The sequence below is a fragment of the Pseudomonas agarici genome, assembly GCF_001543125.1.
In the GTDB taxonomy this organism is placed as follows: domain Bacteria; phylum Pseudomonadota; class Gammaproteobacteria; order Pseudomonadales; family Pseudomonadaceae; genus Aquipseudomonas; species Aquipseudomonas agarici.
Genome location: NZ_CP014135.1, coordinates 595,790 through 653,460, shown reverse-complemented (window position 1 = coordinate 653,460; position 57,671 = coordinate 595,790). Strand labels below are relative to the sequence as shown.

Annotated in this window: 46 protein-coding genes and 2 tRNA genes; 27 read left to right on the top strand and 21 right to left on the bottom strand. The window is 60.2% G+C overall.

The window, feature by feature from the left end; genetic code table 11:
• Window positions 1-120: 120 nt before the first annotated feature.
• Window positions 121-4,977, bottom strand: a complete 4,857-nt coding sequence (locus tag AWM79_RS03000; protein ID WP_060782122.1) for a hypothetical protein — start codon at window positions 4,975-4,977, stop codon at window positions 121-123.
• Between the two features lie 122 nt (window positions 4,978-5,099).
• On the opposite strand from AWM79_RS03000, the gene AWM79_RS02995 reads away from it, so the two are divergent.
• Both AWM79_RS02995 and AWM79_RS02990 read left to right on the top strand, forming a co-directional pair.
• Entirely contained in the window at window positions 5,100-5,405 is a 306-nt protein-coding gene (locus tag AWM79_RS02995) for a YkgJ family cysteine cluster protein (RefSeq protein WP_017130630.1), read from the top strand.
• 147 nt (window positions 5,406-5,552) lie between these two features.
• Entirely contained in the window at window positions 5,553-12,077 is a 6,525-nt protein-coding gene (locus AWM79_RS02990; protein ID WP_060782121.1) for a TcdA/TcdB pore-forming domain-containing protein, read from the top strand.
• 21 nt (window positions 12,078-12,098) lie between these two features.
• On the opposite strand, the gene AWM79_RS02985 is transcribed toward AWM79_RS02990, so the two are convergent.
• The 6 genes from AWM79_RS02985 to hemA form a co-directional block, all read right to left on the bottom strand.
• Complete coding sequence (locus tag AWM79_RS02985; protein ID WP_017130629.1) at window positions 12,099-12,617, bottom strand: acyloxyacyl hydrolase; 519 nt, start codon at window positions 12,615-12,617, stop codon at window positions 12,099-12,101.
• Between the two features lie 65 nt (window positions 12,618-12,682).
• On the bottom strand, window positions 12,683-13,516 hold the full coding sequence (murI, locus tag AWM79_RS02980; protein WP_060782120.1) for a glutamate racemase: 834 nt from the start codon (window positions 13,514-13,516) through the stop codon (window positions 12,683-12,685).
• Window positions 13,509-14,264, bottom strand: a complete 756-nt coding sequence (locus tag AWM79_RS02975) for a molybdopterin-synthase adenylyltransferase MoeB (RefSeq protein WP_017130626.1) — start codon at window positions 14,262-14,264, stop codon at window positions 13,509-13,511. The genes murI and AWM79_RS02975 overlap by 8 nt, the downstream gene beginning before the upstream one ends.
• Complete coding sequence (gene prmC, locus AWM79_RS02970; protein WP_017130625.1) at window positions 14,258-15,088, bottom strand: peptide chain release factor N(5)-glutamine methyltransferase; 831 nt, start codon at window positions 15,086-15,088, stop codon at window positions 14,258-14,260. Before prmC ends, AWM79_RS02975 begins: the two co-directional genes overlap by 7 nt.
• Window positions 15,089-16,171, bottom strand: a complete 1,083-nt coding sequence (gene prfA / locus AWM79_RS02965) for a peptide chain release factor 1 (protein ID WP_017130624.1) — start codon at window positions 16,169-16,171, stop codon at window positions 15,089-15,091.
• Window positions 16,168-17,457, bottom strand: coding sequence for a glutamyl-tRNA reductase (gene hemA / locus AWM79_RS02960; protein ID WP_017130623.1), 1,290 nt, complete (start codon window positions 17,455-17,457; stop codon window positions 16,168-16,170). The genes prfA and hemA overlap by 4 nt, the downstream gene beginning before the upstream one ends.
• 185 nt (window positions 17,458-17,642) lie before the next feature.
• Here hemA and AWM79_RS02955 point away from each other — a divergent pair, with 185 nt between their 5' ends.
• The 12 genes from AWM79_RS02955 to AWM79_RS02900 all read left to right on the top strand — a co-directional run bounded on the left by AWM79_RS02955 (window position 17,643) and on the right by AWM79_RS02900 (window position 29,324).
• Window positions 17,643-19,367 (top strand): tetratricopeptide repeat protein, encoded by a 1,725-nt coding sequence (locus AWM79_RS02955; protein WP_060782119.1) that lies wholly within the window; start codon window positions 17,643-17,645, stop codon window positions 19,365-19,367.
• 4 nt (window positions 19,368-19,371) lie between these two features.
• Window positions 19,372-19,989, top strand: a complete 618-nt coding sequence (gene lolB, locus AWM79_RS02950; protein ID WP_060782118.1) for a lipoprotein insertase outer membrane protein LolB — start codon at window positions 19,372-19,374, stop codon at window positions 19,987-19,989.
• 1 nt (window position 19,990) lies between these two features.
• The gene (gene ispE / locus AWM79_RS02945; RefSeq protein WP_060782117.1) at window positions 19,991-20,842 is read left to right on the top strand and encodes a 4-(cytidine 5'-diphospho)-2-C-methyl-D-erythritol kinase; all 852 of its coding nucleotides are present in this window, start codon (window positions 19,991-19,993) and stop codon (window positions 20,840-20,842) included.
• 35 nt (window positions 20,843-20,877) lie between these two features.
• A tRNA-Gln gene (locus AWM79_RS02940) sits at window positions 20,878-20,952 on the top strand.
• A gap of 46 nt (window positions 20,953-20,998) precedes the next feature.
• On the top strand, window positions 20,999-21,940 hold the full coding sequence (locus AWM79_RS02935; protein WP_003171603.1) for a ribose-phosphate pyrophosphokinase: 942 nt from the start codon (window positions 20,999-21,001) through the stop codon (window positions 21,938-21,940).
• Between the two features lie 211 nt (window positions 21,941-22,151).
• A complete protein-coding gene (locus tag AWM79_RS02930) occupies window positions 22,152-22,748 on the top strand; it encodes a 50S ribosomal protein L25/general stress protein Ctc (RefSeq protein WP_017130619.1) in 597 nt (198 codons plus the stop codon).
• 170 nt (window positions 22,749-22,918) lie between these two features.
• Window positions 22,919-23,503 carry an aminoacyl-tRNA hydrolase gene (gene pth / locus AWM79_RS02925; protein ID WP_017130618.1) on the top strand — a complete coding sequence of 195 codons (585 nt, stop codon included), beginning with the start codon at window positions 22,919-22,921 and terminating at the stop codon, window positions 23,501-23,503.
• A 22-nt stretch (window positions 23,504-23,525) separates the two neighbouring features.
• On the top strand, window positions 23,526-24,626 hold the full coding sequence (gene ychF, locus AWM79_RS02920) for a redox-regulated ATPase YchF (protein ID WP_017130617.1): 1,101 nt from the start codon (window positions 23,526-23,528) through the stop codon (window positions 24,624-24,626).
• A gap of 702 nt (window positions 24,627-25,328) precedes the next feature.
• Window positions 25,329-26,183, top strand: a complete 855-nt coding sequence (locus tag AWM79_RS02915) for an ABC transporter substrate-binding protein (protein WP_017130616.1) — start codon at window positions 25,329-25,331, stop codon at window positions 26,181-26,183.
• 83 nt (window positions 26,184-26,266) lie between these two features.
• Entirely contained in the window at window positions 26,267-27,775 is a 1,509-nt protein-coding gene (locus AWM79_RS25845) for an amino acid ABC transporter permease/ATP-binding protein (protein ID WP_017130615.1), read from the top strand.
• 17 nt (window positions 27,776-27,792) lie between these two features.
• Window positions 27,793-28,458 (top strand): GntR family transcriptional regulator, encoded by a 666-nt coding sequence (locus AWM79_RS02905; RefSeq protein WP_017130614.1) that lies wholly within the window; start codon window positions 27,793-27,795, stop codon window positions 28,456-28,458.
• A gap of 14 nt (window positions 28,459-28,472) precedes the next feature.
• The gene (locus AWM79_RS02900; protein ID WP_017130613.1) at window positions 28,473-29,324 is read left to right on the top strand and encodes an urea carboxylase-associated family protein; all 852 of its coding nucleotides are present in this window, start codon (window positions 28,473-28,475) and stop codon (window positions 29,322-29,324) included.
• 101 nt (window positions 29,325-29,425) lie between these two features.
• Here AWM79_RS02900 and AWM79_RS02895 read toward each other — a convergent pair whose 3' ends face one another.
• Entirely contained in the window at window positions 29,426-30,643 is a 1,218-nt protein-coding gene (locus AWM79_RS02895; RefSeq protein ID WP_060782116.1) for an MFS transporter, read from the bottom strand.
• A gap of 336 nt (window positions 30,644-30,979) precedes the next feature.
• Between AWM79_RS02895 and AWM79_RS02890 the strand changes: the two genes are divergently transcribed.
• The 4 genes from AWM79_RS02890 to AWM79_RS02875 all read left to right on the top strand — a co-directional run bounded on the left by AWM79_RS02890 (window position 30,980) and on the right by AWM79_RS02875 (window position 34,671).
• Entirely contained in the window at window positions 30,980-33,037 is a 2,058-nt protein-coding gene (locus AWM79_RS02890) for a methyl-accepting chemotaxis protein (RefSeq protein WP_060782115.1), read from the top strand.
• 114 nt (window positions 33,038-33,151) lie between these two features.
• Window positions 33,152-33,228 (top strand) — tRNA-Met (locus tag AWM79_RS02885).
• Window positions 33,229-33,679: 451 nt separating this feature from the next.
• Entirely contained in the window at window positions 33,680-34,267 is a 588-nt protein-coding gene (locus tag AWM79_RS02880; RefSeq protein ID WP_026013032.1) for a hypothetical protein, read from the top strand.
• Window positions 34,264-34,671, top strand: a complete 408-nt coding sequence (locus AWM79_RS02875) for a PIN-like domain-containing protein (RefSeq protein ID WP_017130609.1) — start codon at window positions 34,264-34,266, stop codon at window positions 34,669-34,671. The genes AWM79_RS02880 and AWM79_RS02875 overlap by 4 nt, the downstream gene beginning before the upstream one ends.
• 295 nt (window positions 34,672-34,966) lie before the next feature.
• On the opposite strand, the gene ddlA is transcribed toward AWM79_RS02875, so the two are convergent.
• Window positions 34,967-36,061 carry a D-alanine--D-alanine ligase gene (gene ddlA, locus AWM79_RS02870; protein WP_017130608.1) on the bottom strand — a complete coding sequence of 365 codons (1,095 nt, stop codon included), beginning with the start codon at window positions 36,059-36,061 and terminating at the stop codon, window positions 34,967-34,969.
• 143 nt (window positions 36,062-36,204) lie between these two features.
• Here ddlA and AWM79_RS02865 point away from each other — a divergent pair, with 143 nt between their 5' ends.
• The 3 genes from AWM79_RS02865 (at window position 36,205) to AWM79_RS02855 (ending at window position 37,832) form a co-directional block, all read left to right on the top strand.
• Complete coding sequence (locus AWM79_RS02865) at window positions 36,205-36,927, top strand: purine nucleoside phosphorylase YfiH/LACC1 family protein (protein WP_026013031.1); 723 nt, start codon at window positions 36,205-36,207, stop codon at window positions 36,925-36,927.
• A 64-nt stretch (window positions 36,928-36,991) separates the two neighbouring features.
• A complete protein-coding gene (locus AWM79_RS02860; protein ID WP_060782114.1) occupies window positions 36,992-37,474 on the top strand; it encodes a RidA family protein in 483 nt (160 codons plus the stop codon).
• Window positions 37,475-37,607: 133 nt separating this feature from the next.
• A complete protein-coding gene (locus AWM79_RS02855) occupies window positions 37,608-37,832 on the top strand; it encodes a DUF6555 family protein (RefSeq protein ID WP_017130605.1) in 225 nt (74 codons plus the stop codon).
• On the opposite strand, the gene AWM79_RS02850 is transcribed toward AWM79_RS02855, so the two are convergent.
• From AWM79_RS02850 to AWM79_RS02840, 4 genes are all read right to left on the bottom strand, one after another.
• Window positions 37,823-38,518, bottom strand: a complete 696-nt coding sequence (locus AWM79_RS02850; RefSeq protein ID WP_060782113.1) for a metallophosphoesterase — start codon at window positions 38,516-38,518, stop codon at window positions 37,823-37,825. The genes AWM79_RS02855 and AWM79_RS02850 overlap by 10 nt on opposite strands.
• A 52-nt stretch (window positions 38,519-38,570) precedes the next feature.
• The gene (locus AWM79_RS24090) at window positions 38,571-38,744 is read right to left on the bottom strand and encodes a metallothionein (protein WP_074861793.1); all 174 of its coding nucleotides are present in this window, start codon (window positions 38,742-38,744) and stop codon (window positions 38,571-38,573) included.
• A gap of 92 nt (window positions 38,745-38,836) precedes the next feature.
• The gene (locus AWM79_RS02845; RefSeq protein WP_060782112.1) at window positions 38,837-39,787 is read right to left on the bottom strand and encodes a hypothetical protein; all 951 of its coding nucleotides are present in this window, start codon (window positions 39,785-39,787) and stop codon (window positions 38,837-38,839) included.
• 138 nt (window positions 39,788-39,925) lie between these two features.
• A complete protein-coding gene (locus AWM79_RS02840) occupies window positions 39,926-41,239 on the bottom strand; it encodes an MFS transporter (protein WP_060782111.1) in 1,314 nt (437 codons plus the stop codon).
• Window positions 41,240-41,566: 327 nt separating this feature from the next.
• Here AWM79_RS02840 and AWM79_RS02835 point away from each other — a divergent pair, with 327 nt between their 5' ends.
• Complete coding sequence (locus AWM79_RS02835; protein ID WP_060782110.1) at window positions 41,567-42,985, top strand: short-chain fatty acid transporter; 1,419 nt, start codon at window positions 41,567-41,569, stop codon at window positions 42,983-42,985.
• 82 nt (window positions 42,986-43,067) lie between these two features.
• Here AWM79_RS02835 and AWM79_RS26170 read toward each other — a convergent pair whose 3' ends face one another.
• Entirely contained in the window at window positions 43,068-43,154 is an 87-nt protein-coding gene (locus tag AWM79_RS26170; RefSeq protein WP_244159642.1) for a HepT-like ribonuclease domain-containing protein, read from the bottom strand.
• Window positions 43,155-43,447: 293 nt separating this feature from the next.
• Here AWM79_RS26170 and AWM79_RS02825 point away from each other — a divergent pair, with 293 nt between their 5' ends.
• A complete protein-coding gene (locus AWM79_RS02825; RefSeq protein WP_017130600.1) occupies window positions 43,448-45,148 on the top strand; it encodes an acid phosphatase in 1,701 nt (566 codons plus the stop codon).
• Between the two features lie 281 nt (window positions 45,149-45,429).
• Here AWM79_RS02825 and AWM79_RS24820 read toward each other — a convergent pair whose 3' ends face one another.
• Window positions 45,430-45,630 (bottom strand): hypothetical protein, encoded by a 201-nt coding sequence (locus AWM79_RS24820; RefSeq protein WP_143063216.1) that lies wholly within the window; start codon window positions 45,628-45,630, stop codon window positions 45,430-45,432.
• Window positions 45,631-45,659: 29 nt separating this feature from the next.
• Between AWM79_RS24820 and AWM79_RS02820 the strand changes: the two genes are divergently transcribed.
• Window positions 45,660-46,835, top strand: a complete 1,176-nt coding sequence (locus tag AWM79_RS02820) for a hypothetical protein (protein WP_017130597.1) — start codon at window positions 45,660-45,662, stop codon at window positions 46,833-46,835.
• A gap of 52 nt (window positions 46,836-46,887) precedes the next feature.
• Here the strand turns inward: AWM79_RS02820 and can are convergent, their stop codons facing one another.
• From can to AWM79_RS02805, 3 genes are all read right to left on the bottom strand, one after another.
• On the bottom strand, window positions 46,888-47,532 hold the full coding sequence (gene can / locus AWM79_RS02815; RefSeq protein ID WP_017130596.1) for a carbonate dehydratase: 645 nt from the start codon (window positions 47,530-47,532) through the stop codon (window positions 46,888-46,890).
• 92 nt (window positions 47,533-47,624) lie between these two features.
• A complete protein-coding gene (gene rimI / locus AWM79_RS02810) occupies window positions 47,625-48,077 on the bottom strand; it encodes a ribosomal protein S18-alanine N-acetyltransferase (protein ID WP_017130595.1) in 453 nt (150 codons plus the stop codon).
• Window positions 48,070-48,849: a superantigen-like protein SSL4 gene (locus tag AWM79_RS02805; protein ID WP_026013030.1), complete on the bottom strand. Its 780-nt coding sequence runs from the start codon at window positions 48,847-48,849 to the stop codon at window positions 48,070-48,072. The genes rimI and AWM79_RS02805 overlap by 8 nt, the downstream gene beginning before the upstream one ends.
• 168 nt (window positions 48,850-49,017) lie before the next feature.
• Here AWM79_RS02805 and mksB point away from each other — a divergent pair, with 168 nt between their 5' ends.
• From mksB to mksF, 3 genes are read left to right on the top strand one after another with little or no spacing between them, the layout of a single operon-like run.
• A complete protein-coding gene (gene mksB / locus AWM79_RS02800) occupies window positions 49,018-50,298 on the top strand; it encodes an Mks condensin complex protein MksB (RefSeq protein WP_017130593.1) in 1,281 nt (426 codons plus the stop codon).
• A complete protein-coding gene (mksE, locus tag AWM79_RS02795; RefSeq protein WP_017130592.1) occupies window positions 50,288-51,001 on the top strand; it encodes an Mks condensin complex protein MksE in 714 nt (237 codons plus the stop codon). Before mksB ends, mksE begins: the two co-directional genes overlap by 11 nt.
• A complete protein-coding gene (gene mksF / locus AWM79_RS02790; RefSeq protein ID WP_017130591.1) occupies window positions 50,998-53,838 on the top strand; it encodes an Mks condensin complex protein MksF in 2,841 nt (946 codons plus the stop codon). Before mksE ends, mksF begins: the two co-directional genes overlap by 4 nt.
• A gap of 62 nt (window positions 53,839-53,900) precedes the next feature.
• On the opposite strand, the gene AWM79_RS02785 is transcribed toward mksF, so the two are convergent.
• From AWM79_RS02785 to AWM79_RS02775, 3 genes are read right to left on the bottom strand one after another with little or no spacing between them, the layout of a single operon-like run.
• On the bottom strand, window positions 53,901-56,204 hold the full coding sequence (locus AWM79_RS02785) for a PqiB family protein (RefSeq protein ID WP_017130590.1): 2,304 nt from the start codon (window positions 56,202-56,204) through the stop codon (window positions 53,901-53,903).
• Window positions 56,197-56,820 carry a paraquat-inducible protein A gene (locus AWM79_RS02780; protein ID WP_017130589.1) on the bottom strand — a complete coding sequence of 208 codons (624 nt, stop codon included), beginning with the start codon at window positions 56,818-56,820 and terminating at the stop codon, window positions 56,197-56,199. The genes AWM79_RS02785 and AWM79_RS02780 overlap by 8 nt, the downstream gene beginning before the upstream one ends.
• A complete protein-coding gene (locus AWM79_RS02775; RefSeq protein WP_017130588.1) occupies window positions 56,807-57,466 on the bottom strand; it encodes a paraquat-inducible protein A in 660 nt (219 codons plus the stop codon). Before AWM79_RS02775 ends, AWM79_RS02780 begins: the two co-directional genes overlap by 14 nt.
• Window positions 57,467-57,671: the final 205 nt, after the last annotated feature.

Sequence of the window (57,671 nt, the reverse complement as noted above, 5' to 3'; positions counted from 1 at the left end):
CAAACAGATCCGACGGGCCTGGGTTCAAACACCCTGCCCGGCACCGAACACTGGTACAGGGCCAGTAGACGCCTGACACGCCAAGCCCATGCGGTATTGGCTTAGCGGCCACTTCAGTCTTCACGATCGAATCCTCAGTTGCTCCACCAGTGCCGCCGCCGCTTCGGCGGCATCGAAGAAGAACTGGCGGGCCATAGGCAGCGTGATTGCACTGCGCCAGATATCCACAGCCGCCTGGGCGCGGCCCGGCTGGCCCCGGCGAATGCGCTCAAAACGCACGCCTTCGGCACGGGCCTGCGCCTTGGGGCCGAGAAAACGCTCTTCGCGGGTTTTCAGGTGGGCGGCCCCGGGGATGAAAAGATCATCGTTCGGCGCCAGGTCGCGGTAGTGAAAATGGGCAACCCAGAGCAATGCGCTCTTCTTGTCCGGGGCCGCCTTGTCGAGTATCAGGTACTCCTGCAGGTAGTCCTGGGACTTGAGCAGGCTGCGCGGTCCGTTTTTCCTGATTTCGATGGCACCCTGGCGATGCAGGAAGTCGACACGCGCCATGTCCGGCATGCTCGCTTTGGTTGCCTTGACCCTGATCAACAGCCCTTCATTGGTCAATTCGAGGGACAACGCGCGCAAGTTGGCCGATTGCGTCTGTGCGTTCACCCGCTCGGGTGACGCTTGCGCCGCCGCCAGGCTGCTGTCGAGCTGATCGGCGAGCCGGGCCAGTGCCCTCGCTTCACCCTCCAGCACATCCTGCAGATAAACCGGGTCCCGGACCGGTTGTTTCAGCCTGACGGCCCGGTCGAGCATCCTCGCCAGTTCCTGGCGGGCATTGAGCAACTCACTGCGGGCCTTCTGCACCTGCGTACCAGCCTCCTTGACCAGCCGCTTGAGCCCGACTTGTGGCCGCGCGACAGTAGACGCCGGGGCAGGTTCGGGAGCCTCGATCTCCTCCCAGTAACTACCGGTGTCGCTTTGCTGAAACACCCGGACTTCATCTTCGACGGCTATTTCGACGGTCTCCCTGGTCTGGCCGGCGGCCGGTGGCCTGACCTTGCCCAGATAGACACTGCCCCTGGACCCGCGGGTCTGAATGAGCCCTGGGACTTTCTCCAGTTCCTCTTGGGCGGCGACATCACTGGCCTGTTCGTCGAGCAACTCGCTCAATGACTCCAGCGCTTCGTCACGCAGTTGCCCGATCAGCTCAAGCAGACGTTCGGTATAGGGCAGCGCCGTGCCCTCCGGCTGCTGACGCCGCCAGAACTCGACGGTCTGCAGACCCGTTACATAGTTTTCGATGCAGGTATTGAGCACGCGCCGACGGCGTCTTGCCGGGATGTCCGGATCCTGCTCCAGATTGACCCGGGATCGACTCGCCAGGGCCATCTCCTGGGTCTTGTCCCTCAGCGAAGGATTGATCTGTTCGCCGCCCTCCAGCTCATGAAGGCTCAGCCAGCGCAAGGCATGGAGCTGCGACAATCGCGTCTCCAGCTCCAGCGGTGCCTCCTGGGTTTGGCTCAAAGCCTGGTCGCGGGTCTTGCGCCCCAGTCCCGCATAATTGTCCAACTGCTCGTTGACGCGCCGTTCCTTGCGATGCCAGTCGAACATGCGGTCATTGGCCTCAACCTTGCTTTTCTGGTAAGCCAGGATACTGTCATAGAGCCTGGAACCCGCGCCGGCATGGGTGGCTTGGGCCCGTTCGAATTCAGCAGGGGAGAGGCGCTGCTCCTCCCGGACCCTGCGTAGCACTTCCACCGCCTCACGACAGCCAACCAACTGGATACCGAGGAATGCGCACACGGCCTCCTTCCATTTGGGTACGTTGGCAACCCGCGATTGTTCTTCACGCAGGACGATGCTCTGCCCCATCAGTTCGAAAGCCTTTTCTGCTTCCTGGAGATAACGTTGCCGGGCCCTGCTGGTGGCCTCGGCGTTAGTCCCTTGCTCCTTGAGTTTCAAATCGGCCCGTGCGGCGGAGGCCGCCATTGCCGCGAGTTTACCGGGGACTTCCAGGTCCCGGTGTCGATCGGCCAACGCCTGGGCTGCGGCTTTTTTTTCATCCTGTATCTGCTTGATGGTCTTACGCCCGCCACGCCCCGAGCCGCCACGCAACCGCAACTTGACATCCAGGCGCCACTCGCCGGCCTCGGTGCTGCGCAGGTAGAAGCCTTCACGACTGCCGTCCGGCGTGATCATCCGCACGCCGCCCTCGGCCTCCTGGACCCGATATAGGCGCCCACCGATATAGGTGGCCAGATAGCCCGTGTCTTTCAAGCGGATCAACCCCTTGAACTCGCCCTCGGCGATCACCGTGCCGAGCGACTCGGCGCTCGGCCAGGGCTGCTCGTAGCGACGCAGCAAAAGATCGTCGATCCGGATGCGGCGCGGCCCGGAGGGCGCCAGGGCAGGCTCCTCCAGATGCATGGGCAAGGGCAGGTCCGCGCCTTGCGCGACATAAGGATCAGCCCCCGGACGGCTCACCTCGGCTGGCGGCGTGCTGAGTGGTATCCCCTCGCGAGCGGATGAAGTAGCCCTGGCCTCGACGAGACGATGACTGAGGATGAAGGAAAGATTGACCAACACATCGGCCCAGGCACTGGCCTGTCCCGTACCGTCCTTGGTTTGCAGTTGGCGGATGTCTCGATCGACGCTCGCCACTACCGCATAGATCCAACCCGCCACGGCCGCCGGGCCACGGATGAACGTCAGCAGCACATTGAACAACTGCCACGCCCCTTCCTTGAGCTGGGCCCAGCGTTGCTCGGCGTTGGACACCGATTGCCGGTCGGCCAGTTCAATCAATGTGCGCGCCGTCGAGGTGAACAGGTGGTGCAGATAATCGCCGTTAACCACGGCGTCACTCAGGCGGGCCGGGCCCGGGGTCAAGAAAGCGGTAAAGTCGTCTTCGAAGGATCGCGGCACGTGCGGCTCCTGGAAACCGCCATGGCCGTACAGCCGTCGGGCCTGGGGGCTCATCCAGGTCAGCACGCTATCCTGTAGCGCACCCTCCTGCCGGATAGCCTCGAACACGGCCTCGAAGGTCTCGTACTGATGCAAGGATTCGAGCGCCGGCGTGGGCCGAGCGTCGTTGTCGTGAGGACACAAGGCCCCCCCAGAGGTGGCCTGGAATCCCAGGAGCGTGGACTCATGGGCCGCAGTCTTGGCGAGCAACGGGCGATACAGCACGTGCGGCCCCTGACGGATGTCCTTCGGTCCGATGATAAACATCGAAGCCACTGCATCGACGGCGGCATCCGCTTCGGCACGAAAGCCCAGGGGCCTGAGCACAACTTTCTGGCCGTCGACCTGCCGCTGCGCGGGGGACGGTTTCACGATTGCCTCGATAAGCCGCCAGCCCGCTTCGCTGAAACCGGCCTGCGCCCTGATCTTGAGCTCCAGCGCCGCCATGGGCAATTGCACTCGCAGTTGTTCGGTGAAAAGTTTTTCCCGACGTCGAGCCTCGTCGGCGTCATCGATCAGCTTGGCACGCAGCTCATCCAGGTAGGTCTTGCCGATGTCCACGGCGCTGACCAGGTGTCTGATGTAATCCGGGGTTAGCCAGGCCGGTACGACAGCCTCGGCAGCACAGTGCCTGACCGATAGGCGCATCTTCGAATGGTGAAAACCGCCCAGGTTTTCGAGGGCGAACTCGGTCAGGGTCATCCTGACCTTTTCAATACTGCCCAAGGCACCGCCGCCGCCGCCGGCCGTCGACACCGCGATGACCTTGTCGAGCTCCAGGTGGATATCGTCGGGGTCGCTGATCCCCAAAGGTTCGAGATGTTCCTCATGGATTTTTTCCAGCAGAACCCGACGGGTGAAACTCATCAGGTCGCCGATGCCCTCGAGAAATGCCTGGCCACGCGAAGCGCGCTGCACACTCGCCAACTGGTCGAGCAGATCACGGTAGCGTTCAATGTCCCGTGGGTCGGCACCGAGCAACCAGTAAGGCATTTCATCGCGCAGCGCCGTCAGTTCCTCGGACAGCTCGCGAACGCCATGGGGCCGCGCCGGCACCGGCGTGAAAAACCAGTCATCGGGACGAGTGATGGCATCGAGCCGCTGCTGGTAATCCTCGACCGTCCATTCGAGATCACGGGCGATCAGCGCAATATCCTGGAGCTGGTTCTCCAATAAGGCCTGGCCAACGCAGGCAAAGGCCTGCTCAAGCGACTCGTCAGGGTCACCCTGCTGCCAGAGCCGGTGCTCGTGATACTCGATATCGCGCCCCTCGGCCCGGCGGCTCATGAACAACGGCACCAGATACCCCACTTGTGTGGTGTCGGCCCTGAACAGCCCATGGGCGAGACTGAGCAATAGCGGAGCCTGCTCGACCTCGTGCTCCCACCGACGGGCAACCAGCACCGGCAACGCTTCAGGGTAGCTGGCGCCCCATGAGTCCCTGCTCACGGCCTGCAGGCCATAGAGCGCCAGACGCTGCTCGGGTTTCTGCAAATCGATCGTCAGGAAGGCGCGATAGTGTTCACGGTCGCTGGCCAGCATCCGCACCAGCAGCGCACTGAAACGCTGAAGGCGACTGGCGCCTTGTACATCCTCCTCATTCCAGTAGTCGACCAGCGCCTGTTGATAGAGCTCCAGCAGAATGTTGCCCCATTGGCCAAGCGCCTCGGCGGCCGGCGGCGCCAGCAGATGGCGATCACCGGGCCGGTCAGCGAAGCGGACCTCCAGCACATAGCCTTCGCTAAAAACCGGTGCCACACCCTGGGTGAACTGCTTGAGCACAAGGTCGCTCAAAGCCGTGTATTGATATCCGCCAAAAACTCTTTTGCCCTCGATCTGTGACCATTGCGGTTCGCCGATATACAGATATGCGGCGTTGTACTGCGGATCCCAATGGGGAAAAAAATGCTCCTGGATGGCCGACAAGACCACGCCTGACAAAGTCGGCGGATGGGCGAAAAGCGCCTTGGCCGCAGCCATCTCGCATTGCAGCGACGGGCGGGGCGATGTGGTGTTATCCGTCATGTCTGACTCCCTTTAAATAGGCGAAGTAGACAAACAACAGAACCGCACGCGGCGGTATCCGGCTATCGCCGGCCGGTTTATTCAGGCATACGGGCCGGCGACACTGACATACACTGGCGCCCATGACCACGATTACCCTGACCGACCTCACTGCACCGGCCATCACTTGCTCCTCCTGCGCGGCCTGTTGCTGTCGACTGGAAGTCCTGTTGATCAGCGAGACCGGTGTGCCCGAACGCTTTATCGATATCGACGAGTGGGGTGGCGAGGTGATGCTGCGGCTGGACGACGGCTGGTGCGCGGCCCTGGATCGCGACAGCATGCGCTGCACGATCTACGAGAAGCGCCCATTGATCTGCCGCGAGTTCGAAACCGGCTCGGCGGACTGCCTGGAAGAGCGCCGTGGAATCAGCACAGTGTATCGATGATTTGAAGGAGCAGATCAGAGCGCTTTCATCCTCAAGTCAAAGACACTTCCCATATATCCAGTGCCCCCCTCGATCCACACTTGGAACCAACGCGTCACAAGTAGCGGGCAACTCGACAGTTGCCCCGGAACCTGAGATCACTGGCCCATGAAAACCCTCGAACCTCCCTGTATTTCGCTCCCCTGCGCAACCGATAACCTCCCGACTTCGACCGATCCCGCGCCAACCCAATCGCAGCAGTTGCTCTTACTCAACACGTCCAATGCACAAATCATCGCCCTGTTGGAAGGTCTCAAGCTGCCGACACTGCCCGAAGTGAGTCCGGGGACGGCCAAAAGTGAGCAGATACGTCAACTGCACCAGGGTTATCTGGCGCAACTGCAACAGTTTTGGACACAACCCAATGACGCCAGCGACGGCCTGCCCGCCGAGCAACGACTCGCACTGAGCCTGGAGACCCAACTGCGGGCCGAAGCACAGCTACGCAGCATCGATGGAACGCTGGAGGCCGACGATCGACAACTGATTGATCAAGTACTGCGCCTGCCCACAAGAGCGCAACGCGAAGAGGCACTGCCGGTAGCGCCCGCCTCCTATCGGCCTGCGGTGTACGGCATTACCCTCCTGGGAGAAAGTGCTGTCGATACGGCGCCATGGCCCGGCGCTTTCGTCATCACCAGCCGCGACGGTGCGGTTGTGCAGGGCAGCAATCCCGACCCGAAGCAATTCAAGGGTAAGAAAGCGGTCGAGATTCACAGCGATCTCGGACGGGTCGTGCTCTACACCCTGGAATATGGTCTCGAATCCTTTATCTCGCTCAAAGTCCTGCATACGAAGCTGCAAGTGCAAATCGGGCGAAAGATCGCAGACCGTTTCACCACCAGCGATGACAAGCACGAAAACCTTTTCACCGCGCAGGTCCAGTCACTGCGCAATGCCCAGCTAAGACGGGTGAACGATGTGTTTGCCGCGTCTCCCGCGGACACGTCGCCAGCCATGCTGGAACGCATTGCCGCTGCCGCGGACCTGCGTGGCGTCCTGGATATCGGCGGGCGAATGAATCAGCGCTTGCAAGCGTTGCAATACACAACCTGGCGGCAAGTTTTCCAGAAGGCCGACAGGCAAGCCTGGCAACGTTATAGGGAGGCCGCCAGACAGGTGCAGACTGGCCGACTCGCGCTGGCCCTGGCCTTGATCGATGTGGTGCCGTCGAGCCCGCCCGACGACCACTCCGGCACACCGATCATCCGCGACAAGGACGCACTGGAAGCCATTGTCCAGGCACTCAAAGAAAAACCTGCAAGCTCGACAACCCCAGGACGGGCACAGGCGATACGCGACGCCTGGCAATACGCCAATGCCGCCTGCCTGCAATTGGCGCTGCTCGATGCCACGCTCCAGGGACAAGTCGGCACACCCCAACGCCAGTGGATTCGACGGGTGCTCGACTACCCGGACCCGACCACCCGCCCGAAGTTCGGCACATACCCCCTTATCGCCAACGCAGTGGGCGTGTGGACGCATCCCGAGAATAAAAGTAGCCAGAGCACGCTTCAGGTCATTGGCGGCGGCGTACTCGCGATCACCAGCGCGGACCCGAACGCTCCGGCAGTGATGCTATATACCCCGGATTCACCCACTGACAATGACTTCAAGGTACTGAACCAAGCCGGTGACCTCGACTCGTATTTCCAGGATCCAGCATGGAAAAACTATCTAGCCGAGCGGCAGAGAAAATCGACTACGCCAATCCTACAGTCGCCGCCCTCCGGAAACGGCACTCGCGTGCAACTGATTCCGATGCGGGGCAACATGCAGCAGTGCCTCTATGATATCCAGCGTGATGCGCTGCTCGAACAGGCCAGCCACGGCGCCCCTGGCAACGCGGCAAGTGACTGGCAATCGCTGATCGATCAATGGGCGCTCGGCAATATGGCGGGCCAGAAGAACGCCGGTTTGATCAGCACCTTCCTGCCCGGAAAAAACTCTCTGGCTCGGATAAGGGCGACCGGGCAATCAGACATTGCGGCGCTGCCGGGCAGCCGCGCGACAGGTCTTCCAGACGCAGCCGGCCCCAAGCCGCCCGGCACGGCGCGCCTACGCCTGCTGGGCGGTGCACCGATGGACCCACCTGCCGGCGAACAAGCGCCACAGAACATACCACGGCGTCTTTCGGCAATGGCCGGTCTAATTCGCCTGGGCTCTTGGAGCCCACAGGTCATGGAGATCACGTTTCCCCTCATCACCAACCTGGCAGACTGGCCACGGGGCAGCAGCCTGGTAATTATCGACATCCACGATCCGGGATTTGGCTGGTCGGTACGCTACCGTGGCGGGTTGCGCGAGGACACCTATGGATACCGGGTGAACCCAAGTATCTTCAGTGCCCACCATGACGTGGTGCTGTACCGATCCGCGCCCAATCATTATCACGTTTGGCTCACCGGCAACGTGGAAGAGGTCCCCGCCGGTGAAGACAGCTTCTTTCATGCCGTGGCTCTGTCACTGAACCAGAGCCGGGCCGCCGACACGTTCACGGTCGAGAGACTGCGCAATGCCGTCGCCGACCATATCGAGCACAATCCGGATATCGTGCCCTTCGTGACCACCGATCATCTGCCTCTCTATGCCCAAGCACTTGAGCATTGCCTGGAGCTGAATATCTGGCTGGGCGATGACGCCTATCGAGAGTTGACCACCATCCTCAAAGGATTCCCCAATCCGTATGGTCTCTTTCAGCCGGCCATCCGTTACCTGGAAACGACCTTGCCGTCCCGTTCACCCAGGATCAGCGCCGCCGTCGATGATGCCTTCAACGCCGTCCATGAGCGCTATGGGCAGCCCTCGCTGCCCACGGAGATACGCTGGATCATCGACCATTATATCGACGCCCCCCCTCGCCCGACACTCTCCCTATTCCCCAACGAGCCGACGCTCAGGACACTGCTGGAAACGCTGTTCATCGGGACCTCGCAGGCGGCGGACATCGACTTCCTGGTACACCGCGCCTTCCTTTTTGATGAAAATATCCGCCATATTCTGCTGGAGTACGGTGCCACGGCCAACCAGTTGCACCAGTATGTGCTTCGCCACATGGACAACCCGATCAGCGCACGACGCGAGTTGCTCAGGGCCGTAACAGGACGCGCTCCAGCGCTGCTTGAGCGGCTCGATATCATTTTCAGCTCGCCGACCCTGACGCCCCCCATAGGCGAGGGACTCAACATCGCTCAGATCGCCCATCTGCTACGCGATCAGCAAATCTCGACGGACAGACTGAGGTTGATCACCCGCTGCGCGGATGCCGGCATCATCCATATAAACCTGCTCGACAACGCCGACGGAATCAGGTCGTGGAGTGACGAAGTGATATCCCGACTCCTCGACTTTCAACAGGAATTGCAGGCGCTGGCCAGGCAAATGGGGCTCCACGACATCGCCCCTCTACTTTTACCCTTCAAGGCAGCCCCTCGTTTATGGAGCCCTCATCAATTCCTCTCGCCCCCCCAAGCCAATACCAGGCTGCAGCTCCTGCTCGATACGCCTGGGCTGTTCACCTTGCTCAGACTACGACCGGGCCGCATCGCTGACAGGATGTGGACCCAACTAACCAGCGCCACCTATGACAATGCCAGGGTTCGCCAGGTGCTCGCCAATCCGCTCAAGACGCTGAGCAGCCTGACCCAACTGAACATCGCTCTGAACGCGGTGATTGCAAATACGCAAGAACCCGGCCTCTCGACACAATCGCAGCCAGCTTACCTGAGAGGGTATGAGGTGCGCGGCAGATCGACACTGGAACTGTTGGGGCCGGACGTGCGAGGCCTGTATCACGCGACGAACGGCAGGACGTACATCATCCACGAAGGCCGGCGCTATGAAGTCCGGACCTTCGGCAACCGAATCCGGATCATCCATTCCATTGAGGGTTTCAGGCGCTCGACCTATGAGGTGCAACGCCGTGGCGATGGTTCTTGGCAGTTCATGGATGCTCCCGGCCTGGGTGGCGATGTGCGCAGGCCCTATCCTTCCACTGCCGAACAATCCCAGACACAACGCGACGAGTTCGCCGCACTGGGCCAGGCCGCAGAACAGGAGTGGCAAAGGCTCGGCACCGACGCGCCAGTGTCCGGCCAGATCCCCGACCTGCGCACCCTTGAGTCCCGCGGCACCGGCTATACGATGGAGCTGACCGGGCCAGGCGGCGCGGCGCGCCAACCGCTGGCTCTGGAGAAAGCCAGCGCACTGGCCGCGCTAGCAACCCGCATCCGCAACACTGTGGACACCCTCCATCGGCACTTCGAATTCCAGGGCGGTCAGCTTCAGCCGCGACCGGGTGTCAGCCACCACGAGGTGATTCATGGGCTGGCGCAACTCGATGGCCTGAACAGCCTGAATACCGGCTTTGCGCTGTTGTTGCTCAACAGCGGCAAACGCTATGCCTTGTCGACGGAATTGGCCAATGCGGTCCAGGTGCAGTTCTACACGCAACTGGCCCAGGTGGTTATGGGCGTAGCCAACGATGGAAAAATACTCGCCCAGGCGATTTATATTGGTCTGAAGGATGCCGGGCACCTGAGCGCGGATAGCTTCAGCCTACTGGACCGGAGCGGTCTAGCGATCAGCCTGGGCGGCAAGACACTCACCCTCGGCGCACTGTTGGCCGCCGGCAACGCCTTGCTGGTCCTGGCTAGCCTGGGGGTGGACGGCTACCTGCTCACCCATGCCAGGAACGCCGAGGAAAGAGCCGCCTACGGCACCAACGTCGGACTCGACACTCTCGCGCTGGGCACGGTACTGGCAGGGTTTACCGAAGGTGGCGAATTTCTCGGACCGCTGTCGATACCGCTGGCCGGTCTGGGCGTGGGCGCCAGCAGCCTGGTGGCGGTGTTCTTTGCCAAAGTCCATAAGGTCCTGGCCACGGGTGAGCAATTCACCCAGGAGATCCAGGCCTATCGCAGCGGCTATGTCGAGGAGCCCGAAACCCATGGGCTGCGCATGGGCGGTCCGGTGGTGGTGAGTCATCTGGATCAACGCAACGGCCAGCTCTACCTAGGTAGCCCGAAGATCTACGCCGTCGACAATTCGCGTTCGGGCGATCCGCGCGTGATAGAGGATGAACGCCAGGCGCTCGATGTCGGCCTGCTCCTGGACCTCCCACGGCAGATGGCGCTGCCCGTTTCGCCGGGCATCCGCAGCCTGGCTCTGCCGGGCACCCCCGAACATACCTACCTGCCGCAATACACCTGGCTGGTGGGCGCGACCCAGCGCAACGATGCCCAATTGCAGCTGTTCAAGGCGCTGGAGCAAAAGAGCGGGGGCAAATTTATCGAAGCCGAATGGGTCGCCCTGTTCCAGAAGGTCGTGGAAAAGCTGGAACCGCGCTACCACGCCACGCGCATCCGGATCAGTCTGGGGCAAGCGGCGCCGCTACTGATCATGGAGGATTCGGGCGAGAGCGCTCAGTACCTGAGCTATGACATCGAAGGCCAGGGTAGCCAATATGACCTCTATTTGAGCGAGGGTCCGATGATCAATCTGTCCAGTAGTGCCACCTCCCGGCCTTCAGTCTGGGTACTGCATACCGATCACCTGAGTCGCCCGGACGATATCCAGCTCGAACCCGGACGGCTGACACTAGGTGGCGTTGTGGTACAGGTACAAAACAACGAGGTTCTGTATGCAGTCAACAAGTTCGCCGAGGCCTACCGGCTGGATCTAGCCGGAGGCCACTGTACGCTGGTGACATTGAGCGCACGGGACTACGAACACGTCGCCGCGCTGGTGCAACGCCTGCAAGCGCTGCAAAACCAGCAGCGATTGGCCAGCGCGGTACACATCGAAGACCTCTCGGCGCCCGACTGTCCTGGCCGCGGCATTTACTATCGCCCCACCGATGGCAGCTTCGCGGCCATTCCCGTGGACGGGCAGGATCACGGCGAAGAGCCGTACCAGATCCCGGTGTCGACCGAATCGCTGGTGATCGACCCCAGCCCGCAGCGCAAAAAGATCCAGGATGCCGCCGCGACACTGGCCGCGCTGACGGCCTATCTGAACGCCGAATACCGCCAGTTCGGCGGACGCTCGGCGGGATTCTGGAGCGCGCCTCGCGCCGATGGTCAGCCCGACAACGAGAAGTGCTATGGCGATTATCTGCGTGCGCAATATCGGTTGCAGGTGCAACGCGCACGTCTGCAAGACGGATACTCGGACACCGCCTACTCGATGCTGTTGCAATTACTGCCCCGCCACGAACGCGACGACTCGACCCAAGGGCCGCGACAAGTGCCGGTGCATCGCTTGAGTATCAACGGCTACCCGTCCGATGACATCCTGGTGCTCGGCGATTCCCAACAGGGAACGCTGCTGTTGTATCTACCGACATCAACATCGGCTTTGTGCGAGTTTAATGGCGTCAGCGGCCTCAAGGCCTATGTGCAACAGTTGGCCGCCGCCGACGCGACGTGCCAGGCCCTGCAAGAACATTTCCCTCTAAATCGTCGCGCCAGCAACCACAGTGCCCTCTGGGGTTACACTGGAACGGACGAGGCACTGGAAAAGCTCGGGGAGAACGGTGACTGGACCTTGATCCAAATCGACCGTTACCCCATCGATGACGACGATGTATTTGCCGCGTTGGCCAAGCTCAAGCGCCGCAGCGAAGGAGATTGACCTCCCTCGCCGGGCAATCCGTTACAACGGCATGGTGTAGTGCAAGGCGTAACTCTCGACGCCATCGTTCGGCATACGGATACCGGCATTGGAATAGTGAGTGGCACGAACGCCCAGTTCGTGCCCGCCGGCAAAGCGCAGACCGAAACCGAGGCGATCCTCGAACTGGAAGGACGAGCCTAGCTGATTGTCTTCGAGCTCGGTGTGGGCAAACAACGCGACACCGATCCCGGCCTCCAGATAAGGTTTGATCGATGTGCCGGAAAATTCATACACAAACACTGGCGAGAACGACAGGCTGTGGTTGCTGGACTTGGTGTCTCCATCCCAATAGCTGTAGGCGCCGCTCCAATAGCCGGTCAAGCGACCGACATTGCTTTGCAGCCAGCTTTTATCCCAATCCGATTGCAGGCCCAGGCGATAGACCTCGGTCGAATCACCGGTCTGACCGACCGAAAATTCGAGACCTGCCGCTTGCGCGGTAACACCATACCCCAATGTGGCGGCCGCAAGAACAGCCAGGCAGAACAGTCGCTTCATGAGAAACATCCTATTTTTATGCATATCAGATATGGCTCAACAGTCCCCGCCGCAGAAACCTGACGCTAGGTGCCTGTTGACGAGGTGCAGCGCTCCACGCCGGAGCACCACCTCGTGAAGCTTTGCACAACTCCCGACTTATTCCAGAGCAAGGGAAGGATTTTTTCAAGATGATTCACATCGGCACTGGTCCACAAGTGTGCCTCGCGAGCCGGCCCCGTGGACAACAGGTCGCGGGCCGCCAGCAGGCGCTGGAGTTGCCGGGCCACGGCGGCACCGGTATCGATCAGGCTAATGGAGGCCGGAATCAACTCTAAAAGCAGTGGCTTGAGAAAGGGATAGTGGGTGCAGCCGAGGATGATCGTGTCGCAGCCCGCCGCCAGCAGCGGCTCGACATAGCTGGCGAGCAACTGGCGTAGGGCCGGGCTGCGCAGGTTGCCGCTCTCGATCATCTCCACCAAGCCAGGACAGGGTTGGGTAACCACCCGCACATCAGCGGCGAAGCGGTCGAGCAAGGCGGCGAACTTGGCGCTTTGCAGGGTGCCGGTGGTGGCGAGCACGCCGACCACACCGCTGCGGGTAGCCGCCGCGGCAGGCTTGACCGCCGGTTCCATCCCCACCAGCGGCCAGTCCGGGTAACGCTGGCGCAGATCGGCGACGCCCGCTACCGTCGCGGTATTGCAAGCAATTACCAGGGCCTTGGCGCCTTGCTCGCGAAGAAATCCAGAAATTACTTCGCAGCGCCGACGAATGTATTCCGGACTTTTTTCACCGTAGGGAATATGCCCGCAATCAGCGACATACAGCAGCGATTCATGGGGCAACAGCGTAGCAATTTCATTGAGCACCGACAGCCCGCCGATGCCGGAGTCGAATACCCCGATCGGCGCATCACGCATCGCGGCTGGCACACACGCCGCAGTGCGGATCGCGCTTGACCCGCAGCTCACGGAACTTGGTGCCCAAGGCATCGATCAGCAGCAGCCGGCCCACCAGCGGCTCACCGAAACCGGCCAACAGCTTCAGCGCCTCCAACGCTTGCAGGCTGCCCACCAAACCGACCAGCGGGCCGATCACACCGGCTTCGCTGCAGGTCAGTTCCGCTTCGCTACCGTGTCCGTAGAGGCAGTGATAGCACGGGCTTTCGGCACGCCGTGGGTCGAACACCGACAACTGCCCTTCGAAGCGAATCGCCGCGCCGCTGACCAGCGGCTTGCCAGCGGCCACGCAAGCGGCGTTGACTGCCTCGCGAGTAGCAAAGTTGTCACAGCAGTCGAGCACCAGATCGACAGCGACCACCGCCGCCCGCATGGAATCTTCATCCAGGGCCTGGCGATGGCTGATCAGGCTGATCTCGGGATTGATCGCCGTCAGCCGGCGCAGCGCCGAATCGACCTTGCTCGAACCGACACTGTCAGTGTCGTGGATGATCTGGCGTTGCAGGTTGGTCAGGTCGACGCTGTCGAAATCCGCCAGGTGCAATTCGCCGACCCCGGCGGCGGCCAGGTACAAGGCCACCGGTGCTCCGAGACCGCCGAGGCCGACAATCAGTACCCGGCTGTTTTTCAGACGCCATTGGCCATCGATATCGACCTGGCGCAACAGGATCTGCCGGCTATAGCGCAACAGCTCCTGGTCGCTCAACACGATAGGCGCCCCAGGCTGATGCGTGGGTGACCACCCAGGTCAGTGCGGCTGTGAACCTGGCTGAAGCCCTGTGCCGAGAGCAGTTCGCCGACAGCTTCGGCCTGATCGTAACCGTGTTCGAGCATCAACCAACCATCGTACTCCAGATGCGCAGGTGCCTGAGCGATGATCAACCGCAGGTCGTCCAGGCCATCGGCACCGGCCACCAGCGCACTGGTGGGTTCAAAGCGCACATCGCCCTGGATCAAGTGGGGGTCGGCTGAAGCAATGTACGGCGGGTTGCTGATAATCAGTTGAAAGCGTCGGCCTTCCAGGGCACTGAACCAATGGCTGCTCAACACCGTGACGTTGTCCAGGCCCAGCCGCTGGCGGTTGCGCTCGGCCAGGGCTACCGCTGCCACCACCCGGTCCACCGCCGTGACCCGCCAGGCCGGACGCTCGTTGGCCAGGGCCAGGGCAATCGCGCCGCTGCCGGTACCGAGGTCGAGTACTTTGGTCGGAGTCGCCGGCAGCAGCTCAAGGGCGGCCTCCACCAGCAACTCGGTATCGGGACGCGGAATCAGGGTATCCGGCGCGACTTCCAGGTCGAGCTTCCAGAATCCCTGCTGGCCGAGAATATAGGCCACTGGCTCGCCAACCCGACGGCGTTGCAGGAAACCGGAAAAAGCCAGCGCGGCTTCGCTGCTGACAATTTTTTCCGGCCAGGTGTGCAGGTAACTGCGGGATTTGCCCAAGGCTGCCGCTAATAGCAGCTCGGCGTCCAGTCGCGCGGTGGGTGAGTCGGGTAATTCGGCGGCGCGCAGCAAGCTGGCGATAATGGTCATTCAATCACCCAAGGCCGCCAGTTGATCGGCCTGGTATTCGGCCAGCAACGGTTCGATCACCGCCTCGACGCCGCCCGCCAGGACTTCGTCCAAGGAATACAGGGTCAGGTTGACACGGTGGTCGGTGACCCGGCCCTGTGGAAAGTTGTAGGTGCGGATGCGTTCGGAACGGTCGCCCGAACCCACCAGCAGCTTGCGTTCACTGGCAATGGCGTTGGCAGCCGCGCTGGTCTGCTGGTCGTTGAGCTTGGCCGACAGCCAGGACATGGCCCGAGCCCGGTTCTTGTGCTGGGAACGCTCTTCCTGGCATTCAACCACGATCCCCGATGGGATGTGGGTAATCCGGATCGCCGAGTCGGTCTTGTTCACATGCTGACCACCCGCGCCCGAGGAGCGATAGGTATCGATGCGCAAGTCCGCCGGGTTGATCTCGATGGCCTCCTGTTCATCCGGCTCAGGCAACACCGCCACGGTACAGGCCGAGGTGTGGATGCGCCCCTGGGATTCGGTGGCCGGCACTCGCTGCACACGATGGGCTCCGGACTCGAACTTCAGCTTGGCGTAGACATTGTCGCCCTCGACCCGGGCGATGACTTCCTTGTAACCACCATGCTCGCCCTCGTTCTCCGAAAGGATCTCCACCCGCCAGCCACGCTTCTCGGCATAGCGTGCATACATACGAAACAGATCGCCGGAGAAGATCGCCGCCTCGTCGCCGCCGGTGCCGGCGCGGATTTCGAGGAAGACATTACGCCCGTCGTTGGGGTCCTTGGGCAACAGCATACGTTGCAGGGCAGACTCCAATTCGACCAGTTGTTCCTTGGCCTGGCGCGCTTCCTCGAGCGCCATCTCGCGCATGTCCGGATCGCTGTCCTTGAGCAGCGCCTGAGCGCCCTCAAGGTCGGCCTGCACTTTGATCACCTGGTTATAGGCCGCGACAATCGGTTCAACCTCGGCGTACTCCTTGGAATAGGCGCGAAACTTGTTCTGGTCGCAAATGACCTCGCCATCGCCAAGCAAGGCGGTCAGTTCCTCGAAACGGTCCTGGAGGATGTCCAGCTTATTGAGCAGTGACGCTTTCATTGCGGTTTCTTATCCGAAAAGCTATCCGATGAGCCCTCACCGAGGGCAAAGAGTTCCTGGGCCATGGCCAGCGCATCGAGGCGGCCTTCGGCGGACAACTTTTTCAGTTGCACGCTGGGCGCATGCATCAACTTGTTGGTCAGGCCACGGGCCAGTTGCATCAGCACGTCTTCAGCGCTGCTGCCATTGGCCAGCAGACGCTGGGCCTTTTGCAATTCCTCATCACGCAAGCGCTCGCTCTGCTGGCGATAAGCCTTGAGCACATCCACCGCCGCCAGTTCGCGCAGGCGGACCATGAACTCGTCGACCCCGCTGCTTACCAGTTCCTCGGCGGCCCGAGCCGCGCCCTGGCGGCTCTTGAGGTTCTCGGCGACCACTTCGTGGAGATCGTCGACGCTATAGAGGTAAACGTCATCCAACTCGCCGACTTCCGGCTCGATATCCCGAGGAACGGCAATGTCCACCATAAAGATGGGCTTGTGCTTGCGCAGCTTCAATGCACTCTCCACCGCGCCCTTGCCGAGGATCGGGAGCTGGCTGGCGGTGGAACTGATGACGATATCGCTGTGTACCAGTTCCTGGGGGATATCGGCCAGCAGCACCGCATGGGCACCGAACTCTTCGGCGAGGATCTTGGCCCGCTCCAGGGTCCGGTTGGCGACCACGATACGCTTCACGCCCTGCTCGTGCAGATGACGGGCGACCAGGGTAATGGTCTCGCCGGCGCCGATCAATAACGCGCTACTGCGTTGCAGATCGCTGAAAATCTGTTTCGCCAGACTGACGGCGGCAAAGGCCACCGACACCGGGTTTTCGCCGATGGCCGTGTCAGTGCGTACCTGCTTGGCCGCGCTGAATGTGGCCTGGAACAAGCGCCCGAGCAACGGTCCGATGGTCCCGGCTTCGCGCGCCACGGCGTAGGCGGATTTCATCTGGCCGAGAATCTGCGGCTCGCCGAGCACCAGCGAATCCAGGCCGGACGCGACACGCATCATGTGCCGAACAGCCGCATCGTCTTCGTGCACATAAGCACTGGCGCGCAACTCTTCGAGGCTCAGATGGTGATAATCGGCCAGCCAGCGCAGCACAGTATCGGCAGCCAGGTGATCCTGCTCGATATACAGTTCACTGCGGTTACACGTGGAGAGGATCGCGGCTTCCCGGCTTTCGGTCAGGCGACAGAGCTGCTGCAGCGCCTCCACCAACTGTTCGGGAGTAAATGCCACGCGCTCGCGCACGTCTACGGAGGCCGTCTTGTGGTTGATGCCGAGTGCGAGGAAGGCCATTCAAGATCGCTGATGATGTCCAGAGGCCGGCAATTGTCCTACTTCACCCGGTTCAGAACAACCATTGCCGACTATTGTTCTAACGGAACCTTGCTATAAGTGCATCGGTGAGCGGTCACGGGTATGGTTCTGCCCACCGCTTGTGTCATGATGCCCCGACCGCAGGTAAGTTGCCCTTCTCCTATATGAATAGATCCTCCGCGTTGCTTCTCGCTTTTGTCTTCCTCAGCGGCTGCCAGGCCCTGGCTCCCGTATCGCCGGGCAATATGCCACGAGCCGAGGACGCCGCCGCGGCTGCGCAAAAGCCCAAGGTCTACAGTTCCTTCAGCGAAGACACGGTCTTCAGCCTGCTAAGCGCGGAACTGGCCGGGCAGCGAAATCGCTTCGATATCGCGCTCGATAATTATGTCACTCAGGCGATCAATACCCAGGACCCCGGTATTTCCGAGCGGGCCTTTCGTATTGCCGAATACCTGGGCGCTGACCAGGCAGCCCTCGACACTTCGCTGATCTGGGCAAAAAACGCTCCGGACGATCTTGAAGCACAACGCGCGGCGGCGATCCAACTGGCGCGTAGCGGGCGTTATGACGACTCCATGGTCTATATGGAGAAAGTCCTGCAGGGCCAGGGCGACACCCATTTCGATTTCCTCGCGTTGTCGGCGGCCGACACCGATCAGGACACCCGCAATGGCCTGATGAAGAGTTTCGACCGGCTACTGGTCAAGCACCCGAAGAACGGCCAACTGATCTTCGGCAAGGCCCTGCTGCTGCTGCAGGACGGCGACAACCAAGGCGCCGAGACGCTGCTGGAGAATAATCCACCGGAAGACGGCGAAGTCGCCCCGCTGTTGCTGCGCGCACGCCTGCTGCTGACCCTCAATCGCGGCAAGGAAGCGATTGCGCTGCTGGAAAAAAGTATCAAGAAGTACCCGGACGACAAGCGCCTGCGCCTGACCTATGCGCGCATGCTGGTCGAACAGGACCGCATGGCCGATGCCAAGGTACAGTTCTCCAGCCTGGTCCAGCAGTATCCAGAAGATGACGAACTGCGCTTCTCCCTGGCGCTGGTCTGCCTCGAAGCCAAGGCCTGGAACGAGGCCAAGGGCTATCTGAAACAACTGATCGCCCGCGACAGCCACGTCGACTCCGCGCACCTGAACCTGGGCCGCATCGCCGAAGAGCAAAACGACCCGCAGCGCGCCCTGGAAGAATATGAACAGGTCGGTCCGGGCAATGACTACCTGCCGGCCCAACTGCGCCAGACCGATATCCTGGTGACCAGCGGCCGTGGCGCCGAAGCCTCGAAGCGTCTCGCCGCCGCCCGTGCCGAACAGCCGGACTACGTGATCCAGTTATACCTGATCGAGGCCGAGATCCTTTCCGCCAACAATCACGGCGACCCGGCCTGGAAAGTCTTGCAACAGGCACTGCTGCAATACCCGGACGACCTGAATCTGCTGTATACCCGCGCCATGCAAGCGGAGAAACGCAACGATCTGGCCCAGATGGAAAACGACCTGCGCACGATCCTCAAGCACGACCCGGACAATGCCATGGCGCTGAACGCCCTGGGCTATACCCTGTCGGACCGCACCACACGCTACGCCGAAGCCAAGGAATTGATCGAAAAGGCCCACCAGTTGACCCCGGAAGATCCGGCGGTGCTCGACAGCCTCGGTTGGGTGAACTTCCGCCTGGGCCACCTCGATGAGGCCGAGCGCTTGCTGCGCCAGGCCCTGGAACGCTTCCCCGACCAGGAAGTCGCCGCTCACCTGGGTGAAGTCCTGTGGGCCAACGGCAAACAAAGCGAAGCCAAGAAAATGTGGGGCAAGTTCCTCAAGGACCAACCCGATAGCCCACTTCTGCGCGGCACCATCAAGCGCCTGACCGGTTCCGAGACTCTTTAAGCTTATGTTTTTGCGCCACCTCGTTGTTTTCAGCCTGATCACTCTGCTCGCCGGCTGCGCGGGCTTTGGTGCCCGTGAGTCCGTCGAGGGCCACGGCGACCCGACCCAGTGGGCCCGGCACAAGCAGCAGTTGACCAACCTTGATGGCTGGCAGATCAATGGTAAGGTCGGGATTCGCGCGCCGAAAGACTCCGGCAGCGGTACCCTGTACTGGCTGCAACGCCAGAACTACTACGATATCCGCCTGTCCGGCCCGCTGGGTCGCGGCGCTGCCCGCTTGACCGGCCGCCCCGGCCAGGTGTCGTTGGAAGTCGCCAACCAGGGCCGCTATGAAGCCGCTACGCCCGAAGCCCTGCTCGAACAACAGATGGGCTGGAGCCTGCCGGTGTCCCATCTGGTCTGGTGGATTCGCGGCCTGCCCGCGCCCGACGACAAGAGCCGCCTGAGCCTGGACAACAACAGCCGCCTCGCCACCCTGGATCAGGATGACTGGCAGATCGAATACCTCAGCTACACCGAGCAGAACGGCTACTGGCTGCCCGAGCGCCTCAAACTGCACGGTCGCGACCTCGACGTGACGCTGGTGATCAAGGACTGGCAGCCCCGCCAGCTAGGACAGTGACATGCCGCCCCTACGCCTGACTCTGCCCGCGCCGGCAAAACTGAACCTGATGCTGCACATCATCGGTCGCCGTGCCGACGGCTATCATGAGTTGCAAACGCTGTTTCAGTTTCTCGATTACGGCGACGAACTGAGTTTCGCCGTGCGTGACGATGGTGTGATCCACCTGCACACCGAATTCGACGGCGTCCCTCACGACAGCAATCTGATCGTGCGCGCGGCAAAAAAACTCCAGGAACAATCCGGTTGCGCCCTCGGCATGGATATCTGGATCGAAAAGATCCTACCCATGGGCGGCGGTATCGGTGGCGGTAGTTCGAATGCCGCGACCACCCTGCTCGCCCTGAACCACCTTTGGCGGCTGGCCTGGGATCAAGATCGCCTGGCAGCCCTGGGCCTGACGCTGGGTGCCGACGTTCCGGTGTTCGTCCACGGCCATGCGGCTTTTGCCGAAGGTGTTGGGGAAAAACTCACCCCGGTGGACCCCGAAGAACCCTGGTATGTCGTGCTTGTTCCGCAAGTCTCTGTAAGTACAGCAGAAATTTTTTCAGATCCGCTGTTGACACGTGACTCCGCGCCCATTAAAGTGCGCCCCGTTCCCAAGGGAAACAGTCGAAATGACTGCTTGCCGGTTGTCGCGAGACGTTATCCAGAAGTACGTAACGCCTTGAATTTGCTAGGTAAATTTACCGAGGCAAAATTAACCGGAACTGGAAGTTGTGTGTTTGGGGCCTTCCCAAGCAAAGCTGAAGCTGATAAAGTCTCGGCCCTTCTTGCAGAGACCCACACAGAGTTTGTAGCAAAGGGAAGCAATATTTCGATGTTGCATCGCAAGTTACAGAGTCTGCTCTAGGAATTCGGGTACTAAGTACTCGTTGCAACAGATACAGGGGCGTCGCCAAGCGGTAAGGCAGCAGGTTTTGATCCTGCCATGCGTTGGTTCGAATCCAGCCGCCCCTGCCATTTTCTAATACTCATCCAGGTTACCCTCAGCCTTCAGGTACTGCGCGTGTCCAAGATGATGGTCTTTACGGGGAATGCTAACCCCGATCTGGCTCGGCGTGTTGTACGTCAGCTGCATATCCCGCTCGGTGACATCTCTGTCGGTAAATTTTCCGACGGCGAAATTACCGCCGAGATCAATGAAAATGTCCGTGGTAAGGACGTCTTCATCATTCAGCCGACCTGCGCACCGACCAACGACAACCTGATGGAACTCGTCGTGATGGCAGATGCCTTCCGTCGCTCCTCAGCCACTCGAATCACTGCGGTGATCCCCTACTTTGGTTATGCCCGTCAGGACCGCCGTCCGCGTTCCGCACGTGTGGCTATCAGCGCGAAAGTCGTGGCTGACATGCTTACCGTGGTGGGCATCGACCGTGTTCTCACGGTTGACCTGCACGCCGACCAGATTCAGGGCTTCTTCGATATTCCGGTAGATAACATCTACGGCTCCCCCGTGCTGGTGGATGATATCGAAGACCAACGCTTCGAAAACCTGATGATCGTCTCTCCAGACATTGGCGGCGTCGTGCGTGCACGGGCCGTCGCCAAGTCGCTGGGCGTGGATCTGGGCATCATCGACAAACGTCGCGAGAAGGCCAACCACTCCGAAGTGATGCACATCATCGGTGATGTCGAAGGCCGCACCTGTATTCTCGTCGACGACATGGTCGACACCGCCGGCACCTTGTGCCACGCGGCCAAAGCCCTCAAGGAACATGGCGCCGCCAAGGTTTTTGCCTACTGCACACACCCTGTGCTGTCGGGTCGGGCAATTGAAAACATTGAAAACTCCGTGCTGGACGAGCTGGTAGTGACTAACACCATCCCGCTGTCCGCCGCGGCACAAGCCTGTGCGCGTATCCGTCAACTGGATATCGCACCGGTAGTCGCCGAAGCGGTTCGCCGCATCAGCAACGAAGAATCGATCAGCGCGATGTTCCGCTAGGTTCTGTACGAAAACTCGCCGAGCGGCGATCATGCCAACGTGTTTTCAACGCAGCATGATAGTCGCACAGGCAGTTGTCGCGCCCAGCAGACATCTCGTTGACGTAAAGCGCCCCGCCCCAATACTCATATTGGGGCGGGGCTTTTTTGCCCATGCCGCTTTGACGTCGGTCGCAGGCGTCACCCGGACATGGCTATTTTGGAGATACAAAATGACTGATTTCATCCTGAACGCCGAAGTGCGTACCGACCTGGGGAAAGGTGCGAGCCGCCGCCTGCGTCGTCTCGCCAGCCAGGTTCCCGCCGTTGTCTACGGTGGTGACAAGGCTCCCGAATCCATCATGATGCTGGCCAAGGAAGTCGCCAAGCTGTTCGAAGACGAGGCGGCTTTCAGCCACGTCATCCAACTGAACATTGGCGGCGTCAAGCAAGACGTGATCGTTAAGGCAATGCAGCGTCACCCGGCCAAGCAGTTCATCATGCACGCCGACTTCGTTCGCGTTGTGGCTGGCAAGAAACTGACTGCTGTTGTTCCTGTGCACTTCATCAACGAAGCGGCTCCAGTGAAGAAAGGCGGCGAGATCTCCCACGTTGTCAATGAGATCGAAGTTTCCTGCGAAGCCAAGGACCTGCCTGAGTTCATCGAAGTCGACCTGGCCGATGCCGAAGTCGGTTCGATCATTCACCTGTCCGACCTCAAGGCACCTAAAGGCGTTGAGTTTGTTGCTCTGGCACACGGTGACGACAAGGCTGTTGCCAACGTTCACGCTCCACGTGTTGCTCCAGAAGCAGAAGGCACCGCAGAGTAATTTTACTCCGGCGCCGGAGTGACTGAAAACATCGCGGACTGGAACGTAGCGAGAAAGCGGGCGAGAATGCGACGTTTACATCCTGGTAAATAAGCGTTTTTCGTCCACTTTTTTGCCGCCCCCAAACATCGCGGCGATGTTATCCACCACTCCACAGAAGGGCCCCTGTCGTGACTGCCATCAAACTGATCGTTGGCCTGGGAAATCCAGGCACCGAATACGAACAGACCCGGCATAACGCGGGGGCCCTTTTTGTTGACCGCATCGCTCGCGCACAAGGCATCCATCTTGTCGCCGAGCGCAAATATTTCGGCCTGACCGGGCGCTTCAGTCACCAGGGTCAGGATGTTCGCCTGCTGATTCCCACCACCTACATGAACCGCAGCGGCCAGGCCGTCTCGGCATTGGCTGGATTCTTCCGGATCACGCCCGAAGAAATCCTGGTGGCGCATGACGAACTCGACCTGCCACCTGGCGTTGCCAAGCTCAAGCAAGGCGGCGGCCATGGCGGTCACAACGGCCTGCGGGACATCATCGCGCAGCTCGGCAACCAGAATAGCTTTCACCGCCTGCGACTTGGCATTGGCCACCCAGGCGTTGCGAGTATGGTTTCAAATTTCGTCCTGGGTCGTGCGCCACGCGCCGAACAGGAAAAACTCGATGCCAGCATCGATTTTGCCCTCGGCGTGCTGCCGGATATTCTCGCCGGTGAATGGAACCGCGCGATGAAACACCTGCACACCCAGAAGGCCTGACTCTTACCCGAGGGGAAACACCATGGGATTCAACTGCGGCATCGTCGGCCTGCCCAACGTCGGCAAATCCACCCTGTTCAACGCCCTGACCAAATCCGGCATTGCGGCGGAGAACTTCCCCTTTTGCACCATCGAGCCTAACAGCGGCATCGTGCCGATGCCCGATCCACGCCTGCAAGCCCTGGCCGAGATCGTCAACCCCAAGCGCATCCTGCCGACCACCATGGAATTCGTCGACATCGCCGGCCTGGTGGCGGGCGCCTCAAAAGGCGAAGGCCTGGGCAACAAGTTCCTGGCCAACATTCGTGAAACCGATGCCATCGCCCACGTGGTCCGCTGCTTCGAAGACGAGAACGTGATTCACGTCGCCAACAGCGTCGACCCCAAACGCGACATCGAGATCATCGACCTGGAACTGATCTTCGCCGACCTCGACAGTTGCGAGAAGCAACTGCAAAAAGTCACGCGCAACGCCAAGGGCGGCGACAAGGATGCAGTCGTCCAGAAGGGCCTGCTGGAGCAGCTGATCGCCCACTTCAGCGAAGGTAAGCCGGCGCGCAGCCTGATGAAGAACATGAGCGCGGACGAAAAGGCAGTGATTCGCGGCTTCCATCTGCTGACCACCAAGCCGGTGATGTATATCGCCAACGTTGCCGAGGACGGTTTCGAGAACAACCCGCTGCTGGACGTGGTCAAGGCTATCGCCGACGAAGAAGGCGCGGTCGTGGTACCGGTGTGCAACAAGATCGAAGCGGAAATCGCCGAGCTCGACGACGGTGAAGAAAAAGACATGTTCCTCGAAGCCCTGGGCCTTGAAGAACCTGGCTTGAATCGGGTGATCCGCGCCGGCTACGAAATGCTCCACCTGCAGACCTACTTCACCGCCGGCGTCGAGGAAGTCCGTGCCTGGACCGTCAAGGTCGGCGCCACCGCCCCACAAGCAGCCGGCGTGATCCACACCGACTTCGAGAAAGGCTTTATCCGCGCCGAAGTGATCGCCTACAACGACTTCATCCAGTACAAGGGCGAAGCCGGAACCAAGGAAGCCGGCAAATGGCGCTTGGAAGGCAAGGAATACATCGTCAAGGACGGTGATGTGATGCATTTCCGCTTCAATGTGTAAATCGTAGAGAGCATTCAGGAGATTACCTCAGACTCCTAGCAGCACGTGCAAGCCCCGAATTTCGGGGCTTTTTCGTTTTTGCTATAGCCTGTAGCGAGTGAAGCGCTGGTGGCCTGTACGGTGAGTTCGTTAGCTCAAGTTCGGATACCACAGGCCCATGACCAAGGCGCCATGACCAGCCTGGCCCCACTATGGCGAAGAGCAACACAGGCCAAAGGCTTCGAAATTGACCAACAGCGCTAACTACAGGCTTAAACCATCTTTGGGCATGCCTGCCTTGGCCATTCAAAGCCGTACCTCACAGTAGATCCGGCGAGCGCTTGAGCACTTGCGCAAGCGACAATGCGCGGCAGGCAAACCAGCGAAACGAGCCTGTCCATGAGGCTGCTCCCCCCCCCCCACAATAACGATCAATCCCTGCAGTTTTCCACTCGCTACGAACCATGCCGGCATCGCGCCACCTCGGTAACAGCTCTGAACCTCACCCGAGCTAAAAACACCTTCTTGCACTCCACGATGTTGCATTCGGTAACGAATCGCGCCGCCTCAGTGCTCCCGCACGCTCATAAAACATGCTTCACCAACAAACAGTGTTCAAATAGACCGAAATTCAAAAGATGGTATGAAAAACGCTGAACAATTAGCAACTGATTGTTGAACAATCAATCTTGCTCACTGCAGTCAAAAACCGAGGATACGAACATGCAAAAAGGTCTGACGGGTAAGAAAACCATGCCCAACCTGGCGTTGACGATCTCCCTGGCTTGCATGGTGCCGCTGCTGTCTGCGGCGGAGATCAAAGGCACGCTCAAACAGGGAGAGCTGTCGGTCGGCTCCGACCTGACCTATCCGCCCTACACCTATCTGGACCAAAAGCAGCCAAGCGGCTTCGACCCCGAGTTCATGCAATTGATAGGCAAACAATTGCGATTGGAGCCGCGTTTCCTCGACACCCGCTTTGCCAACTTGATCTTGGGCGTCAATGCCCAGCGTTTCGACGTGGTCGCCTCGGCACTTTATGTCACCCCGGAACGCGCCAAACAGGTGGATTTCATCAGCTATCTGAAGACCGGCTCCTCTTTGATGGTGCTCAGTGCCAGCGATTTCAGACCACAACGGCCCGAAGACCTTTGCGGCAAGCGCGTGGGCTCGATCAAGGGCGCATCCTGGGTTCCCAAACTCAACAAGGTTTCGACCGAGTATTGCCTGGCCTCCGGCAAACCGGCGATCCAGTCTCGTGAATTTCCCACCTCGCCCGAAGCGGCTCAGGCCCTACTGGCCCAGGCAGTCGACGTGCAGATGGAAGATCCCGCGGTAGCCAAGATCACCGTCGAAAAATTGCAGGGCAAAACCGTTATCAGCTCCAGCGAACTGATCTATCCGGTAGTCATCGGGCTGGCCGTGCGCAAAGGCAATCTGGCGCTATTGGGAGAACTGACCACTGCTCTGGGCCAAATCAAACAGAACGGCAGTTACGGCGAACTGCTCACCCGCTACAACCTGGCCGAACCGAATGCCGAGGAAATCAAGGCGGCGTTGGGCACCACCACTCCCTGAAACCCTGCGCCGAGCGCACCCAGTAGCGGATTCATTGATTCTTTCCGGTCTGCGGAAGAATCACAGCAACGCGGAGTAAGTACATGCAATTCGATTGGTATTACACCTTGGGCCTGTTGTGGAACGGCGATTTCTGGCGAGCCGTGGCAACCGTGGTCGAACTGAGCCTGGAAACCTGGCTACTGGGTATCGTATTCGGCTTTCTCCTGGCTTTGGCGCGACAGTCGCAGCGACGTTTTCTGCGAGGTGCGGCCGGTCTCTATATCTGGTTTTTTCGCAGCCTGCCGCTATTGGTTCTACTGATCTTCATCTATAACCTGCCCCAGGTGTTTGCGTCTACCAGTGCGCTGCTGTCCAATCCCTACTCGGCAGGCCTGATCGCCTTGGTGCTCAGTGAAGCGGCGTATATCGCCGAGATTCATCGCGGCGGCCTACTGGCGGTGGTCAAAGGCCAACTGGAAGCGGGCAAGGCCCTGGGCATCGGCTATCGTGGCGTTCAGCGACTGATCGTGGTGCCCCAGGCGCTACGCATAGCCCTGCCGACCCTGGTCAATGAATACATCACCATTGTCAAACTGACCTCTTTGGTGTCGGTGATTTCGCTGTCGGAAATCCTTCTGGTGGGCCAACAGCTCTATACCCAGAACTTCCTGGTCATGGAGACCATGCTCGCGGTGGCCTTCTACTACGTGCTTATCGTTACCGTGTTCAGCCGCCTGTTGCGCCTGCTGGAGAACCACCTGGACGTAACCCGGCGTAAACCGAAACACATCGCCTCCGCCGAACTCGGGCAAGTGGCGACCCGGCGTGCCGCCAGCCAGTCCGAGCCAGGTGAGTTTGCTCTGCAAGCGCGGGGCGTGCGCAAGTCTTATGGCGAACTGGAAGTACTCAAGGGCGTCGAGCTGAATGTGCGTTGGGGCGAGGTGGTGTCGATCATCGGCCCATCGGGCTCGGGAAAGACCACGCTGATCCGCACCATGAATGGCCTGGAAAGCCTGGACCACGGCGAAATCATCCTGCAAGGCCAGCCGTTCCTGCGCGGTACCAAAGCGCCGGAGGGCGCTCTGGGTAACAAAGTGCATATGCAGGGCATCGTGCATGTCGGAATGGTTTTCCAGGGCTTCAATTTGTTCCCGCACAAGACTGCCCTGGAAAACGTCATGCTCGCACCGCTCTATCATACTCATGGCGGTGGCGAAGAGCTGCGTTTGTTGAGCCTGGCGCTGCTGCGCAAGGTTGGGATGCTCGAACACGCCGGTAAATACCCGCACCAGCTTTCCGGTGGCCAGCAGCAGCGCGTGGCGATTGCCCGGGCATTGGCGATGCGACCTTCGGTCATGCTGTTCGACGAGCCGACCTCGGCCCTCGACCCGGAGCTGGTCGGCGATGTACTGGCGGTGATCGAGGAACTGGCCCGCGAAGGCATGACCATGGTGATCGTCACTCACGAAATGAACTTCGCCTTCAAGCTCTCCGATCGGGTGGTGTTTATGGAAGGCGGCGAAATTATCCAGAACGCCGCGCCGCAAGAGATGCTGGAGCAGCGCAGCGAGCGCATGATCAAGTTCCTCAAAGACGTACAACTGGCATGAGCCGGGGGGGCATAACGGTGAGTCAACCCAAGGAAAAAAGTCTGTCGCTGGCCGATCAGGTTGCCATCGAGCTGCGCGAAGACATCATCGGCGGGCGTCTGTTGCCAGGCATGCCGCTGGTAGAAAGCGAACTGGTCAATGCTTACAACGCCTCGCGCAACACAGTGCGCGAAGCGTTGCACCAGTTGGGTCGTGAAGGCCTGACCAGCTACGTGCGTAACAAAGGCGTGATGGTGCGCCGGCTGGGCATCGACGACGTGCGCGATATCTTCAAGGTCCGCCGCACCCTCGAATTGCAGGCGATCGCCGCGAGCAAGCCGCTGCGCGAATACCAATCCGACCTGATGCTCGAAGCCATCGAGGCCGCGCAACTGGCCCAAGACCGCGAGAACTGGCAAGCCTTCGGCACCCACAGTCTGCGCTTTCACCAGCACATCGTCGGCCTGCTGCGCAGCCCCCTGTTCGACGAATTCTTCACCCACGTTGCGGCCCAGATGCGTCTGGTGTTTTCCAACGCTCCCAGCGAGGAAACCTTCCAGAAACCCTGGCTCGAACGCGACCGGCATATCCACGACCTACTGGGTGATGGCCGCAAGAAAGAAGCCGAGGAAGCCATGAGCAGCTACCTCAACGACTCCGAGTTGGTGCTGCTGGACATTCTGAGCAGCATCCCACAACACTAAAAAGAGGATCCCCCATGTACAAGGACTATCCAGCGGCCTACCAAGTCAGCAAAGGCGCCGCATTGCACGTTGACAAAGCCTTCTATGACCGCGTGCGCGAGTCCAAGGATGGCCGCACTCTGATCGAGCAATTCGAAGTACCGATCCGTACCGGCCGCGCCTGGAAAGTACCGGCGGGCCATGTGTTTCGCGTGACCACACCGGTCGGCCCACAGGTCGGGGACTTCAACGTGTGGAGCGCCGACGACCCCCGCGAACGCATGTGGGCAGCCCGAACTCGCCAGCTACAAGGCGCCCACGTCAGCACGTATGACCGCCTGTGGTCGAACCTGCCCTTCCTGAGGCCAATGGTCACCATCACCGACGACAGCCTGGCCGACTACGGCATCGACGAACACGGCGGTCGTCTGCACGACTTGCTGGGCACCCGTTGCGACCCTTACGTGAACAAGATGCTCACCGGCGAGGACTTCCACCACCACTGCCATTCAAACCTGACTCGTGCGGTGTTGCCCCATGGCCTGACCGAGTTCGACGTGCACGACGTGCTGAACATCTTCCAATGTACCGGCCTCAATCACGACGACATGTACTTCATGAAAGCCTGCCCGGCGAAACAGGGTGACTACCTGGAGCTCTTCGCCGAAATCGATCTGCTGTGCGCCCTCTCCACCTGCCCGGGCGGTGACCTGTCGCTGCCGATGTGGGGCCCCGATGCCGAGGATCCGCTGAAGGTCTGCCGCCCATTGGGCGTGGAAATCTACCGCCTCGACGAGTCGCTGTTGGACGGTTGGAAACAACCCGAGCGTGCCACATACAACGGCAACCATGGCCTGCTGATCCCTAAAGCCGAGTGGGAAAAGTAACTACAGGCTAAATCGACATCGGGGCGCCCACTCGCCCCGAATCCATTGAGTCCTCCTGAGAAAAGGTCAGAAGGTGTAACCCTTATTCAGAACGGGACAATTCAGACCTGCCTGGTTTTCGGCAACAACACCGCCAACACGCCGAACAACGGCAGGAACGAGCACATCGTGTACACATACTCGATGCCGTGAATGTCCGCCAGGTGCCCCAACAGCGCCGCGCCAATCCCGCCGAAGCCGAACATCAGGCCGAAGAACACTCCGGCGATCATACCGACATTACCCGGTACCAGTTCCTGGGCAAATACCACGATGGCGGAGAAGGCCGAGGCCAGGATAAAGCCGATCACCACACTGAGCAGCGTGGTCCAGAACAGATCCACATACGGCAATATCAACGTGAACGGTGCCACCCCCAGGATCGAGAACCAGATCACCGCCTTGCGCCCGATCTTGTCGCCGATCGGCCCACCGGCAAACGTCCCCGCCGCGACCGCGCCCAGAAATAGAAACAGGTGAAGCTGCGAACTGGCCACCGACAGCTGGAACTTCTCGATCAGGTAGAAGGTGAAGTAGCTGGTGAAGCTGGCCATGTAGAAGTACTTGGAGAATACCAGCAGGCCGAGCACCACCAACGCCGCCAATACCCGATTCTTCGACAATCCGTGAGTGGCCTTCTGACCCTGCTTGAGCTTGAACAGGTTCAGGTGCGCGCGATACCAGCGGCTGATGCCGTAGAGCACACCCAGGGCGAACAAAGCGAACAGCCCGAACCAGGCGACGTTGCCCTGGCCGAACGGAATGATGATCGCCGCCGCCAGTAGTGGGCCAAAAGCCGAACCGGCGTTACCACCGACCTGAAAACTCGACTGCGCCAGGCCGTAACGACCGCCCGAAGCCAGGCGTGCAACACGGGAGGCCTCCGGGTGGAACGTCGAAGAACCCACGCCGATCAGCGCCGATGCCAGGAGGATCAACGCGAAGCTGCCCACTTGGGACAACATCAGAATGCCGATCAGCGTACAAATCATTCCCGCCGGTAACAGCAGCGGTTTCGGATGGCGGTCGGTATAAAAGCCGACCCACGGCTGCAACAGCGATGCCGTGACCTGGAAAGTCAGGGTAATCAGCCCGACTTGGGTAAAGGTCAGCCCGTAATTGGCCTTGAGCATCGGATAGATCGACGGCAGGACCGACTGGATCAGATCGTTGATCAAGTGCGCCAGCGCCACCGCGCCGATAATACGCATCACCAGGGGACTGGATTGCGGCGCCGTCGATGCGACAGTCGCGCCAGCGGGAGTTTCAGTGAGAGCCATGAGGGAATTCCGTCACAGGGATGGATGCACGATTGCAAGTGCGTCAATGTGCCATTTTTGGGTGCGGCAACACCAGATGCTTGTTGAGCTAACGATCTATTCAATCGCAAAAAAATAGCTGATAGCTTTTTGCCACTGGTGTGAATCTTGCGTACTTTAGCGCCTACAGCGTGGCCCCTTACAAAGAGGCTCGAGAATGGGAAGTTTCGCCACAGCGGCTGGCCAACAACGCCCTCACTGACGAATCTTCCGAGGTCTTTAACGACGGTATCCGTCATGACCAACCCGTCATGAGCGCACTCAAACAGTGCTGGATGCCTTGAGGAGTGATCGGGCATGCAGGCTTTTTTATCACCAGGGATGCGACTGTTGGGGCGATTCGGTTTCGCCCGTAAATTTCAGGTGCTGTTCCTGCTGTTCATCGTACCGCTGATGGGTAGTCTGTACATGATCGGCCAGGACTACCGTGGCAAACTGGCGCTGATTGCCGGAGAGCGTGCCGGTGTCCGCCAACTGCTGGCCCAGGACTCCCTGGACAGCCTGCTGACCGCCCAACGCGACCGCGCCGCCCGCTGGCGGGCCACGGAAACCAATCGTCAACCGACACCCACCACCCTCGCGGCCATGGCCGTACTCGACAAGGCCCAGCCCGAAGTCAACCAGGCCATCGAGCAACTGGGCCAGGCCCTGAAAAACGAAGGTGCCACCGACGAGACCCTGAAGCGTTATCAGGTCCTGCAAGCTAGCCTCTCCGGCCTCGACTCGGCCAGCCTGAGCAAGGTCGGCTGGTGGCCGGACGGCTACGACCGCTTCACCTCCGCCCTGAGCGCCCTGCAAGGCCTGCGGGAACAGATCGCCCTGGACAGCCGGCTGATCCTCGCGCCCTGGATGGAAACCTACCTGCTGACGCAAATCTCCACCCAATACGCACCTGATCTGATCGAGCGTGTTGGCCGTCTCGCCAGCGTCGGCCAGGCATCGGTGGTGTCGGGCCAGTTCAGCCTGCAAAGCCGCCTGCAACTCAAAGACCTGCGCAGCCGCATCGGTGATGCCCGCGACCGGCTGACCAAGACCGGTGCGCAACTGGAAGCCCGCTTGCCGGCCGAACTGCAAAACTGGGCGGGACGTTACCAGACAAGCCTGAATCACCTGGATGAGGGCCTCAAAGCACTGGACGAAGGCATGTTTGGCGGCAGTATCACCCTCAAGCCCGAAGGCTTCGAGAAGACCCTCGACAGCTTGCTGGGTCAGTTGTCCGGCTTACGTCAAGACTCCCTGACCACCCTCGACAGCCGCCTGGACTACTACCATGGGCAGGGCATCCGCCAGTTCACTCTGGTGGCGGTGATCTTCTGCTGCCTGCTACTGGCGGCGCTGTACCTGTTCATCTGCCTGCAGGCCTCGATCCGCCGCAGCGCGAGCGGCATCACCCTGTTGGCCGAATCACTGCGTGACGGCAACCTGTGCTTGCAAGTACCGGTGGAAGGCCGCGACGAACTGGCGGCCATCAGCACCGCCCTCAACGTCGCCGTGGTGCAACTGCGCACCAGCCTGCAGGGCGTGGATCACGAAACCCTGCAGTTGAGCGACGCCGTGCGCACCCTCAACAGCCACTCCAGCGGTGCCCTCAACGAAGTCGAAGCGCAGCAGCAACAAATCAGCCAGATCGCTGCGGCGGCGACACAACTGGCGGCCACTTCACTGGGGGTCGCCCAGAGCTGTGAGCAGGCCTCCGGCAGCGCTCAGAATACCCAGCGCATTGCCTCGGACAGCAGCCGCGACAGCCTGCGCACCACCGCCAGCATCCAACAGCTCAACCAACGCCTGAACGAAACCGCCGCCGCCTTGGGCCGGGTCAGCGAGCAGGGCCAGCAGATTCAATTGGTGGTCGACACCATTCGCGGTGTCGCCGAACAGACCAACCTCCTCGCCCTCAACGCTGCCATCGAAGCGGCACGGGCCGGTGAACAAGGTCGCGGCTTTGCCGTAGTGGCGGACGAAGTGCGCAGCCTGTCGCAGCGTACCCAGAGCTCCACCGCACAGATTGCCAGCACCGTCGACAGCCTGCGAGCCACCGTAAGCCAGGCGGTAGCCCTGATGGAAACGGCCTGCGGCCAGGCGCAAACCGATGCCCAATCGGTAACTGGGCTGGGCGAGCGCCTGGGGGAAATCGCCAGTGCAGTGCAGAGCGTGACCGATACCCTGGCGCAAATCGCCACGGCAGTGGACGAACAGGCGAGCACCGCCGACGAAGTCAGTGGCAATATCCAGCAGGTCGACCAAGCGGCGCTCCGCCTACTCGAAGGGGCTCGTGCGGTGAACCGTGCAGCGGACACCCTGAGCGAAGGCAGCAAGGCCCTGAGTAACAACACCGGGCGATTCCGCCTGAGTTGAAACGACGAAGGTCCGGGACTTCACCGGCGAGCCTTAAGCTTTTGATAGCGTAGAGAAAGTTTTCAGATATTTGCTTGACACAACATCGATCCAAGCGAATAATGCGCGCCACTTGGCTACATAGCTCAGTTGGTTAGAGCATAGCATTCATAATGCTGGGGTCCGGGGTTCAAGTCCCTGTGTAGCCACCAAGTACCTGTTTCGTGATATCTGCGGATGTCTACGAAGCTAACAAGAAAGCCCGCCTAGTGCGGGTTTTCTTGTTTCTGGCTGTATCTCCTTATCTATCCCTATACCTTCCCGCCCTGTATCCCCTGTGTATCCTCGCTGAAAGATTGAGCCGAGGGAGCTTGGCTCATCTTAAGTCGCGGTAAAGCCGGGGGGCTTCTTCATTACCGATACCGTAGATTAAGTAGCACTACCCGTATTTCAGTCGAAAAGACGACCTTTCTGGCGCAGTCCGTCTAAGATCTATTGAACGAAAGCTCGCTCATCCCCAAAATGGATTTTTTGGTTAACCCACGAACAAGAGGGCAAATGAAAACAGCAAAAGCAGCAAGCCCTCTCATTGGAGTGGGGATCTACACACCAGCGGAGGCCGCCCTATACACGGGCATACCGGCTAAAGACATCCGTAGGTGGATGTTTGGTTACAAATCGGAGGGCATCGAGCATTCTGGGCTTTGGAGGCCGGAGCTGGCTTTTTCTGAGGAGAAGCTACTTGGCTTCCATGATCTGCTAGAGATCAGGTTTGTACATGCCTTTCGGAAACATGGCGTGAGCCTTCAAGCCATTCGCTCTGCATCAAGGCAAGCCAGAGAGATTTTCGTTCAACGTTACCCATTCACCTGCAAGCGATTCCAAACCGATGGCAGGAGCATCTTCGCGACAGTTTTCGATGAAACTGGCGACGAGGCGATTCTCGACCTGGCGAAGCGGCAGGATGCCTTTAGGCAGGTAATCGGTCCTTCGCTTTATGAGGGGATTGATTATACCGGGGAAGGGACAGCACAACGTTGGTATCCAATCAAGCGAAGCAAGGCTATTGTTCTTGATCCCAACCGCAATTTTGGTAAGCCAGTCCTATCCTCCACCGGAGTCGACACCGCTTCGATTTATCACGCATATCTGGTCGAAGGGCAAAACACCAAGCGCGTCTCGATGATTTTTGAAATCTCAACTGCGGCAGTGGATGCGGCAGTGAACTTTGAGCATAGGATCGCTGCTTGAATTTTCTGATTGATAACAATCTTCCACCAGCTATTGCCAGGGCCTTGCACCAGCTTTGCAAGGCCGAAGGCCATGCAGTAGTTCCGCTGAGAGACAAATTCCAAGCAAGCGCCAGTGACATTCACTGGATAACAGCGCTGAGCACCGAAGGGGGATGGGCTGTGGTGTCTCAGGACAAATTTTCTAAAGGAAATGCTGAGAGAGAAGCCTTTAGAGAATGCGGCCTACCAATCTTCTGCCTTGCAAAGCAGTGGGGGCAAACGACCTACTGGAGCAAGGCTGAAAATTTAGTGCGTTGGTGGCCGGCCATAATACGACAGGCGGAACTGATATCGGGCGGCGCGGCGTTTAAGGTCGTCTGGAGTTTTTCAGCGCCTGGAAAGTTCGAGCAGTTGAGGATCTAGCCCGGCTTAGCGCCGGACTTTTTCGTTCTACTCTGCCCTGCTCCACCGATACACTCTGCAGTGTCGGCAAAAGACGCTCAAGCCTGCGGCACAAGCTTTCGCCATTCCTGGCTGATAATTAGGTCCGTACTCCATGTCGTCGACCCTCTTCAACAACCTGAAATACTTGTCCTCCGCGTTTATTTCGTTTCCAGCCAAACACACATCGAGGGAGTAAGCCAACGTGCCGAGTGCAGGTGGAGCACCTGGTGTTTCGGCCTGGCAGCGACTCGGGCGTCAGCGGATAACGGGACGCTCAGCGACAGTGCTTCAATCCGCGTCGTGTCTCATGGCGTTCCAGCGCCAACTCGATCAACCGGCTTACCAGCTCGCTATAGCTCAGTCCGGCCGCCTGCCACAGTTTGGGGTACATGCTGATGCGGGTGAACCCCGGTAGCGAATTGACCTCGTTGATCAACACTTCGCCGCTGTCGGTCAGGAACACATCGACACGCGCCAATCCAGAACACCCCAACACTTGGAATGCCTCGATTGCCTGGGCCCGGATACGCTCGCAGGCCTCCTCGCTGATAGCCGCTGGCACCACCACTTCGGCGGCATCGGCGTCGATGTATTTGCTGTCGTAAGAGTAGAAGCCGTTGCGCACAACGATCTCGCCGCAGCCACTGGCCAGCGGTCGCTCATTGCCAAGGATTGCGCACTCGATTTCCCGGCCGCTGACCGCCGACTCGATCAACACCTTTTCATCGAACCCCAAGGCCAGTGCCAGCGCCTCTCGGTACTCCACAGCGGTTTCTACCCGGCTCACGCCCACCGAGGAGCCCTGGTTCGCCGGCTTGACGAACATCGGCAGACCGAGCGTCGCCCGCGCCGTGTCGAAGTCTACGCGCGCGGCTGTTACCCGGTTCACCGTGATAAAAGGGGTCACCGCCAGTCCGGCATCGCGCAGTAGGCGCTTGCTGACATCCTTGTCCATGCACACCGCCGAACCCAGCACGTCAGAGCCGACAAAGGGCAGGTCCGCCATGCGCAGCAGGCCTTGCAGGCAGCCGTCTTCACCGAGGGTGCCGTGGACAATCGGGAAGATCACATCGACCTGTTCCAGCAGGGCCTGGCTGTTAGTCTCGACCAATTGCCCGCCGGCCTTGCCCGGCACCACCGCCAGCTCCCGATTGGATCGATTAAGGGCAATCAACGCGGGGTTCTGTGCATTGATCAGGTAGTTGGAGCTGTCGTTGAGATGCCAACCGCCTTGTTTGTCGATGCCGATCAGGATCGGTTCGAAGCGCTCGCGATCCAGCGCATCGACCACGTTCTTTGCCGATTGCAGCGACACCTCATGCTCAGCACCCAGCCCACCGAAAATAATCCCGACTCGCAACTTGCCCATCATCCAGCCTCGTTTCCAAAGTGTGTTTGCGGGAGCCACCTCCCTCTGTGTGCAGCCTATGCGCAGGGCGCCGATTGCGCACCCCCAAAATGATCAATCCGGGTATGCTGCAAGCGATTCGGACGACGTATGGAGCAGCCAGCGTGAGTGAGTACGCCAACAATCTCAGTCAAATCCGGGGTATTGGCCACGGTTTCCTGACACTGGGCAATGAGGGCCTACCCGCCCAGGTGTTCACCTGCCAACAGACTCACGGTGCGAGATTGATCGAGGCGCCGGACAATCTGCCGGCGGGATCACTGCAAGGCGATGCCGTGTACACCGATGGCAAACGACCGATTGCAGTGATCACCGCCGATTGCCTGCCATTGTTGGTGGCAGCGGCGGACGGCTCGCGGGTGGCGGCCATTCATGGTGGCTGGAAGGGCCTGCAAGGCGGCATCATCGGTCACGCCATCACGCGCTTCGAGGCGTTGCAGACTCCCCGGCAGGCGCTGCGCATCGCCATCGGTCCATCGATCAAAGCGTGCTGCTATGAAGTCAGCGAGCGGTTCGTCGGCGAGTTGCAGGCTGCCCAGGGGCATCTCTGGCAAACAACGGTTGCGCCCTGGAGACGAGAGCAGCCGGCACCCGTTTCATCTCCCGCCATCGCCCCTCCCGCAGCGAGACAATCAGGCAGCTACTGGTTCGACTTGCAGGCCTATGCGTTGCTGCTCTTGCAGGCAGCAGGGATAGAAGAATCACAGGTCGAGGTCAGTTCGCACTGTACCTATTGCTCGTCACCGAGGTTTGACAGCTACCGGCGCCGAACCCATGAGGCCGGCGAGAGAAAAGCCTTCCAGTATTCCTGGATCCGGCGGACATAAGATCTCGCGCCGCCTGACTGACCTCCCCTCAAGCCATGGCCCCTCGATCATCAGGAAGATAATGATGCCGCACTCCAGAAATGCGCAATTTCTCCAAGTCGCCGAGCAGCTCGGTTACAACTTTGACGGTGAAATGAAGATCGGCGGCAACTATGTGCCGGCGCTACAGAACGATCTCGAGATCTATGTCAGTGGGCAGATCCCGCGTGTCGACAATACGATAATGGTGACAGGCCGTGTGGGCACGCAAACCACCCTGGAACAAGCCAGGCATGGAGCACGGATCAGCACCATGCGTGCGCTGGCGATTCTGCGGCAAATGCTCGAAGGCGATCTGGGGCGGATTAAGAAAGTCCTACGCATCAACGTGTATGTGCAAAGCGCCTCGGACTTCACGCAACAGAGCGAAGTGGCCGATGGTGCCTCGCAGGTACTCTATGACGTGTTCGGCGAGGCCAGAGTACACACCCGAACCTCGGTTGGGGTATTCCAACTGCCGAAGAATGCCTCGGTGGAAGTCGATGTCATCGTGGCACTCAACCCGTAACGCAGGGCTGACTAAGGCCGGCGCATGATTCACCTGCTCAATCATTTGTTACAACCCACCATCTAGCTGTTCGACGGAATTTTTCCTACGCTCAAGGATCATTTCTAGAACACCAGGGAGGAATTTTAGATCCATGAATACAGCGAAACTTTTTATTATCGATTACACCCTTCACGGCAATCCTAAGTCCTTCATCATTCGTTCCGAACATATGGATAATGCCGAAGCCTGGCATTGGGCAAGCTGCGATGCCGGTGTAGGCCGCATCGGCAGGTTCGGGCGCGAACGAGTGAAGAAGACCAGCAAGCCCATGGCCGAAAAGTTCGGCATCGAGGCAGTGAGCTGGCGTCAGGCCTGAGGGCGCGCCAGGCTCAAGGTGCCCAACTCTACCAAGGTGAAATGACCGCTGCCCCAGCCAGCCGTATCGATATGATAGACATTGCCCAATACGGTGGGCTGGCGCTGCGGGGTATGCCCGACCATCACAGCCCGCACCTTGCGGATGCCGCTGACGTCATGGTTTTTCAGCCGCGTGCGTGACCATTGGCAAACCTCTTCGACGGTTATCCGCACCTGGGAGCCGCCCAGCAGATAGTCACGCAAGGCACTCCAGGAGGCGAAAGGACAATCGGCATGCACCACCCCTACCAGGCCGAGCCGGGTCTCGACTTCCAGGGCAATTGGCATTTGCGCAAAGCGCGCGGCGAACAATCGCTGTCGCTGCGCGCCGCTATCGAGAAACCAACCACCACCACTGGCGCGATACATGTCGTAGTCCAGGAACCCGCCCTCGACATGCCGGATCGCCAACGCCTCGTGATTGCCCTGCACCGCCGCGAACCAGGAACGCCCCAACCATTCCAGGGCCAGCTCGCTCTGAGGCCCCCGGTCGACCAGGTCACCGACGCTGAACAGGCGGTCATCCTCCGGATTGAACCCGAGCCGATCCAGCGCTGCCTGCAAGCGATTGAAATGACCATGAATATCGCCAACGGCGAAATCCCGCCCCCGGCTATTGATGGGGTAGTGAGCAAACCGAGGCATGACCGTTACTCCAGCACCCTGCGACAACCGTTGCCGGAGGGCAGACACACGCTCAATCGTGCGCGGCCTTTGAGCACTGGCAGCCGTCAGCCGTCGAGGCGCACGGCTCGCCGTTACGATGGTGATCAGCACAGGCCTGGCAGCAATAGGACTTTCCAGCACTGACGATGGGATTGTTGCCCACTTTGCAGTTGCAATGCGGGCAGTCGCAGGTTTTCTCGTTCATGAGGCGGACTCCATTTCGTCTGGTCGTCGACAGGCAGCGAAGCCGCTGCCCGTTAACCCATGATTATAGTCCCATCGAAAGCGCCCAGCCGTTTATGCTCTTGCCCTGCATAACCCGGCGCGTCTCAACTTCTCTATCCGCACCGAACGGCGGGCATTGCGCATGACTTTAGAGACTTGCCCTATAGGGGCCATGCCGGCGCGCATGCACCAGTAGAGACGACCTGTTGTTTTCATCAGCAGCTGCTTTTCCTTACGCTCCTCGAGTTCAAGGAGTTCCTTGATAAATCCATAGAAACGAGTATCGCTCAAGTAATCATCATCAAGCGCTTCCAATAAATTGTTAGCGGCGACCTTGGCCCCACCTAAAATTGCTGCCAATGGATAAACACTGGCGGCAATAGGCAAGACAATCGCAGTAGTTAGCAGGACAAATATGTTCAGAAAATTCTCTCCCATCTCCGGGAGTGCCTGATAAAACTCAACCTTGTCGATCAAGGTCACTACCACTGCGGCCAAAACGGCAATCAGCCCAGCCAGGTAGGTCGCAAAGTTGCCCGCGGAAGGCAGGCCGAAAAAATTCCTGGCCCTGCGTTCCGCCGGTTGCCCCGCTCGTATTTGAATGCTTCGACGCCACTCCCATTCATCAATCAGCTCCCTGGCAAGATCACGAAGGTCGAGGCGAGGACCAAATAGCATCTCGATGCGCCGAACTTTCTCTCGCTCCAAAAGTGAATAGGCTTTCCTGAAAGCGACCCGGCAAAGCTCAGGATTGAGTCGTTCAAGGCGTTTACGATCGAGATCGAAACGCAGCTGTATAAATCCGAACATGAGAAAAACCTCTAACAGCAATACCCACAACGGGAGTAAGTGATAAAGGTCGGAATGCTGATAAATACTGAAGAACAGATACAAAAGCACCGCACCCAACGTTAGTATCAGTTGGGTCAACACCAGATAAAAAATGGTGCTTCTCAACATACTCGCGGGAAACCCAGAAAAACTCTTTCGATAGCGTTTGACTTTGTGTGCGATGGTTCTCATTCACGATCACTCCAAGCCAAATGTAGCAATGCCTCTTGCGAGAAAATGCCTGAGTCGACGCCGCTATTCCCTGCGTTGTCCTGTTCAGAATGGCAGAACGGTCATCGTTTCAAAAAATCGGACTCTCGTGGATGACGCTCAGTGCCCGATGCAGGCCTGCGAATCGGCACTTATGACAATTCGCCCGCCAAAAAACAGCGCCGTCAGCCCCCCAACCGTGCCCATCACCAGGCTATATCCCACGCAGACCCAGAGGCTCCAGGGCATCAGGCCGATCAACAGCAACGGTGTGGTGCTTGCCCAGAGCGCGTAGGCAATATTGTAGGTAAACGAAATGCCAGACACGCGGATCCGGCTGGGAAACAACCCGACCATCACCGACGGTACCGCGCCCACCACGCCACAAGCGAGCCCAGCCAGGGCATAGGCCAGCTTGATCCAAGTGCCGCCGCTGATCAGGCAGGCATACAACAGCGCTACCCCCGCCGGCAGCAACAGGCTGTAGAACAGCACCGCGCGCCAGGCGCCAATGCGGTCCACCAACAGGCCGGCGAGCACACACCCGATATTCAGGAACACAATGCCCAGACTGCTCAGGGCAAAGGTCTCTCCGGCGCTCATACCAAAGCTCTTCTGCATGACGGTCGGAGTAATCACCACCAGTACCACCACCGCCGAAGTCAGCACGCAAGTCAGTAGCATCGCTGGAAAAATCGAACGGCGATGATCGCGCAACACCGCCCGCAAAGGCAGTTCGTCGCCTGCTTCGCGCCGGGCCTGCAAGGCCATGAATACCGGGGTCTCGCTGAGCCAGCGTCGTAACCACACCCCGATCACCCCGAACACACCGCCGAGCAGAAAGGGAAAGCGCCAGGCAAAATCGAGAATTTGCTCCGGACTGTAGACTCGCGCCAGCCAGGTGGCCGTCAGCGCGCCCAACAGATACCCGAACGTCAGCCCTGCTTGCAATACACCCAGGGCATAACCGCGATGTCCCGGCGGCGCGTGCTCGGCCACGAAGACCCAGGCGCTGGGCACCTCGCCGCCCACAGCGGCGCCTTGCAGCACGCGCAGGCACAGGAGCAGCAGCGGCGCCCAGTAACCGATCTGGGCGTAGGTCGGCATCACCCCGATCAACAGGCAGGGCAACGCCATCATCAGGATACTCAGGCTGAACACCTGCTTGCGCCCCAGACGGTCGGCAAAGTGCGCCATCAGGATTCCGCCCAGCGGTCGGGCCAGGTAACCGGTGACAAAGATCCCGAAGCTTTGCAGCAGCCGCAGCCACTCGGGCATTTGCGGCGGGAAGAACAACTGGCTGAGGATCAGGGCGAAAAACACGAAGACGATGAAATCGTAGATTTCCAGCGCCCCGCCCAGCGCCGCCAGGCCCAAGATCCGGTAATCGGACCGGGAAAAGCGGCGATTCGGCGGGTAACAATCAACGGTCATAAAAGGACTCTGGATACCGTATTCGCGAGCTGCGTCATCGGCGGCTCAACACTGTACAAAAAACACTCAAGCGAACCAGGTCTTCCCTGGTTCGCGGCCAGCACAGATGAGTGCGATTGCTGGCGATCAACACCTCACAGCCATCGGCGGGTCACTTTTTAGCAGAAATTCGCGTACTGGGTTCCATTTTTTGACAATTCAAACCAACCGATACTGAAACGTATATGGCTTTGCAGCGAGCGCTAATTACCGCATTCTGACGCAGTTTTCGGTCGCTTCTGCCTGGAGCGACCGACCTCCTCACAATCATAAAAACGAGGTGTTTCCGTGGCCGCAGTCATTGATGAAAGCCGCTATGCCCGCTTTGCCCTGCGCTGCTCGAACTGGGCCGAGCGCTGGTTTCCCGACTCCTGGGTGTTCGCCGCGCTGGCGGTGATCATCGTTGCCCTCGGCACCCTGGCCATGGGCGCCAAGCCGACCGATGCTGCCATGGCTTTCGGCGACGGTTTCTGGAGCCTGATCCCGTTCACCATGCAGATGGCCTTTGTGGTCATCGGCGGCTATGTGGTCGCCAGTTCGCCACCAGCGGTGAAACTGATCGACCGCTTGGCCCGCCTGCCAAAAAACGGTCGCTCCGCCGTGGCCTGGGTGGCCTTGATTTCCATGGTCGCCTCGCTGCTGAACTGGGGTTTGTCGCTGGTGTTCGGCGGTCTGCTGGTGCGTGCCCTCGCCCGCCGTACTGATCTGCGCATGGACTACCGCGCCGCTGGCGCCGCCGCCTATCTCGGCCTGGGAGCGGTGTGGGCCCTGGGCCTGTCGTCGTCCGCCGCGCAGTTGCAGGCCAACCCTGCTAGTCTGCCGCCGTCGATCCTGTCGATCACCGGAGTGATTCCGTTTACCCAGACCATTTTTCTCTGGCAGTCCGGGGCTCTATTGCTGGCCTTGATCGCGGTCTCGCTGGCCGTCGCCTATGCCACCGCGCCTGGTCCGAATTCGGCCCGTGATGCCAAGGCTTGCGGTGTCGATCCGAGCTTCAACCTGCCGCCACTGAGCCCGCGCACACGTCCCGGCGAATGGTTGGAACACAGTCCGCTGTTGACCCTCCTGCTGGCCCTGCTGGCCGCTGGCTGGTTGTTCCATGAGTTCTCGACCAAACCGGCGATCAGCGCCATCTCGGGCCTGAACACCTACAACTTCCTGTTCCTGATGGTCGGCGCCCTGCTGCACTGGCGGCCGCGCAGTTTCCTCGACGCGGTCTCACGGGCGGTGCCGACCACCACCGGGGTACTGATCCAGTTCCCGCTGTACGGCTCGATTGCCGCGCTGATGACCACGGTCAAGGGGGTCGACGCCCAGACCCTGGCCCATCACATCTCGACCTTCTTCACCCAGATCGCCTCCCACGATACCTACGCCCTGCTGATGGGCGTGTACTCGGCGGTACTCGGTTTCTTCATCCCGTCCGGCGGCGGTAAATGGATCATCGAGGCGCCATATGTGATGCAGGTCGCCAACGAACTGAAGTACCACCTGGGCTGGGCGGTGCAAATCTACAACGCCGCCGAAGCCCTGCCGAACCTGATCAACCCCTTCTACATGCTGCCGCTGCTGGGTGTGCTGGGGCTGAAGGCGCGGGACCTGATCGGCTTCTCGTTCGTGCAGTTGCTGGTGCATGCGCCGCTGGTGCTGTTGCTACTCTGGGCACTGGGGACGACTCTGACCTATAGCGGACCGGTGATGCCTTAACTGAAACGTCCTGAAGGGCTGATCATTGCTGCCCCGAACGGCAATGATCAACCTGGACCTTCAGACTCATTCGCCAGGCACTTCAACAATGGCGGTATGCGCGTTGAACCGCCTCCCAGACGATCTCAAGATTGATATCGAAATAACCATGGGCAATGCGATTACGCATACCGTGCATCCTCCGCCAGGGTACTTGGGAGTGATGGGCGGCAAACTCGGCATATCGAATCATTAACGTTGGTCGAGGCTTCCCCATGATCACCAGGCGCATGACGACCGCTTGTTGAGTGCGCTTATCCTCAAAGACAAGCGTCCAACAATGCCAGGACTGCCCTCTCCCCTCGATAATCGGCATACTGACCGGCTGTGGACAGGACGGCCATCGCCGTTCTGTCACATTGCGTTGCTAGCGTGCGATGCGAAATATTTTGTTACGTCCAACCCAGCCAACAGGAACCCAGGATGAGTGACGAGAAAGACCTCGAGCCGTCGCAGACCGTAGACACCGATACCCCCACCGATACCAGCCGCCGGCGTTTCCTCGGTGGTGTCGCCGTGTTGGGCGTTGGTGCGACCCTAAGCGCCTGCGGCTCGCCGAGCGAACCGGGCCAGCAGCCTCCGACCGAGGAACTGTCAGGCGCGGCGCTGGACAAGGCCCTACGGGACCAGGTGAAGACTGTCGTGGTGATCTACGCCGAGAATCGCAGCTTCAACAATCTGTTCGGTGACTTTCCGGGTGTCCAGAAACCTCTTTCGTCCCTCAAGCCTGCGGACTATCAACAATACGACCGCGACGCCAGCCTCTTGCAAACCTTACCGCCCGCCTGGGGCGGCGTAGTCCAGGTCGGTCCGCAAAGCCTCGACGGCGTGACCTACCCGGTGGGAACCCAGTACCAGGAAAACCTACCTAACGCGCCTTACGCCCTCAAGGGACCCAGCGGCGAAGACCTGCCCCTGGGTGTGGTGACACGCGATCTGTGGCACGTGTTCTACCAGAACCAGATGCAGATCAACGGCGGCAAGAACGACCGTTTCGTCGCCTGGGCCGACTCCGGTGGCCTGACCATGGGCCACTACGCCCAGACCCGTTATTCGTTGCGACTGTGGGACGTGGCCAAGGAGTTCGTGCTCTGTGACAACTTCTTCCAGGGCGCTTTTGGCGGTTCGTTCCTCAACCACCAGTACCTGATCAGCGCCAAGGTGCCGTTCTACCCCGACGCCGCCAACTCGGTAGCCAAACCACAGATCGCCAAGCTGCAGAGCGACGATCCGACCGATACGCGCCTGATGCCGCTGGATAACTCCCCGGCCAGCGCCATGAGCGGCCCACCGCAATTTGGTCCCAGCGCTCTGACGCCCGATGGTTATGCGGTGAACACCATGGCGCCGCCGTACTGGCCAACCTGGATCCGCGACCTCGAGCGCCCGGACTACGCCAAGCCCGACCTGCCGACCGTGCTAGTACCGCAGGTCCACGAGCATATCGGCGACAAGTTGTCGAAGAAGAACATCGACTGGGCCTGGTATGCCGGCGCCTGGCAGGTGACCCTGGAACAGTTCAAGGATTCGGGCGGCATTCCGAAGATCCCGAACTTCCAGTATCACCACCAACCGTTCAACTACTTCCGCCGCCAAGGCCCGGAAAACCCGCAGGAGCGTGCCAAGCGCCTGCGTGATGCTGGCCTGGGCGACGAGACCACTACCAACAAGTTCCTCGCCGATGCGGTGGCGGGCAAACTGCCAGCGGTGACCTTCTACAAGCCCCAGGGCAACCTGAACATGCACGCCGGTTATGCCGACGTGGCAGCCGGTGACCGGCATATCGTGCGAACACTGAAAGTGCTGCGCGAAAGCCCGCAATGGGACAACATGGTGGTGGTCGTCACGGTCGACGAGAACGGCGGCTGGTGGGACCACGTGGCACCGCCCAAAGGTGATCGCTGGGGCCCAGGGACACGGATTCCAGCCTTGGTCGTGTCACCGTTCGCCCGTAAAGGCACGGTGGATCATACGGTGTATGACACCGCCTCGATCCTGCGTCTGATTACCCGGGTCTTCCAACTGGAGAAACTCGATGGCATCAAGGAGCGGGACGCCGCAATGACCGCCCGAGGCCAAACACCGATGGGCGACCTGACCAACGCCCTGCGCTTCAGCGCCTGATCATCTGACTGCCGGGCAGCGGTTATCCACGAGGCTGCTCAAGGACCTCTTCGCGGATAAATCCCGCTGCCAGGGCTCGGTTGTCGGAGAAAATCGAATAGGTGCCCACCACTTGAGTTCGCCACAAGATTTATCCGCCAAAGCCGGGACACCGACACCACGGCGACCGTCAAAGGGTGTTATTTACCGGGGAAAAGTAGCCTTTAGCTATCATTTTCTTTACCCCTTCCCCATCCAGTAATATCCTGCCCTGGCCCCCTTCTGCTTAAGCTTTTTTGCAGTTAAAAAAAGACTTCGCCGCAATGATCGTAGCGTTGACCTGGAAACCAGCTACGGCTTCGCCGCCGTCCGGCGTGGGTAACCCCATGAATGGATGGATGCCCAATGCCCTCGGCCAGTTCCTGACGCCGAGCGCCGTCGGTCTCGCCGATGAAGGCCAATGCCGGTCGGCCAGGGAGCAGCGGCACACTCACCCCAATCATGGGGGGCTCACGCTGAAAAGGATCTGAGCATGTCGAAACTCGCCGTACTGTCGTCCACCCTCGCTGCCCTGACCCTGGGCATGGCCAGCGCCCACGCCGATGTCGACTTGAAGCTGGGCAGCACCGAACGGGTCACCCAACTGTTCGCCTACCCCAACAATTGCAACGTGATCTGCTACCGCAACTGGACGCTGGAGCAGACCGCCGAGCACTACTTGAACCAGAGCGTACAACGCGACGGCTACAACAACGCCAAAGTGACAGTCAAGAGTGACAACGGTCAGTTGTACGCTCACTTCAGTGGCGTGCCGAACGGCTACGACAAGCCGCTGGCGGCGCTGCTGGATGCCGGCGACCTGGCCTATCAGGGCGCCTCGAAATTGAATGCCGATGGCAAATGGGAATACAACTGGTACCTGTTCCTGCCGCTGGGCATGGCCCTGGATAACCGCAAGAGTGTCGAGCTGCTGCACTTCCCGCCGGATTACTCGCTGACCCAGGCCCAGGACTACCTGGAATCGAAAACCACCGACCGCTGGGCCGAACTGCTGACCGACAACGGCATTCCCGCGGAGCAGACGCCGGCTTACCAAACTATCGTCGACATCGCGCCGATTGCCGCGCCGTCCAACGCCGGCAGTGCTCTGGAAGGGGTCTACGGCTATTTCACCGATTACCAGACCACCATGGTCAAGGCAGTCAGTGTGACCGCCAAGGGTAGCGCGCTACCGATGGTGGCCTTCGGAGCACCGGTACGTAACTGGATCAAGCAGCAGTATGGCGTCACGGTCGCAGTCCTCGGTCTGGCCGAGATCAATCCGGGCGGAGGGGTAAAGGTACCGGTACTGGGCTCCAATCACCCGAGCTACATCTGGTACGCAGCGGATCCGGCGAGCTATGGTGGCGATCAGGCCAAGGCCGATGCGGCGGGCCTGAAGGTCATGGGACAGGACCTGAGTGCCGCCTGCTGGCAGGCCGGAATGGGCCAGAAGCCGAGCAGCGATCCAGCGACCCTGCTCAAAAGCTGCACCGAGAACTGGCAGGTGACCCACAAGGAAAAGACCTGTGAGCTGTTTTATGTCTCGGTGCGCAACCTGAGCGAAACCGACGCGCAGAAGAAATGCTCGAGCGCCTCGATCAAGACCGAGCTCAAGCAACTGCGAGCACCGGCTCCGGCGCCGCTGACCACACTGCCACCCATCTAGTGGCCGATCCGACCCCTGTGGCGAGCAGGCTTGCCACAGGGTTGATTCAGGCTCAGGGCGCGTCGACAGGCCGCAGGCGATACTGGGGCGGTAACTGCTCAATCCCACTGATGGTGGTATCCAGGCTCTTCCAGCGTCCATCCTTGATGCCGTAGATGCAACCATGGATCGACAGGCTCTGGCCACGATGCCAGGCGTTCTGGACAATGGTGGTATGGCCGACGTTGGCCACCTGCTGGATAACGTTCAACTCGCACAGGCGGTCAACCCGTTCCTCCTCGCTCGGCAACTGCGCAAGCACTTCGCGGTTCTCGTAGTACAGGTCGCGAATCGAACGCAACCAGCCGTCGATCAGCCCCAGTTGCCGGTCCTGCATCGACGCGCGCACGCCGCCACAACCATAGTGGCCGGTGACCAAGATATGCTTGACCTTGAGCACATCCACTGCGTACTGGATTACCGACAGGCAATTGAGGTCGGTATGCAGTACCACATTGGCTACGTTGCGGTGGACAAACAGGTCGCCCGGCAACATGCCGACGATTTCGTTGGCCGGTACTCGTGCGTCGGAACAGCCGATCCAGAGATACTCGGGGGTCTGTTGGCGAGCCAGCTTGGCGAAGAACTCCGGGTCCTCTTCCTTGATCGCAGCGGCCCAGCGCTCGTTGTTATCAATCAGGTCTTGTAGTTCGTTCATGCTGTAAGGCCTCGAAAATGATGCACCGCTGTGACAACCGACCAACGGTCGAGGTCACGTCCACAATCGCGACAAATACCCTTCGACCGGGCTCAATCGACCAGGGTAGCAGCCATGACCAGCGCATCCTCACGGCCACCGGCTGCCGGGTAGTAGTCGCGACGACGCCCGACTTCATTGAAACCGTAGCGCTCATACAGACGATACGCCGTCTGGTTGCTGTCGCGAACTTCCAGAAAACACTCCCGCGCGCCCAGTTCATAGGCCTGCTTCATCAGCTCTTCGAGCAATCGCAACCCCAGGCCACGGCCCTGGCTTTGCGGCTTGACGGTAATATTGAGCAGATGCGCTTCATCGATGATGACCTGGATCACCCCGTGCCCCACCTGCTGACCGCCCTCGAACATCAGCCAGACCTTATAAGACTTCAGCGCATCGAGAAAAATCCCACGGGTCCAAGGATGACTGAACGCCGCATATTCGACCTTCAGGATCGCCTCCAGATCCGCCTCGGTGGCCAGGCGAAAGCTTATTGCATCACTCATCAACGCGGTTCCAACGCACCATCAGCCGGCGCATGGCTTGCCAGACATCAGCCTTACGCTGTGGCTCTTCCATTAATAACTCCAGGCCGGGCAGCGCCAAGGCCGAACCCAGCCCTTCGATCTGAAGCTCTCGGTTGTACGATTCGGCGTCGGCTTCCCCGGCAAAGCGTATGGCCGGCAGGCCGATCAGCCACAGGCAAGCGCACTCGCCTTCCTCCAGGCGCGCCTGGACAAAGCCCTGGACAAATTCACGGGCACGGTCGGGGCCCTGGTCGAGGTTGCCGCGGGCCAGCAATGGCCAATGCACCGGCTCGCCAATGATCTGCGGGGCATCCGGCAGACCGGCGGCGCGCAACATGTCCTTGAGCAACAGATAGGACGGATCGCGACTCTGGAACGCCTGGCCGGTCACCAGCTCCACCAGCAGCAGGCAACGTCCGGCCCGCAGCAATTGCAGGGAGAAGCGCGGCGGCGGCAACTGAGTCACCTTGGCCGGTGCCGGCGCCTCTGGCGTGTCGACCTCCGGCTGGCCTGGCGCACGGTTGATCGGCGCAGGACGTGGCATTTCGATTTTCGGTCGCTCGAGCGACTTGGCCACAGGCTCAGCGACGCTGTGCGCCTGAGGCGCTGTCGGCGGCGTCTCGACCAACGGCGGCGGCTCGACGAACAGCTCAGGACGCGACGGCGCGGCGAACGGCAGTTCGGTGCGCGGCAGCCAATGGACCACCTGCATGGCAGTCAGATAAGCGCGGCGGCGGGACTCGATTAGCAAAGGTCAGCCATCTGTGGATAAGTTGAGGACAGGGATTCTACCGTTCTTCGGCGAAGATCGCCCGTGGTTGATCGCAACACCACCCACCCTCTGATCACTTGGGGATAAATCAGGCGCGTCATGCAGTACAATCGCTCCTTTTAATTTGCCAACCAGCCGGCCTCTCCCATGATCGAACCCAAGCGCGTCTTGCGCGCCCTCGCCGAGCACTGGGCCCTTCTGGAGCCTCTGTGCGAACACTTCGACCAAGGCACCCTGAGCCTCGGCGAGCTGCGTCAACAATTGGCCGCCCAGCAACTGGACAGCACGCCCCAGGACATCACCAGTCTGCTGGACGTGTGGATTCGCCTCGACATCCTGGTACCGGTCGCGAAAAGCCCGAACCGTTTCGAGCTGAACGCACAGATCCATGACTTCCTGGCCTATCTGCGGCGCGAGCATCGCCTGGGCCTGTGCCTGGAAATCGAAGCCTACCTGCGCCATCTCGAACGCCTGGCCGGGTATATCCAGGATGCCTTCGATATCCGCGACGGCAACGACCTGGCCCGCCAACTGCGTTTGCTCGACATGCGCGTGCGTGACGTCTTGAAGAAGCTCGCCAACGACGAACAGGCTCTAGTGGCCGTCGCCGAGCGGGCCAAGACCAGCGACCGGCAGATCCCGCTGCGCCAGCGCTATGCCGAGGTCCTGGCGACCTGGGACGAATACGTCGAGCCGATGATCCAATTGGTGAACGCCGACGGCGCCTTCGAACAAGGGGTGCGCAAGGTCGAGCATGTGCTACTACGCATGCTCAGCGAACAACAGCGTCTCGGCCACCTGGTGGACGATGATAGGCTGCTGCGCACCCACGCGCGGATCCTGGAGATGCAGACCAGCGCCCAGTTGACCCTGCGTCACGCTCGCGAACTGTTGCTGCCGTTACGCGAAGAAGCGCGCCGACACAATGCCGTGACCCGTGGCGCGGCCCTGGCGCTGTCGGTGATCCGCCGCAAGGGCCTGGACGCCGTGCCGCAAGCGGCCATGCCGATGTTCACCCGCCCACAGAGTACCTTTCTCGGTAGCTCCGGGCAGGTCGAGGCCTATGTCTACGCCCTGGCGCGCTTCGAAGCCAAGCCGTCGCGCTTTCCCAAGGCGCACAAGTCCACCAAGGGTGGCGAGTCGTCACGGGCACCGCGCACGGTCAAGGAGATGCTCGAACGCTGCACCGACGCCCTGCCGATGCCGGACCTGATGAGCTGGCTGCTGGAACAGGAACCGGACGGCGCCACCGACGAATTGCTGTACTGGTTCTCGCGCCTGTCGCGAGAAAAGCGTTTCCAGCGCCAACGCCTCGAACGCCGTGACTACCACACACAGGAGCATCAGGTCAGCCTACGCTCCTTCGCCCTGCTCGCGCGCGTTGAAGAAACCGCCGAGAATTTCGCGAGCACACCTCATGCATCTTGATCTTTCCGAGCTGTCCCAACTGGCACCGATCTTTCGCGAGCTGTTCAAGGGTTATCACGTCAGCCGCCGCGACCCGGAGCTGTACGCCCAGTTATCGAACTTCCAGGACCAGTACCGCACGCTGTTCAAGGCCCTGGGCTTCGAGCTGGTTTGCGATACCCGCGGTTTCTATTACTTCGTCCCGGACAACGCCGCCGCGCAGGTGAACAAGACCGCGCAGCGCCTGGCGTTGTTCACCTTTATCCTGGTGGAGCACCTGGCCGACCAGGGCCGCGACCCGATCGCCGTGCTCGACGGCGGCAGCCTGGGCCGTGACGAGCTGCCGTCGCTCCTGGATAAATACCGCGACCTGTTCGTCCAGGCCGAAGTCACCACCCAGGACGAGTTGGAGGAAAAGATCATGCGCCGCATGACCCAGCTCGGTTTCGCCCTCGAAGAACCCGGCCTGTACCGCTTCCTGCCACCGATGCACCGTTTTCTCGATGTCTGCCTGTCGGTCCAACAAGACCGCGACATGGCCGCCAGCTTGCACAGCGTGCTACCGCTGCCGACGCCAGCATTGGTGGATGACGACAGCGACGAGAAGTTACTCGAAACCGATGATCCGCTGGACCTCAGTGAATTCGTCGAACCGCAAGAAGAAAGTGAAGAGGCGGCGCTGGCCCGCGCCATCGCCGCCGAACAACAGGAGATGGACGCATGAGCCAGGAACGCTACGGTATTCGCCGCTTCGCCCTGTTGAACACCGCCGGCTACAGCCTTGGGCTGTTCCCGCTGGAACATCCGCTGTCGGTCTACGGAGCGAACAACCTGGGCAAATCGGCCTCGATCAACGCCTTGCAGTTCCCGATCCTGGCGCGCATGTCGGACATGAGCTTCGGCAAGTACAGTCTGGAACAATCGCGCCGCTTCTATTTCGCCAGCGACACCAGCTATATCCTCGTCGAAGTCGCCCTGCCCCATGGCCCACACGTGATCGGCGTGGTCGGACGCGGTCCGGGCGGCGGTTTCGGTCACCAGTTCTTCGCCTACGCCGGACAACTGGATCTGGCCCACTACCAGAAAGACGAGACTTGCCTGCGCCAGAAAGAGCTGTTCAACAATCTTGAGCGCAACGGCCTGAAAGCCTACGAACTCAAGCCCGACGAACTGCGCCGCCTGCTGGTCGGCGGACACACGTCAATCCCGCTGGACCTGACCCTGATCCCGCTGCGCTCCACCAGCGAACAAAGTCTGAAGACCTTCCGCGCGTTGTTCATCAACCTGCTGCACATGCGTGAAATCACCGCCGCTAAGCTCAAGCAACTGTTCCTCGACGCCTTCGAGCACAGCCTGCGCTCCGGCAGCGTCGACTATATCGCCGCCTGCGAAGAAGCTTTTCGCGATGTACGGCGCATGGAACAAGACTACAACGCGCTGGTGGCCGCCGGCCCGCTGGTCGAGGCCCTCGCTGCCGGCGTGCGCTCGCGTGATGTCTTGCGTGGCAAGCTGCACCGGATCTCGCCATTGCTCGACTCGTTGCTGGGCACCTGGTCGGACTACGCCAGCGCCCGCAAGGAAGAACTGCTGATCCAGTCCGAGCATTACCGCAACGAGCAGGACGCGCTGCAGAACGACCAGCGCGGCAGCACCCAGGAACTGATGCGCCTGGAGCGGGAAATCAGCGGCATCCAGCGCTGGCTCGGCGAGTTGTCGGTGCTCAAACATCGCTTTGCCCTGGTCGACGACGTAAAGGTTCTGGAACAGCAACTGTTGGCCGCCAAGGATGCCCACGACGAGCTGGCCGGCGCCTTGGCCCAGTCCCGACAGTTCAGCGCCGAAGACCTGGAAGAGCGCCTGCGCGACCTGGAAAAGCGTCTGAAATCGGTCAAGCAGCAGCTCGACCATGCGGACAACAACAGCTACGCACGCCTGCGCGAAGAGTTCTCGCAGCAGGACGTCGAGCGCCTGATGCGTTTGTTCAATAGCGCGCTGTTCAGCCTACCGCTGGGTGAGCATGGCATTGCGTTGGATGACGACGGCGAGTGGGTCAAGTCGATGGAGCTGATCCTCGACGGTTTCAAGGGCGAGCGCTTCGAAGTGCCAGGCCTGTCCATCGATGTGTCCCATATCGAGCCGCCAGCACTCCAGGCCCTGGCCGATCGCGCCGCCCTGCGCGACCAGAAGGAGCGTCTGGACAAAGAACTCAAGCAACTGAAGACCCAACAGGCCGTGGCGGCCGACCGGGCTGCGAGCAAGACCCAGACCGAAGCGCTGTATCAGCAGGTACTGGATGCACAAAAGGCCCTGGAAGACTTCCGGCGCGCCCAAACCCTAGGCGCCGAGGAAGGCGACAAACTGGAACAACTGGCCCAGATGGAAGCCGCCCAGGACGAACTGAAGCGCTCCAGCGACGCCTTTACCGAGCGCGTCCAGCAACTCTCGGCAAAACTGCAACTGGTCGGTCGGCAGATCGGCGACATGGAAGCCAAGCAACGTACTCTCGACGACGCCCTGCGGCGGCGCCAGTTACTGCCAGCGGACCTGCCCTTCGGTACGCCGTTCATGGACCCGGTCGACGACTCCATGGACAACCTGTTGCCATTGCTCAACGACTATCAGGACAGTTGGCAGGGCTTGCAGCGGGTCGACGGGCAGATTGAAGCGTTGTATGCCCAGGTCCGTCTCAAGGGTGTGGCGAAGTTCGACAGCGAGGACGATGTCGAACGGCGCCTGCAATTGTTGATCAACGCTTATGACCATCGCACCGACGAGGCGCTGACCCTGGGCAAGGCACGCCGTGCGGCGGTGACCGATATCGCCCGGACCCTGCGCAACATCCGCAGTGACTACGACAGCCTCGAACACCAGTTGGCGTTGTTCAACCGCGAGATCAACAAGCGCCAGGTCTCCAACCTGCAAAGTTTCCGCATCGTCCTGGCACCGAACAAGGAAGCGCTCAAGCATATCGACCAGATCATCCACAGCGCCGGCCAGTACGAAGAGGGCGAGACGCTGTCGGTGTTCGACCTGAGTCAGAGCGCCGAGCAGGACAACAAGAACGAAGAGGCCAAGGAGTATCTGGCACGGCTGGTGGCGGCCAACCACAACCAGTTGGGTTTGAAGGATCTGTTCGAGTTGGCGTTCGAGATCACCAAAGTGCATGGCCAGCCGGTGATTCACACCGATATCGACGGGGCCGCGTCCAACGGCACCACCATGACCATCAAGGCGCTGACCAACATGTACCTGTTGCTGCACCTGATGGACCGCGACCAAGCCGGACGCGTGCGTTTGCCGTACTACCTCGACGAGGCAGCGGACATCGACGAGAAGAACCAGGCGGCGCTGCTGGAAACCAGCCTGCAATTGGGCTTCGTGCCGATCCTGGCGAGCGTGAAGCCGCAGGTCTCGGCCCATGTCGCCATCGACCTGGAAGGCGGCAGCGGACCGAACGGGATCTATATCGACGAGGCGGACTGGAAGTACATCCGTCGCCACGACTCCGTGCAGGCAACGCAGCACCGCGAAGCGGCGGAACCGGAACTGGACGAGGTCTGATTCCCAAGGCGGTAAACAAGAAGGCCGCGATCATTGCTCGCGGCCTTCTTGTTTAGTCTCAGTTATTTGCCCAAGGGGATCTTCGGCGCCCAGGTCAGCCACTCGTCCTCGAACTTGTCGAACAATGCGAAGGTTTGCTGCGGCCGCGCCGCGCTCCCCATCCGCTCGCCATCCGGCGTCGCAAAGGCAACCCCGCCCTGGATCAGCGTCTCCAGCGACTCGGTACGTATCGTTACACCCTTGAACAAGCCGAAGTCGGCACCAAACCCACTGGTGCTCCAGAACCGGCTGCCCGTGCGTACCAGCGGCGCATAACGCGGTTCGATCAGGATATGGATCAACACCCGATCGGCGGTGGCGCCTAGCTCGTACCCCGTGACCTTACCCACGACCACTTCGCGGTAGGTCACCGGCACGCCCTCCTTCAATGAGCCACGACGGGCGGCACTCAACGTCAGGCTCAGGCCGGCTTGCGCGGTCACGGTATCCGGAGCCTGCTTAAGCGCGACGAAATCCTTGCGCGGGCCCTGCTTGCCGAGCGCCGGCTGCACTTCAATGTATTGCCCGCTCACCAGGGTTTCGAGATTGGCGGTCTTGATCAGTCCCAGTTCCGGCTTGACCACCCAGAACTGGCTACCGGCCCGGGCGATCTTATCTGGCACTTCGGTAATTCTGGCCGACAGCAACACCGACTGCAAATCTTCGCTCAGCTCGACGTTTTCGACCTTACCCACCTCCAGCCCCTTGAAGCGGATCGGCGTGCCACTACGCAGGCCGTCGGCACGATCGACCCGGATCGTAATCGGAGTGCCTTGCTGCTGGGCATCGTCGTGGTTGGCGAACAGCCGGAAACGTGGAATGCGCCTCTTCAGCGGCGCCTTCTCCTGCGGCGTCTCGAAAGCAATACCACCGGCGATCAGGGTTTGCAGCGACTCGCTTTTCACCTGAATACCGCCGGTCAGTCCACCGCTCAGGGTGATGCCGCTGACGTTCCAGAACCGGCTCGAGGCGTTGACCAGGCCCTCGTACTCTTTCTCGATATGCACGCCGATGACCACCCGCTTACGATCACGGGAGAACTGGTAGCTCTGCACCGAACCCACCTTGACCTGCTTGTAGAGGATCGGGCTGCCCACCGCCAGGGAGCTGAGACTGTCGGTGAACAACACCAGGTGCAGGCCGGGGGAGCGCAGGTCCAGCGGCGGCGCCTTGCTCCGGGCCTCGAACTCCCGCTGTGGATGGTTGCCCTTGTCCCCAGGGCGAATAGCAATGTAGTTGCCTTTGACCAGGGCCTCCAGACCGGTGATGCCCGCCAGGGAGATCGACGGCTTGACCACCCAGAACTGGGTACCTTCCACCAGATAGTCCTCGGCCAGGGGATCGAGGGTCAGCTCGGCATTGGCGCTGGTCAGGTCGGGGTCGATCTTCAAGGCTTTCAGGCTACCTACCTCGATCCCTTTGTACATGACCGGGGTACGCCCAGCCTGCAGGCCTTCGAAGTCGCTGAGTTTGACTTTCACGCGGATCCCGGCTTGGGCGGCATCGAAGTCCTCATAGAGACGGAACGGCAGGCTCGGGTCGGTGGGTGGGCTGTCCTTGCGGTTCTCCGGCGTGGCGAAGGCGATACCACCGGCAACGATACTGGCCAGCGATTCGCTACGCACCTTTACACCGGACAGGTTGGCATCGATGCTGATGCCACTGGCATTCCAGAAGCGCGTGTGTTTGCGCACCAGGTTGGCATAAGTCGGCTCGATGAAGACCTTGAGCTCGACCATGTTCTGATCGGGAGACAGTGCAAAGCTCTTGATCTGGCCGACCTGGATCTGCTTGTAGAACACCGGGCTGCCACGATTCAGGGAGCCCAGTCGGTCAGCCTTGATGGTGATGTGCAATCCAGGCTTGAGGTCCGACAGCGGCGGTTCCTGGGACAGCGCCTTGAACTTGCGCGAGGGCTCGCCATCACCGGGGTTGATCGCGATATAGTTGCCGGAAACCAGGGTTTCCAGGCCCGTGATACCGGCCAGCGTGACACTCGGCTTGACCAGCCAGAAGCGGGTATTGGTACGCAGGGACGATTCGACGTCCTTGTTCATCTCGACGGTAGCGATTACCCCTTGGGTGCTGCCTTCGGTGTCCAGGGTCAGCGCCTTGACCTTACCGATCGACATGCCCTTGTAGACGATTTCGGTCTTGTTGGCCTGGATACCCTCGCCGCTCTCGAAACGTACCTGGATTTCGATACCGGTCTGGTTATAGGCCCGCCAGCCCAGCCAGCCGCCAATGATCAGGGCAATCAGCGGCAGGACCCAGATGGCCGACCAGTTCGAGGCCGGGCGGGTTTTGGCTTTTGGCAAATCACTCATGGTCGTCGTCCGACTCCGTGTTGTCCCAAATCAGTCGGGGATCAAAAGTTACTGCGGCAAGCATCGTCAACACCACCACACTGGCAAAAGCCACTGCGCCGAGATTGGCCTCGACGCTGGCTATTCTTCCAAAGTTCACGACCGCCACCAGGATAGCGATCACAAAGATATCCAACATTGACCAACGGCCAATGAATTCGATGAAACGGTACATAATGATCCGCTGCCGGGCCGACAGCGGCTGATGGCGCTGTACCGAAAACAATAGCAGGGCAATGCCCACCAGTTTGAACGTCGGCACCAGAATACTGGCGACAAACACCACGGCGGCAATCGGGAACATACCGTGCTGCACCAGGGTGACGACACCGGACATGATCGTATCGGCGCCGCCCTTGCCCAGGGAATTGACGGTCATGATCGGCAGGACGTTGGCCGGAATGTAGAGAATGGCCGAGGTCAACAGCAGTGCCCAGGTGCGTATCAGGCTGTTCGGCCGACGCGGGTGTATCCGTGCGCCACAACGGCTGCAGACCTGCTCGTTGGCGTCGGGCTCCTGCCGGTTCAGTTCATGGCACTCCGTGCAGATCAGGATGCCCGCATCAATCGCCCGCATGTTCATCCTCTCCCGACAACGCTTGCCAGATCTGGTGGGGTGACATCATCACCTCCAGCAGCACCTGGACCAACAACAGGCTGACAAAACAGGCCAGACCGACGCCGAGGCTCAACTCTGCGAGGTCCGCCAGCTTGACGATGGCGACCAGAACGCCCATGAGATAGACCTCAAGCATCCCCCAATCACGCAGGTGGTGATAAACGCGATACAGCAGCAGGCCGTAGCTGCGTCCGATATCCCAGCGGATGCTCAACAGCACCGCCAGTTGGCACAGCAATTTGAGCAACGGAATGCCCATGCTGCACAGGAACACCACGACGGCGATGCCGGTCATGCCGGTGTCATGCAGGCCTAACACACCGCTCCATACCGTATCTTCGGAAGAACGTCCCAGAAGATTGAGTTGCATGATCGGCAAAAAGTTCGCGGGAACATACAGCAACAGGGCCGCGATCACCAAGGCCAGGCTGCGCTCGACGACATTGTGGCGGTGGGCGTACAGCTCATAACCACAGCGCGGGCATTGGGCTTTTTCACCCAAGCCGAGCTGGGGCTTGCGCATCAGCAGATCACACTCATGACAAGCCACCAGCTCGTTCAGAGGCAACTTCGACACTTGGGTAGTGTCAACCGGATCCAGCATAAATAGAGGCTCAGGCTCTGTAAAAGATAGCGCCTATTCTAGTGGTCTAGCCCGAAAATAACTGCGCAAATTTATCGGGGCACGACAGGTGCATTTCGCGCAAAAAAACAAAACCCCTACCTGCTGAGCAGATAGGGGTTTCGGAATTCAATCTTGACGATGACCTACTCTCACATGGGGAAGCCCCACACTACCATCGGCGATG

Coding starts and splice junctions, on each gene's coding strand:
- AWM79_RS02775 (WP_017130588.1), bottom strand. CDS start 57,466: ATGCTGGATCCGGTTGACACTACCCAAGTGTCGAAGTTGCCTCTGAAC.
- AWM79_RS02890 (WP_060782115.1), top strand. CDS start 30,980: ATGCAGGCTTTTTTATCACCAGGGATGCGACTGTTGGGGCGATTCGGT.
- AWM79_RS02995 (WP_017130630.1), top strand. CDS start 5,100: ATGACCACGATTACCCTGACCGACCTCACTGCACCGGCCATCACTTGC.
- AWM79_RS02785 (WP_017130590.1), bottom strand. CDS start 56,204: ATGAGTGATTTGCCAAAAGCCAAAACCCGCCCGGCCTCGAACTGGTCG.
- AWM79_RS02855 (WP_017130605.1), top strand. CDS start 37,608: ATGAATACAGCGAAACTTTTTATTATCGATTACACCCTTCACGGCAAT.
- AWM79_RS02850 (WP_060782113.1), bottom strand. CDS start 38,518: ATGCCTCGGTTTGCTCACTACCCCATCAATAGCCGGGGGCGGGATTTC.
- mksE (WP_017130592.1), top strand. CDS start 50,288: ATGCATCTTGATCTTTCCGAGCTGTCCCAACTGGCACCGATCTTTCGC.
- AWM79_RS02900 (WP_017130613.1), top strand. CDS start 28,473: ATGTACAAGGACTATCCAGCGGCCTACCAAGTCAGCAAAGGCGCCGCA.
- AWM79_RS02880 (WP_026013032.1), top strand. CDS start 33,680: ATGTTTGGTTACAAATCGGAGGGCATCGAGCATTCTGGGCTTTGGAGG.
- AWM79_RS02930 (WP_017130619.1), top strand. CDS start 22,152: ATGACTGATTTCATCCTGAACGCCGAAGTGCGTACCGACCTGGGGAAA.
- rimI (WP_017130595.1), bottom strand. CDS start 48,077: ATGAGTGATGCAATAAGCTTTCGCCTGGCCACCGAGGCGGATCTGGAG.
- prmC (WP_017130625.1), bottom strand. CDS start 15,088: ATGACCATTATCGCCAGCTTGCTGCGCGCCGCCGAATTACCCGACTCA.
- can (WP_017130596.1), bottom strand. CDS start 47,532: ATGAACGAACTACAAGACCTGATTGATAACAACGAGCGCTGGGCCGCT.
- lolB (WP_060782118.1), top strand. CDS start 19,372: ATGTTTTTGCGCCACCTCGTTGTTTTCAGCCTGATCACTCTGCTCGCC.
- AWM79_RS02895 (WP_060782116.1), bottom strand. CDS start 30,643: ATGGCTCTCACTGAAACTCCCGCTGGCGCGACTGTCGCATCGACGGCG.
- AWM79_RS25845 (WP_017130615.1), top strand. CDS start 26,267: ATGCAATTCGATTGGTATTACACCTTGGGCCTGTTGTGGAACGGCGAT.
- AWM79_RS02840 (WP_060782111.1), bottom strand. CDS start 41,239: ATGACCGTTGATTGTTACCCGCCGAATCGCCGCTTTTCCCGGTCCGAT.
- prfA (WP_017130624.1), bottom strand. CDS start 16,171: ATGAAAGCGTCACTGCTCAATAAGCTGGACATCCTCCAGGACCGTTTC.
- AWM79_RS24820 (WP_143063216.1), bottom strand. CDS start 45,630: ATGATTGGGGTGAGTGTGCCGCTGCTCCCTGGCCGACCGGCATTGGCC.
- hemA (WP_017130623.1), bottom strand. CDS start 17,457: ATGGCCTTCCTCGCACTCGGCATCAACCACAAGACGGCCTCCGTAGAC.
- murI (WP_060782120.1), bottom strand. CDS start 13,516: ATGCGTGATGCGCCGATCGGGGTATTCGACTCCGGCATCGGCGGGCTG.
- AWM79_RS02780 (WP_017130589.1), bottom strand. CDS start 56,820: ATGCGGGCGATTGATGCGGGCATCCTGATCTGCACGGAGTGCCATGAA.
- AWM79_RS02985 (WP_017130629.1), bottom strand. CDS start 12,617: ATGAAGCGACTGTTCTGCCTGGCTGTTCTTGCGGCCGCCACATTGGGG.
- ychF (WP_017130617.1), top strand. CDS start 23,526: ATGGGATTCAACTGCGGCATCGTCGGCCTGCCCAACGTCGGCAAATCC.
- AWM79_RS02820 (WP_017130597.1), top strand. CDS start 45,660: ATGTCGAAACTCGCCGTACTGTCGTCCACCCTCGCTGCCCTGACCCTG.
- AWM79_RS02860 (WP_060782114.1), top strand. CDS start 36,992: ATGCCGCACTCCAGAAATGCGCAATTTCTCCAAGTCGCCGAGCAGCTC.
- AWM79_RS24090 (WP_074861793.1), bottom strand. CDS start 38,744: ATGAACGAGAAAACCTGCGACTGCCCGCATTGCAACTGCAAAGTGGGC.
- AWM79_RS02915 (WP_017130616.1), top strand. CDS start 25,329: ATGCAAAAAGGTCTGACGGGTAAGAAAACCATGCCCAACCTGGCGTTG.
- AWM79_RS26170 (WP_244159642.1), bottom strand. CDS start 43,154: ATGCGTAATCGCATTGCCCATGGTTATTTCGATATCAATCTTGAGATC.
- ddlA (WP_017130608.1), bottom strand. CDS start 36,061: ATGGGCAAGTTGCGAGTCGGGATTATTTTCGGTGGGCTGGGTGCTGAG.
- AWM79_RS03000 (WP_060782122.1), bottom strand. CDS start 4,977: ATGACGGATAACACCACATCGCCCCGCCCGTCGCTGCAATGCGAGATG.
- AWM79_RS02955 (WP_060782119.1), top strand. CDS start 17,643: ATGAATAGATCCTCCGCGTTGCTTCTCGCTTTTGTCTTCCTCAGCGGC.
- mksF (WP_017130591.1), top strand. CDS start 50,998: ATGAGCCAGGAACGCTACGGTATTCGCCGCTTCGCCCTGTTGAACACC.
- AWM79_RS02825 (WP_017130600.1), top strand. CDS start 43,448: ATGAGTGACGAGAAAGACCTCGAGCCGTCGCAGACCGTAGACACCGAT.
- AWM79_RS02845 (WP_060782112.1), bottom strand. CDS start 39,787: ATGAGAACCATCGCACACAAAGTCAAACGCTATCGAAAGAGTTTTTCT.
- mksB (WP_017130593.1), top strand. CDS start 49,018: ATGATCGAACCCAAGCGCGTCTTGCGCGCCCTCGCCGAGCACTGGGCC.
- AWM79_RS02990 (WP_060782121.1), top strand. CDS start 5,553: ATGAAAACCCTCGAACCTCCCTGTATTTCGCTCCCCTGCGCAACCGAT.
- ispE (WP_060782117.1), top strand. CDS start 19,991: ATGCCGCCCCTACGCCTGACTCTGCCCGCGCCGGCAAAACTGAACCTG.